The sequence below is a fragment of the Nitrosomonas sp. Is79A3 genome (genome assembly GCF_000219585.1).
Taxonomy (GTDB): Bacteria; Pseudomonadota; Gammaproteobacteria; order Burkholderiales; family Nitrosomonadaceae; genus Nitrosomonas.
In genome coordinates this window covers 1,668,145-1,725,815 of record NC_015731.1, presented here as the reverse complement: position 1 = coordinate 1,725,815, position 57,671 = coordinate 1,668,145, and the positions used below count along the sequence as shown (strand labels likewise).

Sequence of the window (57,671 nt, the reverse complement as noted above, 5' to 3'; positions counted from 1 at the left end):
AATACACGCAGCGGCGCAGGAAAGCATCCGGCAATTCGCGTTCGCGATTACTGGTGATGATCACAATCGGACGCATTGCTGCCGATTGCAGCGATATCGTGGTTTTCTTGCGCGCGGTTTCGAACAATTCCGGAACATCAAAACTCATGCGTTCGATTTCGTTCAAAATGTCATTCGGCACCTCGCGCGGCGCTTTGTCGATTTCGTCGATTAACACCACCGAGCGCCGTGGTTCTGCAACCGGTTGCGATTCGCCCGACACATCAAGACAATCGTACAATCCAAGCTTGCTGACGGCGTCTATTCCCAATGCTTGCAAGATCGCCATGCCAAGCGCTTCAAAACGCAAGAAACGCCGGGGATCGTCGTTTTCACCATCCCTGCGGGTGGCGCGGAATCGCCCCAAGGTATCAAAGTGATAAAACAAATCGCGGCTTTGCGTATCCGATTTGACGGTGAAAGCCAGCGGTCTTTGCCAAGCATCATTCGGATTTTGCGGATGATCCAATTCCCATGCCAGGCTATAAGCCAGTTGCGACTTGCCGCAACCCGGCTCGCCAGTCAGCAACAGCGGCATACCCAGCTCTAGCGCCACATTGACGGCCGTCACTAATCCCTGCGGCGCCAAATAATCCTTCGGGTGCGTCAAATCATCGGGGTTGAATCCGGGTAGATCGCGCCATTTTTGCGGCTTAGGATGCTTGTTGTTGGGTCCCAAGTAATAGTGCGGTTCTAAAAAAATTGACATGATGGGTTACTCTCGGGTTGATTGGTAGTTTTGTAATAACGGGAATATTTTTTCTTTCAAATCTCCAAGCGGGATGGCTGAATGCTTGGAAAGTATTTTTCGAATCGTGCTGCGTAAATGTTCTGGTATTTCTTCTCGGTTTTTTAGCCAATCTTCGACATCTTCGGCAACGTTCGGTGGGCCGAGTGCCGGCAACAACGAATTTTGTAACCCATGTTGGGATAGCAGTTTCTCCAAATCCCGATACCACCTCGAAGATGATTGTTTCTGAAATAACCGATCAAGCATTGAATCGCCCAAGTAATCCGATTCGCAAATCAGCAAGAGGAAATGATCGGGAGAGTTGGTGCCGAATGTGAGCTTAGACCATGCTAGCAGCAATCCGGCGATGAAAGCATGATTTTTAACCTCGTCCGCAGTCAATTCACGGAAAAAAATATGCGATGCTTCTTTACTCTGCAGCATCTTCAAAATATCCGGTTTTTCAGGATTGCGATCCAAGCGGTGCCCCAAAAGCTTCCATAAATACGCTTCGCCTATTGATGCCAACTCAGCTTGCTGAATTCCTGTACTTTTATTTCTTAGATTTAGCCTTGTTTCCAGCAAACCAAAGTCCGGAGCCTTCTTGGGATTAGCGATCTTGTGCTCTTCAAGCAAATGCGACAGCGTAAACCGCACCGCGTTAGGCCATTCGTTTCGGAGACCGAAAATACAAAATCCATAAGCCTTTCCTTCGTTAACGTGTCGCCTTTCGGGGACATGATCGTCAAAATGTCCATATTGCGGCTTTCTATCCAACAAACCCAATAAATATTCCGGGGTACGTGGCGGTTTTGTTTTTGACTGATCAACAATTCCCGGTTTCACGCCATTTTGATTCCGCAATACCTTGTAAAGTGCCGGGTAGCTGTTTTCAGTGTTCAGCACATAATGGGTTCGTGGCCTTAGTGGTTCCGGAATAAACGGTTCGTCAGTTGAAGTACGCAGCACTGCGATGAATTTGTTGGAAACATTGCGCGCATCGTAGAGTGCTTGCGTGATCACAGTGCCTTCCCAGTCTACCCCTTTACCTTTTCCGGGAACTTCGAATCCGCGGAAACGGCGATAATAGATTCCGGTGCAAATGCACAACACATGCGTTGCTTTATCCAGCGAATTCAACATCCAGCGTGGCCAGCCTTCCGGTGGAGAGCTGTTTTCAAAGTCGCGGTCAATGATCGTTACTATGCCATTCTGGCGCAGGCACTCGGATAGACGGAGTACCCACTCGCGGTGCTCGTCGGAATCGTGGCTGTAGCTGATGAATACTTTGGTCATTGGGCAAATGTACTGAATGTCCAATGCGTTGTCAAAGGCGTGGCTAAGCGGATGAATTGCCGGTTCAGAAAGAAAGTTTCAGGCAAAAAACTAAGGAAGCTCTGATTAAGTTATTTATTCCAGTTTTGTCGACAAAGCCATCGGCAAAGTAGCTAATATAGGCATTATTGTACGATTTGTAGCTGTAATTCTTAGCAGATTGCATACTATTCTGTCCCCTGAGGCTGATTTTCAGGGGTATTGGACGGAATTATCCCGTGGTTGGCATTAACACCTTACGAACATGGTAGAGATTAGCCAGAGCAAACAACAGATGAAGCTGTTGTGCATTCTTGAACAATCCTCGGTAACGGACTTTGGTATAACCAAATTGTCTTTTGACAATACGAAACGGATGTTCAACCTTTGCGCGTAGTGAAGCTAGCATACGATTGAGCACGACATGTTCTGCTGGCAATTCCTCACCGCGCTTGCGTTTGAATGGCATACCCCAGACCGGCTCTTCCGGCTGTCGTTGCGCTTCCAGATTGCGATCATTACGAGTATAAGCCCGATCACCCAATACAATTGCCTCTTCGCCATGTACCAGCGCATCAATCATGTTGCCATCGGCCACTTTGGCCGTGGTAATTTCCAGGCTATGCACCAGGCCGGAATCGGCATCTACGCCTATGTGTGCTTTTAATCCAAAGTAATAGTTGCTGCCTTTCTTAGTCGAACTCATCTCGCCATCACGTTTGCGTTGCCGGTTCTTGGTCGATGGCGCAGCCGCTATCAGCGTGGCGTCAACTATCGTGCCCTGACGCAGCAATAATCCCTGTTGCGCTAACCGCCCAGTTGTTTCAGCAAACAGGCTTTGTGCCAAGTGATGCCTCTCCAGCAGGTGGCGAAACTTGAGGATCGTCGTCTCATCAGGCATAACATCTTCTCCCGCATCTAGTCCTGCAAATTCACGTAGCATCGGCACATCATGTAACGCTTCTTCCATTGCCGGATCTGAATAACCAAACCATTGCTGCATCATATGAATCCGCAGCATCGCTTCCAACGCAAATGGCTTGCGTCCCAAACCTGCTACCGGATAGTGCGGCGCGATCCGATGCGTCCAGTCTACCCATGGAACCACTTGCTCCATTTCTTCGAGAAACTTTTGCCGGCGAGTTACTTTCGGTTTCTTGATAAATAATGGAATCGATAATACTAATTGTTTCATCAATGCATTCCCTTGCAGTGGTTACAATCTACCGCGTATTTTACAAGTTTTTGGGACTTAATCAGAGTTTCCCTAAGGAACTACTGAAATATTCGTCGTACCGGCGAAAGCCGGTGCCCAGTTCGTTGATTCTTCCGGATTCCGGCTTTCGCCCGAATGATACATTCCAAATAATTCAGCGATTCCCTAAGAGCATTATTTACGTGATTTTGGTTGGTTTAATCCCAATTCATACAAATTATCCAGAAAGGGACTTGGGTTGGAGGCAAAATATTCATCCTGTTGCCGCCAGTATCCCTTGAGAGAAGACACGTCTGCCATCGCCATATGAGAACCTTTGGCGATGATGGAGTCAGCTCCGATGTCGTTGATGACCAGATCCAAGTGCGTGCCGCAGAATAAGTGGTCGTAGGCGTTCAATTCGTGATCACTAAAGCAGTGTGACTGATCTTTATTGATCCGGCCATTAAATAGTTTTAAGCGGCATATTTTACGTACGGATCTTGGAAGTAAGAAGCAACGCGCTCTGGATTATTCTGCAGCATCAACATATGATCATCGACAGCGGCATGTAATTTCTCCTTGGTACGCACCGGAACTTTCGAACCGATAGCCTGCTTCAAATCTGAGTTTAATCTTTCTTCTGGATTTAATTCCGGACTGTAGCTGGGTAAATAAAAGCATTCGATCTTTTCCTTATTTTCTTCCAGCCAAGCCTTCACTGGTTTGCTGTGGTGCACTCTCAAATTATCCAGGATCAAGAACACTTTCTTCCCTGCATCCTTGATCAGTAGTTCGAGAAATTCAATGAGTCTATCTGAATTGAAATTTCCATCAATAATCTGCCAGCGTGCACAGCCTTTGTTGGTTACAGTGGCAATCATTGACAGCCGTTGCCGCGTGCCAGGAGCGTAGGTCACGGGTGTTTTTCCCTTGGGTGCAAAGCCACGTCCTCGCACATCCGTATTGACTAATCCTGTCTCATCACCCCAGTGAATCTCCCCGCCTTCAGTTTGAGCGCGCTTGGCAATATCCGGATATTGCTCATTGAGCCATTGCTTTACCGCCTCCGGGCGTTGTTCATAAGCACGTCGGATCGGCTTCTGCGGGGTAAATCCCCAACGCTTGAGGTAGTGTCCCACCGTGCGTATCGGCATGGATATGCCACATTCCTGCTCAATTAACTGTCTTATCGCCCCACGATTCCACAACGCAAAATCCATCTTCAGTTGCTCAGGACGCTTATCACAAATAAGCCGTTGCAATCTCAACTCCTGCTCTTCGCTTAGGCTGCGTTTGTCACCCGTACGTCGGCCGCGTCTACCAGGCTTTAGTCCAGCTGCACCACCTTCTTCATAAAGTCGAATAATCTTCTTCACAGCCGTGTCGCTCAGCTCCGTAACCTGCGCTATTTGCCCAGGTTTCCCGCCTCGCTTGTGAAGACGAATCACTTGCCGGCGACGTTCATGCAGCGCTTCATCTCTTAAGGTTCTTGCATCTATTTTTTCCATCCTCCTACGACATGCAAAATCAACAAAAATCAAACTATTTATTGGCCGGATCTATAATTAATGTATCGCGCATTTAATTCATTCCGCTCTAATTTACAGTTGCTCCCCTTTTACATATCCGTACAATTTCATAATCCTATGTCAAGATAAAGTCGTGGAATTGCTCCTGCTACATATCGCACACAATCAACTGGAAATGAATGTTCGTTTTGTCTTATTTTTCACCGTAAGTACAAACACGAACCGCTTCGATCTATTTATTTTCTGAACGCAGAATTTTCTTTCTTCACATTGTGTTTTATCCTGCAGAATGATGTCTTAATCACTCCTGATGTTACAAAAAATGTATTCCAGTTCGACGAAACTTCTCATATTTTTTCCCCAACTGCAATATTAGTACTTAATTATCTTCACTATTTATTCACATTTCCTGTGTTAGCTTACCACGCTGCAATAAGGGCTAAAACGGCCTTTTTTATATGACACGAAAACAGTTTTTACTTATTAATCAGGTTACGATTCACTTAAAAAATTTAGAACTAAAAATGCTTAATAATGTAAATATTATTCTTTAAAGAAAAACAAATATTTATAAAAAGGTTAATCATTCAATGGGGATACTCAGTACATTACTTCTGACACCGGTATTAGGCATTCTGATACTGGCATTAATACCGAGTAAAAACACAGATCATATCCGCTTTACAGCAAATCTAGTTGCTACGATTGTGTTTCTGCTAAGTTTCTGGCTAGTTCTTGAATACGATAAATTAGATGGCGGAATACAATTTTATGAGCACTTTGTATTTAATCCCAAATTAAATACTGCCCTTGCATTGGGTGTTGACGGATTATCACTGCCAATGGTGGTATTAGCATCTTTGCTTACAGTCATTGCATTACTTGCCTCTTTTAATATAACGCGCAATATCAAAAGCTACTATGTCTGTATCTTGTTGCTGGAAATGGGCATGTTGGGCGTATTCCTTTCTCAAGACTGGTCTCTGTTTTATATCTTCTGGGAATTGACTCTAGCGCCACTGTTTCTGCTTATCGATCGTTGGGGAGGTGCACGCCGACATATGGCAAGCTTGAATTTCGTGCTGTATACGATGGGCGGTTCAATTTTTATGCTGATCAGCTTATTAGCGATCAGTCAGTATATGCCGCCTCATGGTGGCACTTTGATGTCCGCGATGACTATCGCAGCGCAAAGCATGCCCAAGGATGAGCAGATTTGGGTTCTGATGGGCTTCTTGATCGGCTTTGGTGTCAAAATGCCAATTTTCCCAATACATGGCTGGCTACCTTTAGCACACGTTGAAGCACCCAGTCCTGTCAGTATTTTGTTATCCGGCATCCTGCTTAAGATGGGTGCCTACGGCATGATAAGAGTGGTTGTTATGTTGCCAGAGGCAGCACAAACGCTGCAAACGCTATTAATTACACTTGCTTTGATAGGAATGATTTATGGCGGTGTTCTGGCATGGCGGCAAACAGATATGAAAGCAATGGTTGCCTATTCTTCTGTAAGCCATATGGGGATTATCCTTTTGGATATCGCAACCATGAATAAAACAGGCCTAATTGGCGCGGTCTTACAGATGACAGCCCATGGTTTGGTAGCGGGCGCAATGTTTCTGTTGGTTGGTTTACTCTATGAGCGTACACATACCCGGAATATTCTGGACTACAGTTCTCTGGTCAGGGTAATGCCGCGCTTTGCCTTATTTATGACAATTACGCTATTTGCAGCTATGGGTTTACCGGGCACAGTAGGTTTTATCGCAGAATTGCATGCAATCGTTGGTGGATTTCAACAATGGGGGAATCTAATGATATTGCTCGGAGTTAGTATTCTGATCGGAACAGCTTACGCCATGCGCACCATCGGTATGTTATTTACTGGCCCTGTAAAGCCTCAAATGCGTGATATTGAAGATTTGAAATTATACGAACTGATCGCTGCCAGTTTTCTGGTTGTATTAATCGTTCTGTTTGGTTTATGGCCTGCTCCTTTGATCGATCTTTCAATGGCAACTATGAATCAAATGAATGGCACTATCAGTCAAAGTATTCAATAGGATTAATGATATGACTTCTGAATTTCATGACCCACGCAAACATATTATCGAAACGATAGATCATCTGGACCATATCTTGCCAGGACAGCGTCCGCTTCATAAATTTATACATCACAATACAATTCATGGTTTTCAGCATCTCCCGTTCGAAGAAGGGGTAGCAGAATTTGAGAAACTGACAGGTATTTATGGCTATTTGCCTGATTCTAAAAATCGCGAACTGTACCAGCAAGGCAGAATTACTGATGCAGATTTATCGGCTGCTTTTGCGCAGGCAAAGAATTTACATGCGGAGCAAATTGTTTTTCAAGCAGGCAATCTGACTATCAAACGTAAAGACATTTACCATGTTGCATTGCTTCATGAGCTATCAAATCTCTCGATTAGCCAGCTCAACTGGTTAATCGAGGAACGCAATGTACTTCACACAATTCAGGCGGATGTTTCCAAGGAGGCTCGCACACGACTGCTTACATCCAATACTGATCCTAGTGTAGTCATCAAACAGCTATGGGAAAGCATTCTCAACAAACTCGATATTGAGTTAACTGATTTACACCCAGAAAATATGCTTGATCTTTCAGAAGAACAAGCGAAGGAATGGCTTGAAAAAATCAAAACCAGTCTTGAAAATGGGGAAGGAATTCCTGTTCACCAGAAAATGAGAATGGAGGCCGAAGCTAAGTTAGATGAAATGCTGGCGCAGATTGGTGACAAAATTACGCTACGCAGCTTAGTCATGGCATTAAGTGGTATCGATATCCTTTATTCCATAAAGCCACAAATCATTCGAATTTGTTCATCCGTACTGGATGAAGGCGTTGCAGCCTGGCAGCTACCTGAGCGCAATCAATTAGGGCTTTATGCTGCTTGGCGATCCACAGAACATTTTGATGTAAACCCTTTCCTACATGATTTACCAGACTGGCAAAATATTGTTGATGAGACGCCGGATGATCCAATTGATTGTATTATCCTGCAATTAACCAACCTGGAAATTCCTAAAGAAAAATGGGAAGGGTATATACAACATCTCGCGCTTGAAATCCCAGGATGGTCAGGAATGATCAATTGGCGTCAACATAATCCCGATTATCAAACTGAAAATAATGCAACTTTGCATTTAGCTGATTACTTAGCCATTCGTCTAACCATGGATAGATTATGGCTGAATCAAGCTTGTAAAGATAATTGGAAAATAGAGGCCAGGCTGGGGACTATCGAATACTATTTCCGCAAGAATTTATCGGAATTCATGGTCAGAAAACAATTATATGAAGGTAATTTACCAGAGTATCTGACACATCTTGCTAAGGATCTGATCATGCGCGCGGGCTCGGAGCGCCAAAAACGTGAAGAATGGCAATCTTTAGCTGATTTAGCGTGGACTTGGCAATTCAGCCCATTAGTAGAAAATGATTTTGAGCACGCAGCTTTTAATAGTGGCTGGCGGCTTTTTTGCCTATGCCAGCATTTGGGACTTACTGCTGAAGATATTCAAGGCATACAGAAAAATGATCTCCTGAAAATTTTAGCAGTATTAGATGAATTTACCGCCCCGGAACGCAGTAAAGTGTGGCTGTATGCTTATGAATATCATTACAGAGAGGATTTCTTTCAGACTATACGCGCGAATACCAATCGTGGACGATGGGCTAAGCGAGCTCAGCGACCACAAGCACAAATTGTAACTTGTATGGATGACCGCGAGGAAAGTTTACGGCGCCAGTTAGAAGAGATAAATCCAGCTATTGAAACCATAGGTGCAGCTGGATTCTTTGGCATACCAATGAATTATAAAGGAATTGATGATACTGAAATTAAAATGCAATGCCCCGTTGTAGTAAGACCTGCAAATGATGTAAATGAAATACCCAGAAAGGGAACTGAGCAAATACTACAAGAACATACCAAAGGGTATCGCTTTTACAAAAAGCTCGCCTATTTAATGAATCAATCACTTCGACGTAGCCTCATTTTCTCGCATGCGGTCATAGATGCCTTGGCACCGATAGTATTTATGGGTTTAGTGGGCAGAGTATTTTTACCTAAGTATTTTTTAGCGTTTAATAATTCACTGCGTCAAAGCATAGAAAAGAAAGTTTCCACTGAGTTAATGTTCAAAGCGCCTGCGTCAGATACACCTGCAACGGCCGATAATCCCCGTTCTGGTTTTACAGATTTGGAACAAGTTGAAAGGCTATCAGTCTTTATGCGTACAACTGGTTTATCGTATGGCTTTGCTCCAATTGTATGTTTGTCTGGTCATGGTTCTACCAATCTGAACAACCCGCATGAATTTGGATATAACTGTGGCGCGTGTAGCGGTAAACGTGGCGGCCCAAATGCAAGATTATTTGCTGCTATGGCAAATCGCCCGGAAATTAGAAAATTACTGGCGGAACGTGGAATAAACATACCAGATGACACCTGGTTTATCGGTGCAGAACATGACACTTGCAGCGATGAATTCTTTTGGTTTGATCTTGAGGATATCCCACAAAGCTCATTACCAGCTTTTGAAACTTTTAGAAATGATTTGGTAAAAGCAAGTAAAATTTCTGCTCAAGAGCGCTGCCGGCGCTTTGTTTCAGCCAATAATCCCCAAACACCTGAAGAAGGCAAAGAGCACGTGAATTTACGGGCAAACGATTTTTCTCAAGCTTTCCCGGAATTCAATCACGCTACTATTGCTGCAGCTATTGTCGGCCGGCGTTCTGTGTCACAAGGTACATTTCTTGATCGGCGTGTTTTTCTAATTTCGTATGATCCAACACAGGATGCAGATGGCAAATTGCTGGAAAACTTGCTGCTAGCTGTTAGTCCGGTCGGTGCAGGTATCAATCTGGAATATTACTTTTCTACGGTAAATAATGACTTTTTTGGTTCTGGTTCAAAAGTTACTCATAACATCACTGGAATGTTTGGTGTGCTTGAAGGTACCAGCAGCGATTTACGTACGGGCTTGACTAAGCAGATGGTCGAAATCCACGAACCACTTCGCTTGCAAGTACTGGTCGAAGCAAAAACTGAAATACTCGGACAGATTTATGAACGTCAGGCCAGTATCCGCGAGCTTGTCGGTGGTGGTTGGATTTTGCTCAGTGCAATTGATCCCGATACCGCTGAAATATCAGTTTTTGAACGGGGGATTGGGTTTGTTCCTTGGCAAGCTGATAAAAAAGAAATACCTGAATACGAGTCATCCATTGCCTACTATCGAAATATAAACGTGCCGTTACCTCCCACTTTAATCAAACAACCTAATATGATGACAGGAGTTTAGAATGGATTATCTGGTCGCTTTAATTCCTCTACTGCCATTCATTGCTGCTGCAATCATCGGATTTGGTTTTTTGTTTAATCGAATCAGCGATAAGAAAGACGAGCATATTAGTTCGAATATTACTAAAAATGCTATTACTCTATCCTGCCTGATCGCTATCAGCTTACTTGCTACTGATTTATTGGGTATGAATTCTGATTCAATTACGATAGGGAGATGGCTTGGTAGCGGCAGTCTCATTATTGAATTAAATTTTATTACAACAGGTTTTAGTGTCATCGTAGCTGCTTTATTCTCAATTATCCTGGTCATAATTGCGCGCTTTTCAACAAATTATATACATGCAGAGCCTGGGTTTCACCGGTTCTTTTTCGTTCTAAGCCTGTTCTCATCCGCAATGCTCTTGCTAATCCTGTCTGGTAATGCGATCGGTACGTTTGTTGGCTGGGAACTCGCCGGACTTTGTTCATACCTATTAATATCCTTCGCATATGACCGGCCCGTTGCAGCCCTTAATGCCACGCGCGTTTTTGTTACTAACCGTATCGGTGATGCCGGTTTTATCCTGGGGATTGCCCTTTCTTTCTACTTTGCCGGCACAATCAATTGGTTAAATTTGAATGAATTAGCCGGGAGTCTGGCAACGCCTACCGCTACTGTAATCAGCTTATGCTTTGTAGTTGCTGCGATTGCTAAATCAGCACAATTGCCATTTACGCCATGGCTGGCAAGAGCGATGGAAGGACCGACACCTTCAAGTGCAGTATTTTATGGTGCAGTGATGATACATGCCGGTATTTTCCTGGTCATTTTACTGCAACCGATTATCGAGAAAGCACCACTTACAATGGGTGTGCTTGTGGTCATAGGATTATTCACAGCCATCTATAGTTTTATTGTCGGATTAACACAAACAGATGCTAAAAGCTCACTGTGTTTTGCCATCTCTGGACAATTAGGGCTCATGTTTCTGGAATGCGGTTTAGGTTTATGGGAATTGGCAAGTTGGCATCTTTGTGCGCATGCCATCGTTAGATGCTATCAAGTGTTAACCGCTCCTTCGTTATTGCGCTATGCATATGGTAATCCCATGCGGCCAGTTGCATCTAAAATTGCCAATAAACGCTGGCTATATATCGCATCGCTACAGCGATTCTGGCTGGATCCTATTACCGACAGGGTATTGGTTAGGCCTATCAGCGGCTTAGGGCATGACCTGGATCGTTTTGATAAAAATGTTATTGACAGTGCCATGGGTTCGCCGGTTTCTTCAAACTATATGATTTCATCACTTACTCAATTAGAAAAAAAACTCAATAAAAAGATTCAAGGGGGAATACAGCTTGAATTCGTTCGCAGCAGTGGAATAGTGGGCAAATTGTTTGAGTGGATAGCAAACATCATGAGTTGGTTTGAGGATCGCCTTGTATTGCGTGGTATCGGTATGGATACAGTGGATATCGGGAGAAAGCTTGGGCAGCTCGCAAATTCTTTTGAACAACTTATTCTCAAACCACGCTATCTGGTTTTGTTTGTATTCATTGTTTTAATGATTGCTGCTTCAATTTGAGGTTCTGATGGATATTACAAATATAACTTTGTGGTCGGAAACAGTAGCTTTTCCTATTTTGTCGGTATTAACGCTAATTCCGCTGGTAACTATGATTTCTGTGATGTCGACCTCTTCTCCAGCCATGGCTTTGCGGCTTGGCTTTGTTGGGGCCATAGTAACATTCTTACTCAGCATATACCTTCTTACGGTCTTTAATGCGGATCTGCCCGGCATTCAGCTCTATGAACGATATCAGTTTCTAGGAATGACTTATAGTGTTGGTGTGGATGGTAGCAATATTTTATTCGTACTACTTACTACAGTTCTGGCATTACTCACGCTTATTTATACCTTCACAGCACGACACGTGTCGGATCGGACGCATATCGCCTCGATACTTGGCTATGAAGCGATTCTACTCGGCGCTTTCGTTGCGATGAATGCAATGCAATTCTGGTTATGGTGTTTTCTTGAACTGATCCCGGTCGTTTTAATGACACTTCGATCCGGATCAAGTCAGAACCGGCGTTGGGTTGTTGCGCTAGTGTTACAACACTTTAGCAGCGGCTTAATGATGGTGTTGGCCGGTTTCTTGATGCTTGGATTTAGCATTATGCTATCGACAGATGTCTTGTCGTTTGATTGGCTTGTTTTAAAAGAAAGTAATGTTAAACACGAATATGCCACATTGATTTTTTTCCTTCTCTTATTTGGTTTTGCAATACGCATGCCATTATTCCCGTTTCATGGATGGTTACCAGTAGTTGCTGAGCATGGAACCATCGCGAGTGCAGGAATTTTTCTAGTCAGTCTAAAACTCGGTGTTTATGCTGTCATACGTTTCTTGATTCCTCTGCTTCCAGAAGTTGCAGAACAATGGGCATGGTTTGTGATCATGCTCAGTTTAATCGGCATTTTCTACGGTGCACTGCTTGCATTCATGCAGATTAATTTTCGCCGTTTGCTGGCTTTTGCGATTATCAGTCAAACCGGTCTGATTACAATTGGTTTGTTTGATTTTAGTATCCATGGAATGGAGGGAGGTATCACGTTAGCCATAGCTTTTGGTATGGCAACTGCTGGGATACTGCTGAGTCTCGGCATGATCTATAAACGCACTCATACTGCATTTATACCTCGTCTCGGTGGTATGTTTGACACCAATGCAGCTATTGCGGTTTTGTTCGTAATTTGTGCTTTAAGTACGATGGGTATGCCCGGAACACCGAGTTTCGATGGCATCCATTTATTGATTGACGGCACTATCCAAGGGCAAGGATGGCTCATTGCAATTGCAATTTTATTTGGAAACGTTTTAACGGTTGGATTGTTGCTACGCGCTTTTCAGCAAATATTTATTGCTAATCCCAAACGTTTCCAAGGACCATACGTGAATGTGCATCACGCAAGCTCTCAACCATCCCCCAGAAATGAATGGATTATTACAATCGCTATCTGCGGTTTACTTATTACAACCGGAGCTAACACTTCACCATGGCTAAATATCATAGACCAAAGCATTAGCGCTACCAGTAGCGGTAATTCTCATTCCAGCACGGAATCCCCCCACCCAGACAAGCTACTGGCTACACAGTATATTATTTCAAAGGACAATTAGGATGATTGAAGCTGATTTTCCACTTTTAAGCCTAACTATTATTATCCCTATATTGGGAGCTGTACTAGCTGGCTCAATACGCAATACTGATCTCGCAAAACAAGTTGCTTTTTTTATCGCTTTGCTATCTCTGCTTCTGACATTCTTCGTTCTCATCTTATTTGATCCTGATAAAAGTGGTTTTCAATTAGTTGAGCGTCATGGCTGGATATCGGTTTTAAATATTGAATATCTGGTTGGAGTCGATGGGATTTCGGTATTATTTTTACCGGCGACTGCACTGCTCACTTTGATGACGATGCTTGCTTCATGGAATACTGTTTCTCATTCCTCACGCTTTCATTTTTCTTTATTGCTGGCATTAGAGGGGGTCAGTATTGGAATATTTTGCGCACTCGATACCGTATTATTTTTCCTATTCTGGGAACTTTCTTTACCTCCATTCTTCTTCTTGATTGGACTATGGGGTATAGGTTCACAGCGTCGTAGTGCAGCCATGAAATATACATTATTTATGTTATCGGGCGGCGTCACGCTGTTGCTCGCAATTATCGTACTGGCCACGAACCATGCTACACAAACTGGCGGTCAAATACCCAATGATTTAACTTTTAGTCTGCCTGTTTTACTGGGAACACCATTACCACATGATTTGCAGAATCTTGTTTTTCTGTTGTTATTATTTGGTTTTGCGGTTAAATCACCATTAGTTCCATTCCACACTTGGTTACCGACGGTAGCGATGGAAGGTCCGACTCACATTGTCGCTATTCTAGTAGGTCTAAAGTTAGGTGTTTACGGCATCTTACGTTTTGCAATGCCGCTAGCGCCTGTTGCTGCGGTAGAGTTTAGCTGGGTTTTAAGTGTGATTGGAGCCTTTACATTGATTTATGGCGCTTTGATAGCGCTGCAACAAACGAATTTGCGCCGTTTGCTTGCATACGCAAGTATCAGTCACGTTGGATTAGTCATGGTCGGTATTGCATCGTTAAACATGCAGGGTTTTCAAGGGGCCGTTTTTCAGCTGCTTAATTTCACCCTTATTGCCAGCTCACTCATACTAATTGCCGGATTTATACACCATCGGCTCGGAAGTACTGAAATTGTTCACTTGGGCGGACTAGCCAAGGTTATGCCAAAATTAACTTTCTTTTATTTTCTTTTTTTATTGGCCAGTATTGGCGTACCCGGAACCAGTGGTTTTCCGGCTGAATTGCTAATGATTATTGGTGCACTGAATGCGCATTCAGTTTTAGGGGTAGCTGCATTATCCGGCGCAATTCTTAGCGCTGCTTATATGCTCTCCTACACTCGCCGGGCCTTCTTGGGTCCAATTATTCATAATGAAGTAAAACAAGTGATTGATCTACAACCGCGAGAAATGATTTTACTACTCATTCCTGCGCTGTTAATATTGTCATTTGGTTTATATCCAGATTATATTCTTGATATAAACCAAGTGGCTTCGGAGGCTTGGCTGTCTCGCCTGACCATGCAGTCTCCCTAGCTTCTAACTCATAACATACTAAATATAAATAGGAAAATAATAATGAGAAATGTCAATACAGGAATCGATTATCTACTTGATTTAAATACACGACATTCCCAAGCCTTTATGGATTTAGCCACGGAACGCCGCAGGTATAGAGGCGAGCATCCTACTGAGATTGCTGCATTGAAATGTATGGATGGCAGATTACACCTACCGGTTATGACACAAAGCGCACTCGGTATCATTCAGCCATTTCGTAATCTGGGGGGTATATTTAATCTAGGTTGGCCATTTTTTCAAGCAACTATTGACCAATGGGTGGAGTATTCCATTAGCCGTGGCAGACATTGTCTAGTCTTTGTAACTTATCACTTTGCGCGTGGTGACACACATCGTGGATGCAGAGGGTTTCAGTATGACACTGACGCCGCCAAAGCTGCAGCGATCAATTTGAAGAATCAATTTGATTCTGTGTATGGCAAAGGTGGCGCAGTAGTTCCGATTGTTTGTGGAATTGAGACCGACTTAGATGCCTTAATTTTACACGGAGACGACGGTCGCTCTATTGATCTAGCGAATGCAAAAGAATCTTCTCAACTCGAATTAGAAGAAATGCTTCGTTCACTCTACCCATCAATGCCTGAACGGGTTATTCGTGATCTGATACCACTGATTCGGGGAAATATTAAACACATTGCAGAGATTCGTACAACAAACAGGCCAATCGAAGAAGCCGAACACAAAGAATGGGTACTGGGGGTTGGCCGTGGATTTGACTGGTTGCATGTCATCAATACAGCTTTTATTGTTGGGCCTTTTGATCCGAATCTTTCGGTTGCCATTGAAACGGCTGGCAGACTTCTGAAAAACAATATTGACGAAGGCCGAATCGATGCAGATGGTGTCGTACTCTTGACTTCAGCGGTATATAGGGATGAAGCGGGTCCCGAATATCATCTTTCTAGGGAGAAGGCATTATTTCTTAGCAAATTTGCACTCAACATCATAAAAGACAAAGTTCCTGATTTGGCGCCGCATTTACAAATACTGACGGGACGTACTAACTTAAATACCAGGAAATTTGAAGTGATAGAGCGAGTTGGGTAAAGCATAGCAATCTGATGCGAATTAATGCTATCAGCCTTTCATTTTCGGGATATGGAATAAGCAACACGCTCACCACTCGAGCAAGTAATTTTTATATTATTACTTCGGCAATCGGATTGTCGTTTGGGATGGTGAGCGTGTATTTCAATTACCTAGCTTTGATTTTATTTGATCAATTTTTTTAAAAGGAGGCAATAAAGTTAATTGTAGTTATGTGACACATACTAAATAGAAAAGATGTTGCACAGATTACTTCCGGCTTATCAATTTATCGTTGTTCCAACAAAAGGAGATACACCATGGGTTTATTTGATTGGCTTTCAGGTCTTTTCAGTTCTAAAAGTGACGAAGAAAATAACGATAGTGAAAACAACAAGGGCAGTGATGATGAAGGTGCGGAAGTTATGCAAAGCACATATGAGGAAACCGAAACTCAGAATCAAATCGTTAGTGATTTGATACCACAAAGTACACACGAAACCGAATCGAATTCAGTAGAAGCTGATACACGTCACGCTAAAGACGAAGCATAAAAATCAATTCTAAAGTTAACACCAGTAGGAATCGCCGCACAAAACAGAATCACGAGAACTTCGTGCAAAATAGCAATTACGAAGAAAAAAGATACATAAATAAGCATATGATCTCGTTGTGGCATACTCATAATCACATTTGAAAAGGGGCTTAATTAAATATTTAGTTCCATAAGTTCATACATGCAAGATTCAGCTGCTTTTCAAGCTAAATTTTTATTCCGCGATCTTCAGGCCGGAATTATAACTGGGACAATGGCGATCCCTTTGACAGTCGGGATTGCAATGATGTCAGAGTATCCCATCAAGGTTGCACTGGCTACAGTTGCTCTGGCCTGTTTTATTGGTTGGATTAATGCCTGGATCAAGCCAGGAAACTATATCGGTGCACCCGGTGTGGCGGCAGGCTTGGCACCCGTTCTTGCATTGGGTGTAGCAAACTTTGGTATGGAAAATATGGCTTTTGTCATTTTTCTAACTGCATTCATGCAGGCCATTATCTGGAAATTCAATCTACAAAAATACATTCTTCTGGCTGTACCCGAGTATCTGGTAGAGGGCCTGTTAGCCGGTGTAGGATTGAAGATCGCCATTAACTTTTTTGCCATGATTTATGAAGTGCCAGAAGGGTTGGCATCTGAACCATTCTGGAGTGGCGCACGTATCCAAATGCTTCTGATTTCCATATCTGGATTTGTGGCTTTTTTGTATCTTTTTACCAAATTCCAAACAACGCAACCGGCTATCCCCTATTTTGTGCTAATTATTGCTGGTGCAATACTGGCGCAATTTATTGCAATGCCTATGTTGCATGTTGAAGATGTACCGCTTAACCTGTCATTGCCCCTGCCTCACTTTGACAGCGCATTAACTTGGCTGTACGTCATTGGTTTTGCAGCCATGCTAGCCATTATTGATGTGATCGAGCAAGTCATGAGCAATGCAGCCATTCAGAAAATTGATCCTTTGCAGCGTAAATGCAATACTAATAACAGCTTATTGGCTATCTGGATTGCCAACATGGGCTCAAGCTTTTTTGGCGGAATGACCAATCTGGATGGTGTGGCCAAAAGCACTACAAATAAGCTAGCTGGAGCCTATACCAAATTCTCGGTGTTGGTGATCGGTTTGGTTATTCTCTTCTTTGTATTAAATACCCAATATCTGGAATATCTGCCCAAATTTTCTTTGGCTGTCATTATGATTTTTACCGGCTGGAAAATGATCATGGGGTTATTGCATGTAGCTCATCAAGGTCAATATGCTATGATTTTGGCCACATTGTGCGCCCTGCTTGTGTATAAACAAGGTATTTTCGAAGGATTGTTACTTGCTTTAGCGATGCATGGTATCGTCAATTTTATTGTGCTTCATCATGCACACAATATAAAAGCACGTGCAATCGTTAAAAAATATCTTGAACGTTTTGCCGGTGAAGGCGGCGTGGACTAGGAATTATTTCTAGTCAGATTGTTGGCGCACAGATAAGCTTAGGATGGCATCTGCATTGCTGCGAGAGAATACTTTTTCAGACGCTTGCTGCCAAGGCAACCAAATGTAGTTCAAATGTTCCCTGGCAGCAATCTTTACCGGAATTATATCGGGCAAACACAAACCAAACACATGTTCGGTATTGATTCTGACTTCCGGTGCATAGCGCCAGCGCCATTCTTCGTAAATTTCATATTGATTTTCAACCTGCCAATCTGATAAAGAATAATCGGCTGCATTCAAGCCAGTTTCTTCAGAAACCTCACGTAATGCGGTTTGATGCAGTGTCTCGCCTGGATTCTGGCTTCCTGTGACCGATTGCCAGTAATCTGGATGATCTGTTCGCTCCAATAGTAGAACCTGGAGATCGGTAGTGTGAATAACAACCAGAACTGATATCGGAATTTTATACATTACATAAAAGCAATTAACTACCCATTCACTGGCTTTGTTTCAGTTTGGCGCAAGCGAATGTTTAGTTCTTTTAATTGCTTCTCATCCACAGTGCTAGGCGCGTGTGTTAACAAGCATTGTGCACGTTGTGTTTTAGGGAATGCAATCACATCACGGATTGATTCCGAGCCTGTCATCATGGTTAAGATACGATCCAAACCGAATGCAATGCCCCCGTGCGGCGGAGCCCCATACTGCAAAGCTTCTAACAGGAAACCAAATTTCTCTTGCGCCTCTTGTGCTGAAATATTCAAAGCACGAAACACCTTAGACTGAACATCCTGACGATGAATCCGTACCGAACCGCCACCAATTTCAGAGCCATTTAGAACCATATCATAAGCTTTTGAGATTGCTTTGCCGGGATCTGTTTCCAATAAATTCTCATGTCCATCGACAGGTGATGTGAAGGGATGATGTAGCGCTTGCCAGCGATTTTCTTCTTCATCGCGTTCAAACATTGGAAAATCAACAACCCATAGCGGTTTCCAGCCAGATTCGGCGTGACCATGCTGATGACCAATTTTGATACGTAATGCACCTAAAGATTCATTGACGACTTTAGTTTTATCCGCGCCGAAGAATATCAAATCGCCATTCTTTGCATTAGTGCGCGCAAGAATTGTTTTAATGGTTTCTTCCGGCAGAAATTTCAGAATCGGCGATTGCAACCCTTCAACGCCATCGGCCAGATTATTTACTTTAATGTAAGCCAATCCTTTCGCGCCGTAGATCGCCACAAAACTGGTATAGTCATCAATTTCCTTGCGCGACAACTCCCCGCCTCTCGGCACACACAATGCAGCAACGCGGCCATCCGGCTTCTCCGCCGCTTCACGAAACACCTTAAAAGGAACATCTTTCATGATGTCGGTTAATTCGGTAAATTCTAATGGGACACGTAAATCCGGCTTATCCGAGCCATACCTGAACATCGCGTCTGCGTAGGTCAACCGCGGGAATGGATTGGGTAAATCGACATTATTTAAGGTCTTGAACAAGCCACGTATCATTTCTTCCATCAGAAACATAATTTCATCGGCCGACAAGAAAGATGTTTCAATATCGATTTGCGTAAACTCCGGCTGCCGGTCAGCGCGCAAATCTTCATCGCGAAAACAACGTGTGATCTGATAATAACGATCAAACCCAGATACCATCAAGAGCTGCTTGAACAACTGCGGCGATTGCGGTAATGCAAAAAAATGACCGGCATTAACCCGTGACGGGACCAAATAGTCTCTCGCACCTTCCGGTGTGGATTTGGTCAACATCGGTGTTTCAATATCCAGAAACCCATGCTGATCCAAAAACACCCGCACCGCCATCGCTACTTTATGGCGCAAGCGAAGGTTGGATTGCATCACCGGGCGGCGTAAATCCAGATAACGATGCTCCAATCGGACGACTTCACTAATATTGTCATCATCCATCAGAAAAGGCGGTGTCAGTGAGGTATTCAACACCTCTATCGCTGCGACCAGAATCTCAATCTCACCACTGAATAAGGATGAGTTGATGGTTCCTTCAGGGCGTCTTCTTACCTTACCTGTGATTTCCAACACAAACTCATTGCGTATTTTTTCTGCGGTTTGGAATGTTTCTACATTGTCAGGATCGCAAACGATCTGTACCAGACCTTCGCGATCGCGCAAATCGATGAATATCACACCACCATGATCTCTGCGCCGGTGAACCCAGCCAAAAAGAGTCACTGTTTTATCAAGATATTCGGCATTAATGGCGCCACAGTAATTTGTACGCATAATTCTGTTCAATAGTCTGAGTGGGGGATTTATGATTATTTATTGTTATTCTGCGAGGTATCGATATTTTTACGATAAAAATTTGTTAGATTGACGTCATCTTAACAATAAGAACTTTATAGCGATACTCCACGGCTAATCAATCAACAGTTGCCGTTGCAGTCGAAGGCGGATTGCTTTCTTTTGTTGCTACTGCATCCGGAGCAGTAGATGCTGCTGCTGGTTGCGCACTATCCGCACTATCTTTTGTGCCCGCCTTAGTATCTGTCTGCTTTGTTTTGTTATTTTTGAAGTCAGTGACATACCAGCCACTGCCTTTTAATTGAAATCCTGCAGCGGATATCAGTTTTGTATAGTTACTACTGCCGCAAATAGGGCAAACCGCAATCGGTGCATCGCTAATCTTTTGCAAGTGTTCTTTCTCGGCACCGCATGAATTGCAAAGATATTCATAAATAGGCATAGAGACCTCCAACAATCCAATGTATTGAGAAACCGGGCATTATACCTTAACCATCTTTATTTGATATGCATCTATATCATTCCAGACTATGCGAATAAAGAAACCAAACAAGAAAGGCAGGATGGGTAACCCGATTTCCACTTACTCCCTTTCTGTAGTTCATTCTCAGTAAATTTTAGAATATGGGAAATCCGAACTATATTCCTGTTAAATAAAAAGGTTTTGTGTTCTAATTCCATTGATCTCAACAACGATGAAGGAGCACTCTCATGATTCGCCTATCTATTTTTCTAACTTGCATTTGCTTTGTTCTGACCAATTCTGCTACCGCCAGTCCGTTGGTATCCAGCACTTTTGATAGTGATGCCGATGGCTGGACCGGGCTCACAACAGATGGTTCCTCTTCTTGGTCAGTTGTAAGTTCTGGTTTGACACCAGCTTTCAGTTCGGACGGCGTTCCCGATGGCTCCATCGTACTGGCCGATCCAGACGGGCAATGGAGTTATTTTAGCGCTCCCAGTAAGTTCCTTGGAGATCAAAGTGCTGCCCTCAGCGGCCGCCTCCAGTTCGACAGCAGATATGTTATCCCTGGCACGAGTTATGCCAATGAAGCAGAAGTAGTGCTCAAAGGTGCGGGATTAACTCTAGTTTACGATATCACCAATAGCTTACCCGTGTCCTGGACTCACTTTGATGTAGCTCTCACAAGCGGTGCCTGGCGAATCTCCGACACCTTCTCCGGCGCTTTCGCCACGGATGCTCAAATGCTCGCTGTACTTTCCAATCTGGATTCCCTCTGGATCAACGCGGAGCATTTTACCCCGATCCAAGAGAATATCGCCCTGGATAATGTAAACCTTTCTGCACCAATTCCTGAGCCTGAAATCTATGCAATGCTATTAGCCGGACTCGGTTTGCTTGGCTTTACCGCAAGACGAAGGAAACAAAATATTTAGCTCGACTTTGACAGCACCGCCTTATTTGATCTGATTCAATAAAGTTTAGAATCGCTATCCGCGATAATAAAACCACATTGGATCGGATCACAAAATGCGGTTATTTTCAAATCAGACCGACGCGCCCTTAAGAAGATTATTACAGCACATACCGCGCCAGATCCTCACTTTGTGCCAGATCCTTGAGACGCGTATCAACATATGATGCATCAATCATAATGGTTTCTCCGCTGTGCTTGGTTGCATTATAAGAAATTTCTTCGAGCAATTTTTCCATGACAGTATGCAAACGTCTGGCGCCAATATTCTCAGTTTTACTGTTCACGGAAAACGCAATCTCAGCCAAACGCTTAATTGCATCGCTGGCAAATTGCAATTGTATGCCTTCTGTGGCCAGAAGCGCTTCATATTGACGGGTGAGGCATGCGTCCGTATTGGTTAGAATCTGCTCAAAATCACTGACGCTCAAGCTCGTCAGTTCGACGCGAATCGGGAAACGTCCTTGTAGCTCCGGAATCAGGTCAGAGGGTTTGGACATATGAAATGCGCCACTGGCCACAAACAGGATATGATCGGTTTTGATCATGCCGTATTTGGTTGATACGGTTGTGCCTTCAACCAGAGGAAGTAAATCCCGTTGCACGCCCTGGCGCGAAACATCAGCACCTGTACTTCCTGCGCGACTGGCGATTTTGTCTATCTCATCCAGGAATACGATACCGTTCTGCTCCACATTCTGTATCGTTGTCAGTTTCAATTCTTCATCGTTAATCATTTTCGCGGCTTCTTCTTCCAGCAGCATTTTTCTGGCTTCGCGGATCGTCAGCTTGCGGGTTTTCTTTTTATCCCCCGTCATATTCTGAAACATCCCTTGAATCTGCGATGTCAGATCCTCCATTCCAGGCGGGGCAAAGATTTCCATATTGGCACGCGGTGCGGCCAGTTCGATTTCAATCTCCTTGTCATCCAATTCGCCTTCACGTAATTTCTTGCGAAACTTCTGCCGTGTCGCGTTATCCTGGCCTTCAGTATTTGAATTCAAGTCAAAATCCCTGGCAGCCGGTAGCAAAGCATCGAGAATACGGTCTTCTGCACGATCCTCCGCAAGAGGTTGTTTCTTTCTGGTTTCTCTCTCGCGCGATTCTTTAACCGCTGTTTCGGCCAGATCGCGGATAATTGAATCGACATCCCGCCCAACATAGCCAACTTCGGTGAACTTAGTGGCCTCAATTTTAATGAAGGGGGCATTCGCTAATTTTGCCAGACGGCGCGCAATTTCAGTTTTTCCCACGCCTGTCGGCCCAATCATCAGAATGTTCTTGGGCGTAATCTCTTGACGCAACGGATCGGCAATCTGCTGCCTGCGCCAACGATTTCTCAGCGCAATAGCCACTGCGCGCTTGGCTGAGTCCTGGCCGATAATATGTTTGTCCAGCTCATGGACAATTTCCTGCGGGGTCATTTGAGACATAATGTTAATTCTGCAATAGATAAAATATGAACAGGACTTCCGAATTACAGATCGAAACAAATCGATTGCTCGATCTCTATAACAATAATAATTGCATACTTAATACGTTGACAGGATTAACTCAGTCGATGGTTTCAATGACATGATCCTGGTTAGTATAAATACAGATATCCCCCGCTATTGTGAGCGCTTTTTTCACAATCTCCTTTGGCGTCAAATCCGTATTTTCCAAAAGCGCACGGGCAGCAGCCAATGCATAAGAACCGCCGCTACCAATAGCGGCAAGGCCCAATTCCGGTTCAATCACATCGCCAGCACCGGTAATAATCAGTGTAGCATCTTCGTTGGCAACCACCAGCATCGCTTCCAATCTACGGAGAATCCGGTCTGTGCGCCAGTCTTTGGCCAGTTCAACGGCCGCACGCATAATATGACCATGATGCGCTTCCAGTTTGCCTTCAAATCGCTCGAACAAGGTAAAAGCATCGGCAGTACCACCAGCGAATCCGGCCAGAATTTTATCATGATAGAGTCTGCGAACTTTGCGTGCACTGGATTTGGCCACAACAGCGCCAAGCGTTACCTGGCCATCACCACCTAATGCAACCTGACGGCCGCGCCTTACTGAAACAATTGTTGTCATGGAATTTACTGAACGTATTACAAAATATCATTATAACGTATAAAACATAGCCGATTCAGACTGAAAGATTCTTTGATGATCAATCTCTTTTTTTCGCCCGTGGATGTGCGGTATCATAAACTTTCGTTAAATGTTGAAAATCCAAATGGGTATAGACTTGCGTGGAAGTAATATGCGCATGGCCCAACATTTCCTGAACAGCGCGCAAATCACCGCTGGATTGCAGCAAATGAGAAGCAAAAGAGTGCCGTAAAATATGCGGATGTACATTTTGATGGATGCCTTGCTGTCTGGCCCTGCTTTTCAGGCGATGGCTGATGGTGCGAGCGCTAATGGCATCCCCATGCTGCGATAAAAAAAGTGCAGTCACTTCCGGTTTGATAATCAATACGCGTTGTTCAAGCCAAACTTTTAATGCTTGAATCGCGAAAGCGCCGACAGGGACAATACGTTCCTTCTCCCCTTTCCCCAGAACTTTTACCGTTCCCTCCGCAAAATGGATATCCGCAGGCTTCAATTGCGCTAATTCCGTCAACCTTAAACCGGAAGAATAGAATAATTCAAACATCGCACTGTCGCGTGCCATCAAAATGCCATCGGGCGAGAAAGTCAGTAACTGCGTAGCTTCATCGGGTGAAAGCGCGTTGGGCAGTTTTTGTGGTGATTTGGGAACACGCATTCCATTACAGGGATTATGCTGATAGTGGTGTTTACGGATCAAATAATTATAAAAGCTGCGCCATGCCGATAACATTCTAGACAAACTTCTACCAGAAAGTCCTTTGCTATGGAGTTGCGCAATGACATGACGGATATTCAGAAATTGAACCTGTTCCAAATCGTCTTTATTTAAAAGTTTCAGCAGAACACGAATATCGCGCGCATAATTTTCACTGGTAAGCGGTGACAAACGCCGTTCATAAGTTAAATGATGGATAAATGCGGCAGCCAATGATTCAGGTTTACTGCTCATTGGTTACATGATCTTGAATCGCTTTACTGCTTAAAGTTTCCGCTTGATCATAGCGAGTAATGGTGGTACACACCAGTTCCCCTAACCGTTTTAAATGCAGTGTCCCCATTTCGGGATAAAATCTTTCTGCATCAGGGCTGCCCAAAACAAGCAAACCGATGGTTTGTGTTGTATTCAATGGAATCATGGCGAATGAATTGAGGTGCTCAGCGCCTTCACCAAACCATTGCTTGATCTCATCCGCGATATGATTGCCGCAATAAGGTTGTGACAAACTTGCAGCAATGACATGAATATCTTCACTGCTGGGCGTAAATTCGGTATAAGGATTATTGCTGCAGGAAATATTCCAGAAACGCATTGCCACAAGCGGAACTGCGAAATCTTCTTTCAGGCTGAAATACAACACATTAAAAAACTCGTCCAAACTGGAAACAGAAAGCAGCGCAATTGCCAATCGGTGCATTTTTTCACCGATGGCATCATTTTCTTCACCAAAACTGATCAGTTCAAGTAATTTATCCTGTAATACGCGATTCCTTTCCCTTAATGAAAGTACTTGACGCTCATTCAGTGAAATCACTTTATCATCCTGCGGATGAGAAATTTGAATATCTGCCAGTAAGTCGGCATATTCATTGAAGAATTGCGGGTGCTCCTGTAGGTACTGCGCGACATCTTCAGGTTTCATCATTCTTCCTTGGTTGTTTACAAATTTATTTCACCTTCGAATACTGTAACTGCCGGGCCAGTCATCCAAACGGGTTCATCCTGCCCCTGCCAGCTTATCGTCAACTCACCGCCACGTGTGCTGACAATTACCTGACTATCCAACAAACCCTGATTAACGCCCGCAACGACTGCTGCGCAAGCGCCTGTTCCACAAGCCAGGGTTTCGCCAGCGCCGCGCTCAAAAACCCGTAACTTGATATGGCTACGGTCAATTACCTGCACGTAACCAACATTCACTCTTTTGGGAAAACGCGGATGCGTTTCTATCAATGCGCCTTCAGTATCTACTGGGGCGTTTTCAATATTTTGCACGACACGTACGGCGTGCGGATTACCCATCGACAAGGCGCTTATTGTAACTGGCTTACCTTGTATTTCAAGCTGATAAGTCAAAGCAGTTTTCTCAGCAACAAAAGGAATTTCTTCCGGCTCGAATATAGGTTTTCCCATATTAACCGTGACATTTCCATCAATTTCCAGTTTCGGAGATATTACGCCGCTCAGTGTTTCGATGCGAATTTCGTTTTTTTGTGTTAAGCCATGGTCGTGCACATAACGAACGAAACAGCGCGCGCCATTGCCACATTGCTCAACTTCACTACCATCGGCATTGAAGATACGATAACGAAAATCAGCCTGACCTGTAGCTTTTTCAACCAGCAATAACTGATCGCAGCCGATACCGAAATGACGGTCGGCGAGTAAACGAATCTGTTGTTGATCAAGATTTACGGGTTGATTGATCCCATCCAGGACGACAAAATCATTGCCCAAGCCCTGCATTTTAGTAAATTTCAACTTCATGAATTAAACATTCCAGCGATTCAATTTTGTTAAGTTCATCAAGTAATCATTCATGATAAAACCATCCCCGATATCCACAACACTATCACCCGTAATCTCAAAACCATAATGCTGATAGGCTGAAATTGCCGTCTGGTTATGTTTATTGGCCGTCAGGCTTAGTGATTGCAAATTATTTTCCTGCATTATCTTAATGGCATCAGCCACCAGCAATGCCCCATAACCTTTGCGATGATGATCACAATGAATATACAGTTTGTCAATCTTAAGTTCGTCCGCTTTGTTCGTACGCATACAACAGGAAAAACCAATAATCCCATCATCCAAAATCAGTTTTCTCCACCAGATATCTGAACTCAGTAGCTGCTTGTTAATTAACTCCGGCTGGTAACGTTGCGCCAGCATATAACCGATTTGTTCCGATGAAATGATATCCGCATAATGATGGCGCCAGATCGTCTCAGCCAACATTGAGACGTCACGCACATCATACGACGTTAAAGGTAATACATCAGGTGGTTTAGTATTCATCAGCAGGTTGCAATGTTGCGATACACTACACTTGAACTGGGTAATATCCAGTTATTTTCAATATTTATCACTTCAATGAAATTTTGAATCCGCCAATAAATATAGTGACTGTGATTTAATCCATAAAGCTCTTATTGTATTAATGCTAATAATACACTTCACTTACTCTGGGAGGGAATTATGCACTACCCGCCTGATAATTTAAGGAACTTACCTCGACTGGAGAAGTTGCAGTCACCATACTGACTGAACGATTCTCAACGGACTCTAGCGATTCGATGAATTTTGACAATCAGCGCTGCCTCCGCACATCAAGCATTAAATAGATCTGATCGGCAATGATCAATATCCAAAAGATAAAGATCATTATCCAGTCATTTCAGAGCCGGAGAAAGAACTAAACGCATTCCTCATAAGTCTGGATACTCTATCCAGTGAAGCATCTACAGACCCAAGAATGCATGAAAACGCACCGGAACGCACGCCGCTTCTCGCATTGTTCCTGATATTAAGGCATTGCAAATATGCGTTATTTATTACAGTCTGGTGACAACGTAAGTGGAAGTCTGTTGAATTTCTGACGCATTGCGTTTATGACTTTCAATAATGCGGGTTGCCCGACAATCCGGGCTTCCAGCTTACGCTTATTAGGAAAATCCATAAATGAAATTCCGATCAGCATCGTCAACACGCCTTGCCCTGGCAGAAAAAGCATCAAAAAACCCGCTATTAGGAACACAATGCCCAAAATATTTTTTATAACCAAACCGATGATGCGTAACACTGGATGATGATCTTTCATCCAGTGACGAGGGACTCGCAAATCAAAGTAATCGCTCGGCAATCGAATCAGAATCCAGGGAATTGCGACTAGAGAACCAATAAAGCCAATAACAGATGCCGCGGTCAAACCAACAAGAATATTGACAGGCCCCCATTGCTGAATGATTACAATGATATCTTCCATGACACAAAAATCCAGATATGTGGAACAAGATTTTTCAAACTTAACTGGATAAAGATCTATGGACAGAAATTTAGCAAGTAGGTTGGGAAAGTATACTGCTGCCTGTCGAAGCAGGCAGCAGTATGATGTCTAAAACATCAGAGGTTGGATCTTGATCAAGGGACTATCCGGTTGTTCAGAATCTCTTTGCTTGAGTTATTCCAGATAACGTCGGTCAGGTTGGAGTAACGGGTGATAATTTGTGCTGCAATACCACCTGAGAACAAGCCTGCCCAGCCCAGAATCACAAAGCCCCAGTGCAAGGGTGCACTGAACAGTTCTTCCATGAACCAGAATGCATGACCCCATTCGTTCAATCCTACGTTTGGCAGAATCATCAGCGGGCCTGCAATTGCCATAACCAGCGGGAATGATGTGCCGCGGCTATACAGTGGCAAACGGGTCATCGCGTACAGGTATGAGGCTATGCCACATACGATGTACATCGGGAATGAGCCGTAAAACACCACTACGTGACTTGGCGTGAAGCTAGTGTCACGAATAATCACTTGGTGCCACGATGCATCTTGTTCGGTGAAGAAGCTTCCGCCCCAGTAAACACCAAACAAATACACACCCAGCCACATCATCCAGTAGAAATAACGTTTGATCTCTAACTTTGGATCCAGGTTGTCCAGTTGTTCTTTCGTGTCACGGGTCTTCAGGATCCAGCCCCAGGTGATCAAAGCAAATAAAGGCATCAGGGTCATGTGTACGCGCCACAGTCCCATCCACACTTTGTCAAATTCCGGTTCCATCGAGTCCATGCCGTGTGAATATGCAAATGTCCTTTGATACCAGATCCAAAATATCGCCACCAATAACATGGTGAGCATTCCTATCTTGTAGTACTTTGAGTCGTACCACAGCGACATGTCATAGTTAGCGCTCGAACTTGCGCTCGTTGTGCCATAAGTTGTTGCCATTTTTTGTTACCTCCTATTAATTAATTTAACAAGCTAGTTAATAGAAATGAGTGTTTAGCATGGAAAAATCAAATATCCAACTAAACACTTAATTTAGACAGGTCATTTCGCAAAGAAAGTTCCCGTCAACTCAAAATTGTTAAATCACGCATCAAACAAATAGATTATTCAAATTCCGTCAAATGTATCGCATATTTTAAGAAATATTGATTTTAACTACAAGTAATTAAGAAGTTAAAAACTAAATTTGGATTAAAAAACATGCTGTCACAAAACTGTAACATTACTGTTATATAAAGGTTGCCATCTTTTATGGCTTTCTTTTTAAACCTTGGATCAAAAACTGACTATGAAATCACTCAGATTTTTTTTAGCAACCGTAGCAGTAATAAATTTATGTACCCTATCCAACGCTTATGCGATGGATTTATATGTTGACACAAAAACTAAGCAAATTTTTGCAGAACCTGGGCCTGGCCGGGTACACATGGGTTCATTTGTTAAGGCTGAAGAAGCCGGAAAAAAGGCAGAAACACCCAAAACACCATCAGCACCAGCGCTGGCTTCAACCGATGCTTCGAGAAAAACAGAAGTAACTGAATTAGCTCCAGTCCAAGAGGATCAGAGATTGGAAGCAGGCAATAGAACTGGGGGTGACCGCCTGACAAGATTGCGAGAAAAGGCTGAGAAAGAACAGCTTAAAGGTCAAGTTTCCGTACTCGAAGAGCGTGTCAAAGAAGTTGAGAAAATACACGGGAATTTTGATGACCGTGGATTGCATTGGTCAACCAAGGATGGCAATTTTTCAGTATCGCTCAATGGACGGATACAACCAGCCTCACAATACAATTTTATCAATGAACCTGACCCTGCTTTCGGAACCAACACGCCGAATGAATTGAATAGCGGTATGAATATCCGCCGTGCACGTCTTGGCGTTGAAGGTACTTTTTACAAAGTATGGGATTACAAATTCGAATATGACTTTAGCCGTGGCAATGGCTCAGTCGGATCCGGCATTACCGATGCATTTGTACGTTTAAATCATACCAATGCATTATCTTATAAAATTGGCTCATTTAAAGAACCATTCAGTTTGGAAGAAGCTGCCAGTAACCGTTACCTAACATTCATTGAACGTCATATGTCGGTCAACTCATTCGTCGACAATCCCAATACCTACAAAACAGGTATCGGTGCCAACTACGCTGTTCAGCGGTGGCAAACCGGCTTGGCTTTTCAAACAGAACCGATTGGTTCCTGGTCGGCTGCTTCCACTTCTGTAAACGCTAACGGCAATCAAAGCCGCAATAACGGTTCTGGCGACACCGGCTGGCAAGGCATCGGCCGTGTCAGCGGCAGACCCTGGATGGAAAGCGAAACCAAGTTCATGCATGTCGGTATCTCTGCGGGACACACCGCAGTTAATACCCAGTATCGAGCAGACGGCACAATGGTTGGTGAAGGATCCAACGGCGGCGGCGGCGGGATGTCGTTCTTTGCCTTCCCTGGAACCAACGTAGATCGTACTAATATACTGAATACCGGCAACTTAAGCACAGGCGCGCTGAGTGATCCGCTTCACCGCCGGGTGAGCAGTTACGATCGCTATGGCGCAGAATCATGGCTTGTTTACGGTCCATTCTCAGCACAAGGCGAATACTTACGCACCAATATCAATGGCACCGGGTACAACGATGAACATCTGACAGGTTATTACGGTTTTGCAAGCTACTTCCTGACCGGCGAATCTAAGGCTTATCATGTCAGAAATGGTGCGGCAAACCGGATTAAGCCTAATCGTCCATTTCAGTGGAACGGCGCCGGCTGGGGCGCATGGGAAGTCGCTGCAGGCTATGATTACATCGACATGAACTCTGGCGTGATTAAAGGCGGAAAGGCGGATATGGTTAGGTTCGGTTTAAATTGGTATCCCCATTCGAATGTTAAATTCCAAAGTAATGTTATTTATATGTTGGATATCAACACTGCGGGAACTCCAACCACAAACACAAATGGGTATTCAGGCGGTGCCGGTGCACGTACTCACGGATGGAATAATGCTGATTTTGGCTCATTCCTGACGCAAGTTACAGTCGACTTTTAGGTCTGCGCAAGAAATCTGCAGCTTAAATTGCGCGTATGTAAACAGGGAATTCGGAATCTCATTTCATGAATTCCCGGTAATATCAGCTTCGATTCTACTAACAAGCATTTAAGTACTTATCTATCAAGATACTACTATTGTCAAAAAACATACGTTACTATTCTCATACATAGCGTACTGAAGTTGCTAGGCGTGCGGTAGCTATCTCAATCAAATGGAGGGTGAAATGTTACAATTACACAGCCTTAAGTTACTGAGTTTGTCTTTTTTATTTAGCGCATCATTTAGTATCATCAGTGTTGCAAGCGCTCAAGCGGTTATAAAAATTGATGGCTCGAGCACCGTTTATCCGATCACAAAAACAGTCGCAGACAAGTTTCAGATCGCAAAAAAAAATGCAGTTAGCGTAACCGTTAATATCTCCGGTAGCGGTGGCGGTTTCAAGAAATTCTGCCGCGGTGAAATTGATATCGTTAATGCCTCCCGCCCGATTCTAAAAAATGAAATAAAAGACTGCAAAAATTCCCGGGTGCAATTTATTGAGATTCCGGTAGCATTCGATGCATTAACCGTGGCGGTGAACCCAGAGAATTCTTGGAGTACAACCATGACGATCGCGGAACTGAAGAAAATATGGGAGCCCGCAGCTCAAGGTAAAATTACCAAATGGAATCAGATAAACCCGGCATGGCCCGATGAATCTTTCAAACTCTATGGTGCAGATGCAGATTCCGGTACCTTCGATTACTTTACCGAGGCCATCGTTGGCAAGATCAAATCAAGCCGGAATGATTTCACCGAATCCGAGGATGACAATGTATTAGTAGAAGGAGTAGCGAGTAACAAGAATGGGTTGGGTTTTTTTGGCTTTGCCTATTACATCGAGAATCAAACTAAAGTGACAGCAGTAGCGATAAACAATGGAAAAGGCGGCATTCTCCCGTCTGTCGAAACCGTTGAAAATGGAAGTTATCAACCGCTATCCCGACCTATCTTTATCTATGTCAATGCGAAAGCAACTGAGAAACCTGAAATTAAAGAGTTTGTTGAATTTTATATGAAGAATGCAATTCTCCTAGTAAAAGAAGCCGAATTCTTTCCGTTACCACCCAGAGCCTACACCACCATGATGGAGCATTTTAACAAGAAAAGAGTGGGAACGGTATTCAATGGCATATCAGCTGTGGGTCTCACTATCGATGAATTAATCAGACGAGAAGGCCGGTTAGAATTCGAGCACTACTAGAATAGGTGTTACGAAATATTTATACCCCTTTGAGAAAATCCCCGCCGCAATCAGCGGGGTATTAACTACGCTCTTCAATCTGCGGTTTTCAACCAGCTTTCGGTCCAAGGGACGGGGAATTGAACCCGCAGAGATTAATAAAAACAACAATGCTTTATGCTTGGAATTAAAAACCAGAATTTTAAAAACAACTATATCAATTGACCCTCATCCTCTACCACATATTCCGCAGGAGCATTTAATGCCCCTACACTTTGATCTGGTTTGGACAAGAGCAATATTAAAGAGTAAAATTCCGGCTTTTTACACTGGTTATTTTAAGCGGAGAAATTTATGTCTATCACAATCGATCAAAAAGCACAGGTAGTGCGCGATTATCAAAGGGCGGACGGAGATACTGGCTCTCCAGAAGTCCAAGTTGCACTCTTAACGACCCGAATCAATGACCTAATCGGACACTTCAAAACACATGTCAAAGATCACCATTCCCGTCGTGGCTTGTTACGCATGGTCGGTCGTCGCCGCAAGCTACTTGATTATCTAAAAAAACGTAATAATGATGCCTACCAGACTCTGATTGAACGTCTTGGTTTACGCAAATAAGCGCTCCTCGCAAAACTGTGCTGGCAGCAAATCAAGTAGATTATTTTCCATTCAAATTGTTACACAACCGATGCTATGGTTTGAGGGCAATTCATAATTCGGAAAAATTTATCAAAAAGGAAAAAGGGATTGTTAATTGAAACCTATTAAGAAGAGTATTACCTACGGGCGCCATCAACTTACATTGGAAACAGGTGAAATAGCACGACAAGCTCATGGCGCTGTAATGGTTACAATGGACGATACAGTAGTACTTGTTACTGTGGTTGGTGCAAAAACTATAAAACCAGGACAGGATTTCTTTCCACTCACTGTGGATTATCAAGAAAAATTTTACGCTGCGGGTAGAATACCGGGCAGTTTCTTTAAACGAGAAGGACGTCCTTCAGAAAAAGAAACACTAACTTCTCGATTAATTGATCGCCCAATTCGTCCGCTCTTTCCCGAAGGTTTCTATAACGAAGTACAGATAGTAGCTACCGTAATGTCTGCGGATACTGAAGTGGATGCAGATATTCCTTCCATTATCGGCACTTCCGCTGCGCTTATCCTTTCTGGAATACCGTTTGATGGCCCCCTTGGCGCTGCTCGCGTTGGTTATATCAACAACGAATACGTTCTTAATCCAACAACTTCAGAACTTAAAGACACTCAATTGAATTTGGTTGTTGCAGGAACGCAACAAGCCGTTTTGATGGTGGAGTCAGAAGCAATGGAGTTATCGGAAGAAGTAATGCTGGGCGCGGTTATATTTGGCCATGAGCAAATGCAGGCAGTTATCAATGCAATCAATGAATTTGCTGATGAAGCGGGTGTAACTGCGTGGGATTGGACTCCGCCTGTAAAAGATACTTCGTTTGAAGAAAAGATTGCAAGCCTGGCAGAAGCCGACTTACGAATGGCTTATAAGATTAAACAGAAGCAGGCACGTTCTGAAGCGATCGAGGCTATTAGTCAACGAATATCTACTGAAATCGGTGTTGATACAGAAGGCGGACCTGATCTGCAATCCTTCAAGGAAGCATTCTTTGCATTGGAAGCAAAAATTGTACGTAACCAAATCCTGGATGGAGAACCCCGAATCGATGGCCGTGGTACACGCACTGTAAGAGCCATAACAATTCGAAATGGTGTGCTACCTCGCACACATGGTTCAGCACTATTTACTCGCGGTGAAACACAAGCCTTAGCAGTTGCAACACTGGGTACGGCGCGTGACGAGCAAAAAATTGATTCACTGCAAGGTGATTATAATGATCGGTTTATGCTGCATTACAACATGCCACCCTATGCAACGGGAGAGATTGGTCGTGTCGGCACTCCCAAGCGCCGTGAAATCGGGCATGGACGTCTTGCAAAGCGTGCCATTGCCGCGGTTCTGCCTTCCCCTGAAGAATTTGGTTATTCCTTACGCGTAGTATCTGAAATTACCGAATCAAACGGCTCCAGTTCAATGGCATCGGTTTGTGGCGGCTGTCTTGCCCTTATGGATGCGGGTGTTCCGCTAAAAGCGCATGTAGCTGGCATTGCAATGGGCTTAATTAAAGATGGAAATCGTTTTGCTGTATTAACCGATATTCTCGGTGATGAAGATCATCTGGGTGATATGGATTTTAAAGTAGCAGGTACGGAAAAAGGCATTACTGCATTGCAGATGGATATTAAAATCCAGGGTATCACCAAAGATATCATGCATGCAGCGCTGATACAGGCCCATGAAGGACGGATGCACATCCTGCAAATCATGAAACAAGCCCTGCCCTCAACCCGTGAAGATATTTCAGTCCACGCTCCCCGTATAATCAAAATCAAAATCAATCCAGAAAAAATTCGTGACGTTATCGGTAAAGGCGGCGCTGTCATTCGCGCACTCACGGAAGAAACCGGTACGACGATTGATATCACTGATGACGGTCAGGTAACCATAGCTTGTGTCAGTTCTGAAGGCGGTGAGCTAGCCAGAAAACGAATAGAAGACATTACTGCAGAAGTTGAAGTTGGTAAAATTTATGACGGTATAGTGCTAAAATTACTTGATTTCGGCGCCATTGTCAGCGTTCTTCCAGGAAAAGACGGTTTGCTGCATATCTCACAAATTGCCAATGAACGTGTCAACAATGTTTCTGATCACCTCAATGAAGGCCAGCAAGTTCGCGTAAAAGTACTTGAAGCAGATGACAAAGGAAGACTGCGTCTGAGTATGAAAGCAGTATCTGCCGATGGAGATAGTACTGATTCTGGAACGGAAGAATCATAGAATGATTAAATCAAAAACCCTGTGCTCGTGACAGGGTTTTTGATTTTCCAACAAACAACCTACTTGGCTATTTGCCTTTCGCGCATTTCATCCAGCGTTTTACAATCAATACACAGTGTCGCAGTAGGACGGGCTTCAAGCCGCTTTAATCCAATTTCAATCCCGCAGCTTTCACAATAACCATAATCACCAGAATCGATTTTTCCAATTATCTCATCGATCTTTTTGATGAGCTTACGCTCACGATCACGATTACGCAACTCAAGCGTCATATCAGATTCCTGGCTTGCGCGATCATTAGGATCAGCAAAAACTGTAGCTTCATCCTGCATGGTATGTACTGCACGGTCAATATCTTGACCCAATTCAATTTTCATACCTTCCAGTAACTTACGAAAATGCATAAGCTGATTAGGATTCATATAATCCTCACCTGCTTTTGGTTCATAGGGAGACACTTGTTTACTTTGCAGCTCTTTTGGCATCTTTATGGCTCCTCTTTAATCCCAGATTCCGTAGCGAAAAAAAATCGTATACTATTACCAGAAAATTCATTGTATAACAAGTTATTTATACAGCTCATTACATACTTTTTTTAGAATAGCATAAAACTTCAAGTCTAAATCTGTAACGCCACAAACATAATAACAAACATTTTTTGACTCACCATAACACAGAGTTGAACGTAAATACCCCAACTTACGTTACACAGAAAAGTATTTTACAGTCTAGAAATGGGTCTGAAAGAAGAAATGGATTAGCGTATTCGAACTTAATTCAGATTCGGTCTGGTTAAAAAATGTTTCATTTGTATTCTACCATTGCATCACAACATTTCATGCTGGAAGTATTCCTCCGTCTGGATGTTTACGACTAACAAGGCATACGCAGCCCCTTCAGACACACTTCATAATGGAAAGAGACAAGTAGGTGAAGTCATTACAGTTCTCTACACACTACTTGACAAACAACCATTTTCACCGTAAATTTCGCAGCTTGGAAATAGACTGGCATTGATCGGTTTAATTGCAACAACTATGAGATGGGTTCTCCTATGCAATCCAGCTTACAAATCCGGCTCATGGTTGAGTTATAACGCCTCAGTACAAACCTTCCAGAATCATATTATGTGGCAGTCAACGCCTATAATATTTCTGGAAGTGACTTTTGAAAATCAACCATCCACTGCGCTTGAGATATTTGCACACAGAATTCGCGTGTAAGCAGAAATTCCAAAAATGGTCTCGTAGAAAGAAAAAATGTAAATTTTCGTGATTGATGCATTCAAGCACGAATAATAATTAGACAGACCGCACAACCGAGAGATAGAATTTGTTACTGTTATTCTCGCAATTGGTTAAAGCAACGTGAAATCTTATTCTTGATTAACGTATACCTAAATGTGTGCCTGTTGTTGCCTCATCCACTAATATCGCCACAAACTAACCCGCTGATCATGATTTCAGTTAACACTTTTGCAAACTTTCTCCCAATTGAAGCACTGCCGAATTGGACTGAAGCACAGCGCATCGTCAAGCAAGATGAAATATTTCAGTATAAGCAACACCATTTAGCCGTATGACGCACACATGAAAGATTGGCTGCAACATCTTCATCCATTTAAAACTGCAGATGCTCGTCGCCTTGCAATCTTATTTGCTATCGTCTACTTCGCTCAGGGCATGTCCGCGCTACCCATCCAGGTGATCGCTATTAGCTTCAAAGATCATGGTTTGGAGGCTGATGATGTTGCAACTTTCTTTCTGCTCGCATCGATTCCTTGGTTCATTAAACCGATCTACGGATTAATCTCGGATTTTCTGCCATTGTTCGGCCAGCGGCGCAAAAGTTATCTGCTACTGACTTCGGCGCTGGCGTGTATGGCAGGATTGACTGCCGGGTTTTCGTCGCATTATACCTACTGGGAACTTGCCCTTCTCTATACGACGATGGGGCTGGGTCTCGCCTATAACGACGTTCTGACCGATGCGCTGATGGTGGAGAACGGCAAATCGCATGGACTCACCGGAGCATTTCAATCGGTGCAATGGACCGCAGTCACTGCCGCATCAATTATCGTGGGACTGTTGGGCGGATATTTTGCCGAGTACAGGAATCTGCAAGCCGCTTTTGCCGTTGCAGCGATATTTCCTTTTATCGTACTGCTGATGACTGTATTTTTCGTACGCGAAAAACATGTAGATCCCAAAAATAACGGATTCAAGGAAATCTGGGCAGCACTGCGGGAAGGATTCGGAGAACGTTCGGTGTGGCTGGTAGCCGGATTTATCTTTTTGTTCAATTTCAGCCCGTCCTTCGGTCCGGCATTTCTCTATTACCAAACCGACGTGCTCGGCTTCAGCCAGCAATACATCGGCATCCTAAGCTCAGTCGGTGCAGCAACCAGTATCGCTGGCGCATTCATTTATGCACCTCTGTCGCGAGCAATGCCGCTGCGCCACTTGATCAATTTTGCCATCGGCTTATCGGTAATAACCTTACTAACTTACCTGGCTTATCGCGGTGAAACTTCCGCACTGTTCATTCATGTCATCTGGGGCATCACCGGTATGATCACTACTCTGGCATTTCTGGATCTTGCTGCGAGAGCATGCCCCAAACGTGCAGAAGCGACCTTCTTTGCATTACTTATGTCAATTTTCAATCTCGGCACGCTGGCTTCACAGAATGTCGGCGCACACTTGTACACAGAACTCGGCGAAGGACCGTTTGCATATACTTGGCTTGTAATCATTTCCACGCTCGCTACGGCTGCAATCTGGCTGCTCGTTCCGCTGGTACACATCGAACGCATCGAGTCGCACGCACGACACCATTAGCATTTTTCCCCGAATCACTTGACCTCACCATTTCGCGCTGATGGTAGGCAACTTCGCCATAAGCAAAATTTATTTTGAACACTATGTTACCAAGCGCACAGAAGCGCAATCCCTTTCTCATTAAAATCGGTTGCATCACACGTAGAGTATTAATGTGACTCGTAGCATACGAACCGAACCCGATTCGTTTTTAAATGTTTCAACTTAATATGAGGAATTCATCATGAATAAAGATCAAGTGAAAGGCGAAGCAAAAGACATCGCTGGAAAAATTCAGGAAGAAGCCGGTAAACTGGTTGGCAGCAAAGAGCAGCAAGCCAAAGGACTGGAGAAGCAGGTCGAAGGAAAAATACAAAAAGGTGTTGGCGACTTGAAAGAAACCGTCAAGAAAGCATAGCACTACCAGTCGCGCATACATCAAGGATGTTTTAGTATGCGCGGCAATACCGCATAAAGTATCGATAGTGCATTTCTGCTTCGTCTTCAGGGAAAGTTTACAACTGATTCCTCGGATATCGAGTGCAGTATCTCGGCAGATGCCTGCTTCCAAGCTTTCATTACCACACACAACACTGTAAGCACCATCGTCCTAATCAATAATCGCTTTGCTCTAACATCATGCTGATCTGTCAGTCTGGAGTCATGAGCAGTTTATTCAATTCTGGAGAAAAAATCATGAATATCAAAAATAAATTCATTGTCCTAACTATCTCGTTTGCCGTCTGCTTGTCCAGCGCAGCCTATGGACAGGAAAAACACCAGGAGCATCAGACTAAGCCCGACACCTCAGTGGGAACAGGAATCAACGACAGCGTCATCACCACAAAAGTAAAATCCGCCCTGCTTAAAGACACCGGCCTGGAAAGCTTGGATATCAAAGTTGAAACCCGCAAAGGTGAAGTACAGCTGAGCGGTTTTGTGCACAATCAAAGTCAAATCGACCGTGCCCTCGTGATTGCGCGACAGGTAGAAGGCGTCAAACAGGTCCATAACAAAATGGACATAGAGACCAAAGATACCAGTGTAGGCGACAAAATTAATGACAGCGTCATTACGACTAAGGTAAAAGCTTCGCTCTTCAGCGATTCAATCGTCGACAGCTCCGATATCAGTGTAGTGACACAAGATGGGGAAGTTCAACTCAGTGGATTTGTTGAAAACCAAGCTCAGATTGACCGGGCGATCGAGCTTGCAGGAAAAATCGCTGGCGTAAAAAAAGTCCTCAACGAAATGAGTATCAAGAAGTAAAAACGCTTTCTCCTTTATTCAGAGCGTTACCGTTTCTGAATTTTGATTAGCGACAGATAAACTACCCGACAGCTTGCCGCCGGGTAGTTTATCTCGTACTGATGCACATATGAATGTACCCACCATCAAATGGCAGGGCAATCGGGCTAAAAGAGGCTTGAAAACAGAAACAAGATGAGGTATTAGCTTTATCATTTTGATTTCAAATGATAGAGAAACCGATAGCGTCAATTATCCATCACTTTTCAAGCATTGAAGACCCGAGAGTAGACAGGCAAAAGAAACACCAGTTACAGGATATATTTTTTATCGCCTTATGCGCTGTTATCTGTGGGGCGGACAATTGGGTGGCTATTGAAGAATTTGGCAAAGCCAAGATAGACTGGTTCACTAAATTGCTTGGTTTGCAGCATGGGATACCCGCGCATGATACCTTTGGAGATGTTTTTGCAGCGATAGACAATGAACAGTTTGGCGAGTGTTTTTCCAACTGGGTGTCTGACTTAGCCAGTCTGACTGAAGGAGAAGTCATTGCAATTGATGGTAAATGCTTAAGGCGTAGCATTGATAAGGCTTCAAGAAAGGCAGCTATCCATATGGTCAGTGCATGGGCGCAGCACAATAGCCTGGTCTTGGGTCAGGTTAAAGTGGACAATAAATCCAATGAAATTACGGCCATTCCCAAGCTGTTATCGCGACTGAATATTGCAGGAAGTGTGATTACAGTTGATGCCATGGGTTGCCAGAAAAGAATTGCTCAGCAGATTATTCAACAAGGTGGCGATTATGTCTTGAGCCTGAAGGGCAACCAGGGTAACTTACATGAAGATGTTGCCACGTATTTTACCTCGCAGTTATCGCCTGAAGCCGCCATGGTGACTGTTGATGGGGATCATGGACGCATTGAAACACGTACTATCTGTGTGACAGATGAGATCGCATGGTTAAAAGAACGTCATGCTTGGGCAGGACTACAAAGTATCATTGCGGTTACAGCAACAAGAGAATCAGAAAATAGAATCACCGGGGAAACGCGTTATTTCATCAGTAGTCTGAGCGCCAATAATCCGGCTAAACTGGAACATGCTGTTCGCGCTCATTGGGCTATCGAGAACAATTTACATTGGGTGCTTGATATTGCTTTTGATGAAGATAGCAACCGGACACGCAAAGGCCATAGTGCAGCCAATCTTGCCACTATCAGACATATTGCTTTAAACCTGATAAATAAAGAAAAAATATCAAAAGTCGGTGTAAAAATAAAACGATTAAAGGCCGGTTGGAATAATGATTATTTGCTCCGCATTATTGGAGTAATTTAAGCCCGATTGCCCTGCATCAAATGGCCTTCTACAATCGCGCTTTCCTTCTGATTTACCAGATCGTGCAACACTTCTCCCCTATAGAATTCCTGAACTTGCCAAATAGCAGTTTCTTTCACCATTTCAGAACAAATGCTTCATGATTGATACAATCCCCGTACGTAACACTCAAACATTGGCACTCATTCCTCTTTGACTCTTCGTCTCGTGATTGGGACGAGAACGTTACAACGATCGCAGAAACGGCAAAATCTCTGGAAATTCCCGCGCTGAGCCAGGGAATTTACCTATGATTAATTTAAATTTCATGCTTGGAATGCAACGATACCGCAATGGTTGAAAAAACTGATGCTGTTTGATAGTAAAATACAGCCCAGCAACAAAGCACGCAGCAGCAAATTGCAGAGCCTTAAACTCCAATAGATTTGTTAAGGATTCAGATCATGTATGTAACTATTGTCTATGCCTCAGTCAAACCGGAAAAAGTGGAAGCATTCAAGGAAGCCTGCCGGTTAAACCACGAAAACTCCATTCGCGAAGCGGGTAACGTTCGTTTTGATATTTTGCAGTCCGCAGATGATCCGGCAAAGTTTGTATTTTACGAAGCCTATAAAACCCAACGGGACGCCGCTGCGCATAAAGAAACTGCGCATTATCTGGCATGGCGCAATACCGTGGCGGATTGGATGGTTGAACCGCGCAAAGGCATCGTCTATGACGGTTTGTATCCAATCGTAAACAACTGATGTTCAATTTCTCCATCGCCCGGTTGCCGCGCATCGAATTTGGCGCGGGGGTATTAAAAAAATTGCCGGATATTATTGCCAGCTATGGTTCGCGTATCCTACTGGTAACAGGATCGCGATCTTTTATTGACTCCAGTCACTGGCAGCCTTTTATCGATCAACTCCAGCAACGTTCAATCCGTTGGCAGCAGTGCATGGTCGCCGACGAACCCTCCCCCGTTCTGATCGATGATCTCGTCAAAATTTATGCCAATGACACTTTTGATGCCGTGGTCGGCATCGGTGGCGGCAGTGCACTCGATGCCGCCAAAGCGATTGCCGGATTACTGAAAGTACAGCGCTCCGTGATGGATTATCTCGAAGGTGTCGGCCCGGAACTGCCCTACGAAGGACCGTCTATACCATTCATCGCCGTGCCAACTACCGCCGGTACCGGCAGCGAAGCGACCAAAAATGCTGTGCTCAGCGTGCAAGGCGAGCAAGGTTTTAAAAAATCTTTCCGCCATGACAAACTGGTTGCCGAGTATGCCATTGTCGATCCGGATTTACTCGCCAGTTGCCCGCCCAGTGTAATCGCCGCCAACGGCATGGACGCATTAACGCAACTGCTGGAATCGTATGTTTCCCTCAAATCCAATGCATTCACCGATGCCTTGGCGATCAGCGGCCTGCAAGCCGCCCGTGACGCGCTGATCCCGCTCTTTCGCCAAGAAGGAGAGCTTGAACAACACCGCGAAAAAATGGCTTACGCCGCCCTGCTCTCCGGCATCACACTGGCACAAGTTGGCCTGGGTTCGGTACATGGCCTGGCATCCCCATTAGGCGCTTTTTACCCGATCCCGCACGGTGCCGTCTGCGGCACCCTGGTCGCCTCGGCTACGCGAATCAATATTCACAGCATGCTGGCGCGGGAACCGAACAACAAAGCGCTGGCAAAATACGTACAGGTCGCTGAAATTCTCTGCCAAAAAAATTTCTCAAAATCGGCAGCCGCTTTTACTGCTTTGATCGACCTGCTGACAGCTTGGATCGACGAACTTGCTTTACCACGCCTAGCGCATTACGGTTTGCAAGAAACCGCATTCGTTAAAGTCATCGCCAATTGCCGTGGCAGCAGCATGAAAACCAATCCCATCGTTCTGAATGATGAAGAAATTAGGCAGATTTTGCTGGAGCGTTTGTAACAGTTAAAAGCCAAGTTAAATTGAATGATTATGGGTTTGTGCGGCATCAATTGCGACCTGTAACGCTACGGTATACAATCCGGTATGATAAAGACTTTCAAACATAAAGGGCTTCACGCTTTCTTTACCACTGGCAGTTTATCTGGAATTCAGCCACACCATTCGGCAAAATTAAGAAGGCAATTAATAAGACTTGATCTTGCTAAAAGCACAAACGATATGAATATTCCAGGTTGGGAATTACATGCCTTAAGCGGCAAGCTTGCCGGTCATTACTCGATAACAGTAAACGGTAATTGGCGAATGACTTTTGCTTTCGAGGACGAAGACGCTATTCTGGTTGACTATCAAGATTATCACTAGGAAATATTCAATATGAGCAAAATGCATAACCCGCCACACCCCGGCGAAACTTTAAGAGAAGATGTACTCCCTGCACTCGGATTATCGATCACCAAAGCAGCCGAGCAACTGAACGTTAGCCGCGCTGCTTTGTCGCGCGTTCTCAACGAACGCGCTGCCCTATCTCCCGAAATGGCATTGCGGTTGGAAAGCTGGTTAGGAGTGGAAAATGGCGGAAGCGCTGATCTCTGGGTAGCACAACAAGCTGCTTACGACTTATGGTTAGCTCGCCAAGCAGGTATTCCGCAAGTAAAGCACGCAGATATCGAGCAGCTCACCAGTAACCGATTGAAACAGGCTCATCGGTAGATCAATCCAATATCCCGATCCGCCGCTCGTCACAGCCAGATAAAATAATTTCAATTAACTATGCAATGACTGAACAAAACAACTCGACCAGTAAATCGGCAAACCAAATTCCAATAACAGCCTACCTATCCTATCGCCAGAGAAATACACACAATGCAACAGCACTCGAATTGCTTGAAAAGCATTGCTCGGATCAAAATATCAAATTTGTTTATGACAATCAGGAAATCAAGCCAGGTGAAAGCATCAAAGCTTTTATGGATGAATTGGCTTCCGCTCGCTGCATTTTCATATTCCTTACACTCGATTACTTCGAATCTGCTTATACGCTGTATGAGCTGGTCACCATCGACCAATGGGCTGACCTTGATCGGCGTTTTATCCATCCGATCCGGGTCACAGAAAATATGAATGCATATCAATGGACGAATGCAAAAAAATACTGGGAAGAAAACAAAGCTATCCGTGACGAACTGGCACGCCTACTCAATACCGATCCTGAAGCTGCGTGGCAACAAATCGAAACCGTTTGGAAAAACGTCATTTCACCGTATTTGGATAAACTTCACCCATCGTTGGAGCACGGCGATAAAGACAAAATACTTGGCGATTACCTTATTGCCAACCGGGCCGCTATACACTCAGCAGTCGCAGAAGAAAAAGAATTACTGCATAGTACGATCAAAAGGGAAGTGACTGAGATTCTAAAAACCAATTTTGTGGCAATCGATAAGTTAGCACGTGAAATCGGCTTAGCGCCAGGGATAACGGCAAATGATATTGCGCAACATTGGGTAGACGAAAGCGAACTCGAAAATGCTATTGCTGTTTTAACTCGCGTCATACAAGACAAACGAGAAAAATTAAAATTTTCCAACCCGGAGCAATGGGGAGAATGTCATTTTCAAGCAACTCAGATTGGCGGTTGGCTGCTGATCAACAGTGTCGATTCCAATTGGTGGTTCAATCATCAATTGAAGATGAAGCAATTGTCCAACAAAAGTATAAGTCGCAGATACTCGTTAATGCATCCTCCGTATGTTGAAGTCATTGTCTCTCGAAGCCTGTTACAGCAGGCCAGATTTAAATTAGATTCCAAAGGAATTGCGCAACCGGCAAATGGTAACGATGAAATGGCACTATTTGATAGTATTTCACCCAACGCAACCGAAATGCAGCTGCTAGCACCGATTTACAAAGATTTGCATAAATCGGATCAATATCCCCCTGAACCTCAAGAACTCCGGGATGGTATTTATACACTTGCAAAATCACATTTTAATGTCAACCGCAGACCGATCTATTACCTCATGTCGGAAGCTACACTCAAATTGTTTGAAATTCAGACATGGTATCCGGAGATGTCACAACAATCAGCTGAATATATTCAGTTTGTTTGTTTTAATCAAAGCCCAAGTAAAGATACATCATCACCTTACCATGATCCAAAATCATTGCTTGACCAATATGCCACGCTTCTATCGCTGAAGTAACAGGGAAATTCTTATGTTTACGCCACCACAATTACAACATTTTCTTCCACCGGATTTAAGAGTCTCAAATCCAAGCAAACATCTGCATCATATCTTTGATGAGAACGATTGTTACGCACTCTGGGCTGCTTATGCTGCCGGTCGTCCGTTACTGGTCCGCGGCAAGCCGGGTACCGGAAAAAGTCAAATGGCCAAAGCCATTGCTGAGCAGCTAGGTTGAGCATTTGTCAGCGAAGTGATTCGCGGCAATACGGAATTGAGTGATTTGCATTGGCATTTTGACGCTATCGGCCGACTGGGTGAAGCGCAAGCCATGAGTAATAAGCCGGGATTATCCGAAAGTGATTGGGAAAACCGGATGAATCCGCGGCATTTCTTATCACCGGGCGCTTTCTGGTGGGCGTATGACTGGCAATCGGCAGAATTACAATATCATGCTTGCGCCAACAAATGGCGCCCCAAACCCCAATTCATCCCAAACTCGCGCGTATCCAGTCCGGATGGCGTGGTGTTGTTGCTGGACGAAATGGACAAAGCCGAACCGGATTTACCCAATGGTTTGCTCGAAACGCTTGGCAATTATCAATTCACTGTGCCCTATATTAATCCCGATGATGAGAACGAAGCCTTCAAGAATCCAATCACAGCCGATCCTGCGCGCCTATTGGTCGTAATCACCACCAATGAAGAGCGGGAACTCCCAACAGCTTTTGTGCGCCGCTGCCTGGTACACACATTGAGAATGGAAGAATCGACTGAAAAATTAGGTGATATCGAAAAACGATACAGCTGGCTCATCGAGCGCGGCAAGTTGCATTTTGGCAAACGCATCGCCGAACCCGTGTATTTGCGAGCAGCCGAATTGCTTTGGAGCGATCGCACTGCAAGCACTTATTCCCGCTATCCGCCCGGACTTGCAGAATACATTGACTTACTCGGTGCGTTACAAAGTCTTAACCATGATGAACAACAACAGCGCCTGGAAAAAATTGCGTCCTATGCCTTGAAAAAAGAATTGGATCAATAACGATGGTTTGGGAGCGACTGGTACTGATTCATGCAGCGGGAGAAAATGACGAAGCGTTGCAAAAAATGGCGCAAGTGCTCGGCTACGAAACAAAACCGCTACAAATCTCGTCTTTTCAGCACGAATCCGATAGCGATAGTTCCGATAACACGCACAAACCTGAATCCTCGTTACCAATCAATACCACCAGCGAACCTGCTCCACGCCCTTCTGCCCGATTTTTACGCGTTAACAAACGTGAACAACTCACCCAGTCAAATGATTTAAATACTAACCAACCACATTATCTGCACGATCCGAGCTATCGTCTGACTGCGGAATCAGCACCTAAGGGCACCTTCCAATTCGCGCCTCCGCGCCCATTATTCGCAATGTCGCGCTTGCTGCCGTTTCTGCATAACGGTTTAGGGCAGCCCCAGAAAACCGGCAAAATAGATTATCCGCGGGTAACTCGGTGGTTAGCAAATGCCAAGCCCATACGGCGCTTGCCTAATCTATCCCGCAATCGTTGGCCGCAGCGCTTACAAATCATCGTGGATACCCGAGCTGCTCTGGAACCTTACTGGTCTGATTTCGCTGACATTATCGCGCAGCTTAAGAAGCTGTTGGGCACAGAGGCTGTCACTTCCTTGCGATTTGAAGAAGATACACTGGGTAAATTGCCTGCGCAGGTAATTGCCTGGCCTACACAAGAAAATGATGATTGGTTTACATGGCGTGTGCCTGCTGCCGATGTAGCAATCCTAATTTTGAGTGACTTAGGAATCAGCGACTCGTATCCTGAAGCGCGGATTCGCTGGCAACGGATGTTTAGACACTTGCACACCCATTCAGCACCGATACTGACACTGAGCCCCGCAGACCAATCACCACAAAACTTATCGCTATGCCGGTTAATCAACCCAAATCCGCTAAATGATACCTATCGCGTACCTCGCCACCCGAACCGACGCGGTTTTAGGTTACCCCAACCTGCCGCGGAGAAATTCGAAGATATTCTGACACTTTTATCGCCTTTACCCTTGATTGACAAGGGATTGCTGCGGCGTTTACGTGATCAATTAAAATGGGGAAGTAGCGAGCTGGAAAGCCAAATCTGGAATCATCCCGATGTCCATCGAACCAGCCTTGGTATTCGCGTGCATGACTCAGTGATTAAAAAATACCATCGGCGGTATCAACAAAAATTTACCCACTCACCCGAGTCCGCGAAATTGTGGCAATGCGTGCAAGAACATCATAAAGAAGCATTCGAAGGTCTGCATCGACTGGAAGCACTCAATCACTGCGTAATGGAAGTTAGTGATCAAACCAATGACATCCGTCACTATTTCCAGCGATTGTGCGCCACGACGACGCAGGAAACAACGCAAAAAAATGCTTTACTGATGCAGTGCCAAACGATTCTGAATTGCCTTCCTACAGATGTTTGGCGCAGTTCGATGGATGACTTGGCGTATGATTTATACGCAATGGCACACCAAGAAGATATCCGCGCAGGACGATGGCCTGATCACTTAGAACCCGGTTTCGATCCAAGCCGTCTGTTATGGGTGCTGGATGAACAAAAGCACAATGAGCGCGTGCAATGGCAAGTCAAGCAAATCGGATCGCGCGGTGAATTGATTTGCCAGCAACGTACCCAAAATACTGAAGTTGTCCCCCCAGTCGTTCAATTTGACGCACACCCTGCATTCCCGCCGACTTACCGCTTTTCTTCCCCGGCAGACCAAAACCCGTCAATGATACGCACTGGTCAAACGTTCAACTTAAATAATGACATCATCACGATACAAACCGCATGGCAGCGGCTGGAACTGGAAGCCATCGACAAACCTGATTGGGCTACCGACATCTGGTGTAATGCCGAAGGCTTATCTGTCAGGCTGCCGGCCTGGCGCGGCGTAGCACATACAGCCAAGTGGTTTACTGGGGAAGCAGGCAGGGCGGGTTCCTGGCTTATTCCATTACCATTCGGTATCGATCAATACGGCCTTTATGCAGATCTGTTCATACACCCTCAAATTACCGAATTATCCTCTTCTGAAGAGCTCATCACCCAACGCTTCCGCTGGATCACCCCCGGCACCTTCCTGATGGGCTCCCCGGATTCAGAACCGGAAAGAAGCCATAACGAAACACAGCATGAAGTCACACTGACAAATGGTTTCTGGCTGGCCGACAGCGCTTGTACGCAAGCATTATGGACAGCGGTAATGGCTGAAAATCCCAGCCATTTCCAGGATGATCCGAATCTGCCGGTAGAAAATGTCACTTGGCTCGATGCGCAGCAATTTATCGAAAAATTAAATGCGCTGTTTCCGGATTTGTACACCAATCTTCCAACTGAGGCGCAATGGGAATACGCCTGCCGTGCTGGCACCCAAACACCGTTTTCTTTTGGAGAAAATATCACACCCGAGCAAGTCAACTATAATGGCGAGCGTCCCTATGCCGGAGGCGAGAAAGGCCTATATCGTGAGAAAACAGTGCCGGTAAAATCATTGCCGGCGAATCCATGGGGATTGTATGAAATGCATGGCAATGTGTGGGAATGGTGCACGGATTGGCATGACAAATACCCCAAACAAGCGGTAACAAACCCACTTAGTCCTGATGAAGGTACTTACCGTGTCCTGCGTGGCGGTTGCTGGTATGACCTCAACTGGCACACGCGTTCCGCTCGCCGCGCCGGAATCGAGCCTGTCAAGCGCAACTTCTACATCGGGTTCCGCTTGGTCCTAGCAAGGTAGTCGAATGGAATGGACTCCTCCAACTAAGCAAGGTAGGACGGATAAGCGTAGCGTCATCCGTCAACAAATTTCATACAACAGGTGTACAACCAAAATGGATAGCAAGGTAGGACGGATAAGCGCAGCGCCATCCGTCATAACCATCTTTCACACCACCCATCACCATTGACACACTATCCATCACCCCTTACATTTCCCCCATTATCCTGCATCATTGCGGTGTATTTTTTAACAAAATTGGATACGGATACAAAATTTGTGGTCAATGAAATTGATCATCTTGACGGATGGCGCTGCGCTTATCCGTCCTACTCATTCATCCTATTTTCCTCAGTTGATTCCAGTAAAATTGCCACGAATGTATTTCTGGTAAGGGTTTGCGACAGAATAGGAGGCTCACCCAATGGGTGAAATTAAATTTGAGAAGAAGACACTGGTCGAGGCGATCAATACTACTTTGCAGGAGACGGAACAAACGACGGCTGAACAAAGCGTAGCCACTCCTGGTGGCCGGTTTCACGTTCGCTGGGACGAAGGCGGAAGCGCCACAGCACTGGGGCAATTACCATTCTTTGCCGAGTTTTTGGAAGTTTCTGGGTTATTCACCCGCTGGGTGGATGGATGTCCAATGGATTACACCAGTCCCAACGCACCCAAGGTAGTTGATGTGCTTGGCACCTGGCTATTATCGATCTTGGATGGACAGCGGCGCTATGCACATGTTGCCGGGCTGCGCGGCGATGAAGTTGCTCCCCGGATACTCGGCATGAACAAGATCATCAGTGACGAGAGTCTGCGTCGCGCACTGGCGCACTTGGCACCGGCCCCATGCAAGAAGTATGGTAGCGAAGAAGAACGCGCTGCCCACGCAGTCCAACTGGCGAAGAGCACAGCATGGATGGATAAAGCCTTGGGTGAGAGTACCCAAGAATCTTTACGCACACCCTGGATACTCGATGCCGACACCAGCGTCAAACTGTTGTATGGTCACCAGGCAGGTGCCGAGATTGGCTACAACCCAACCAAGCCGGGACGGCCGAGCCATACTTTGCACACCTACTGGATCGGCAACATTCGACTGGTGCTCGATGTCGAGGTACAAAGCGGTAAAGCCAGTGCGGCGAAACATAGCCTACCGCGCCTGTGCCGGCTAATTGAGCGACTCGCTGCCGAGGAACGCCCCGCCCTGGTGCGCGGTGACAGTGCCTTTGGCAATCAGGGGGTAATGGTCGAGATGGAGCGAATTGAACAGCACTACCTCTTCAAGCTACGGCAAACTGCCGGAGTTAAGCGACTGATCGAGCGGCAATGGCAGCAAGGCGACTGGCAGAACGCGGGGCAAGGCTTTGACGCGGTGGAAGGCAAGCTTCGGCTGACGGGTTGGAGTGGTGCGCGGCGTGTAGTGGTACTGCGGCGGCGAATCAAAGACAGCATGGCGGCAGCCGAGACGAGCAATGAGAACCAGCAGCCGATGCTCCACTTCATTGACCATTCAGACAAGGTTAAACTCTGGGAATACGCTATATTGGTGACCAATACAAACTACTCCCTCGACGCCATTGGCCAGTTATACCGGGATCGGGCCGACTGCGAGAATGGCTTCGATGAGCTGAAAAACCAATGGGGCTGGGGTGGCTATACCACGCAAGACCTGGAACGTTGCAACCTCTCAGCGCGAGCAGTCGCGCTCATCTACAATTGGTGGAGTTGGTATGTCAGACTGGCACACCCGAAGACACGCCTGGAGGCAATCACTAGCCGTCCCATGTTGCTCAGCGGCATTGCCCGCCTGACCCAGCATGCCGGTCAATCCCGATTGCTGCTCACTCTGACTCACGCAGCCGGAGATCATATCAAGTCGATGATCTCCAATATACGAAAAGGTCTTGATCATGTTCTGGCAAATGCGCCTCAGTTGACCATAGCGGATCATTGGGGCGTACTTGTACGTTATATCATTAACAAAATTATTGCGACCAGACCGAAAAATTCACAGCTCCTCGGTTTCCTTCCACCCTCTTTGGCCATTGGAGTGACCTAACAGAGGAGTTTAGGTTCATCACACATTACTACACATTCACTGGATAACAACTTGACCCATGCCAAACTACCGGCGCAACCGGCAACCTGGTGGCACTTATTTTTTCACGGCTAATTTGCTTGACCGCAAATCGCAATGGCTGGTTACGCATATTGACGAACTGCGCATAGCCGTGCGGAAAACTCGGCAATTGTATCCGTTTCATATTGATGCCTGGGTTGTGCTGCCGGAGCATTTGCATTGCATTTGGACATTACCCGAGGGGGATACGGATTATTCCAACCGCTGGCGCTTGATCAAGAAAACTTTCTCCAAATCAATTCCCAAAATAGAATACCGCTCTGAGGCCCGGATCAAACGCCATGAACGCGGCATCTGGCAGCGGCGTTTTTGGGAACACACTATCCACAATGACGCAGACTATGCTGCTCATATGGATTACATCCATTACAATCCGGTAAAGCATGGCTGGGTAAAATCGGTGAAAGATTGGCCTTATTCAACGTTTCATCAGATGGTTAAGAAGGGGATTTACCCAGAGGATTGGGCGGGGTGTGAAGCAGAAGCATGGGAGACCGGTGAAAGGAATTGATTCGCCGGAAATGAATTGGACTACGATGGATGACGCTACGCTTATCCATCCTACAAAAAATAAGATTGGTAGGACGGATAAGCGTAGCGCCATCCGTCAACAAATTTCATACAACAGGTGTACAACCAAAATGGATAGCACATTATTACCGCCCGCTTTCCCCGCCCCCTGGGCCAGCGAATGGGGTCAGGATCGGTTTGGTTTATACATGGATTTGAACTATCAAGGTATCCGCCAGCGCTTCCGCTGGATCATTCCTGGAATATTTCTGATGGGTTCGAAAAAATCGGAACCGGAAAGCAGTGATAACGAAACCCAGCACCAAGTAACATTATCACATGGCTTTTGGCTGGCCGATAGCGCCTGCACGCAAGCCTTATGGATAGTAGTGATGGGAAAAGAAAATAATCCCAGCCGCTTTCAGGATACTGCGAATCTTCCGGTAGAAAATATCAGTTGGAATCAAGTACAACAATTCATCACACAATTGAACAAGCTTTATCCGGAACTATTCGTCCGATTACCAACCGAAGCGCAATGGGAATATGCTTGCCGTGCCAGTACCACAACACCATTCTGCTTTGGAGAAAATATCACACCAGAGCAAGTAAATTATAATGGCAATTATCCCTATGCGGGTGGAGAGAAAGGCCTGTACCGTGGAAGAACTGTTCCGGTTAAATCGTTGCTGCCGAATCCCTGGGGATTATATGAGATGCATGGCAATGTGTGGGAATGGTGCACCGATTGGTATGAGGAAAAATACTCCACTCGAGCAGTGACCGATCCGGTTGGTCCAGCAGACGGTACTTTCCGCGTGCTGCGCGGTGGTTCCTGGAACTTCAATGGCGGGGAAGTGCGTTCCGCTTACCGCTTCAGGCGCGGACCTGTCAATCGCCTCATCGACATCGGGTTCCGCTTGACTCTAGGTTGAAAGAGACAGGCAAGAGGAGGCCGGTAGGCCTCAAAAAGATTGCCTTCGGGCAGACAGTCGAGACGGAGCGAGACGGTCAGGCCGAAGGCTTAAAAATTTTTATACAAACACTTCCCCCAAAAAATCAGCAATCGACCGGTACGCCCGGTTCGCCGCCACTTCTTTGTACACCGTGCCAAAACTCGGATTATTGGCTTTCGGGTTGGTGAAAGCGTGCATTGTGCCGCCATACACATGCACTTGCCAATCCACGTTGGCTTGGGTCATCTCGGTTTCAAACGCGAGCACTTGCTCCGGCGGCACCATCGGGTCGTCGTGGCCGTGCAGGCAGAGCACTTTGGCAGTTATTGGTTCATTCGCAACGTTGCCGGGTGCAAAAATGCCGTGAATGCTGATCACGCCTTTGACATCCGCGCCGGAACGCGCCAGTTCCAGCACGCACATGCCTCCGAAACAGTAACCCATTGCGGCAACTTTCGTGGCATCGACTTGCGGCAGTTGCCGCACGGCGTGCAATGCGGCGTTGATCCTGCGGCGCAATAAGGCACGATCTTGCGCAAACGGCGCCATCAACGCACCGTTCTTTTCCGCGTCGCCATCTGCACCGAATATGCCTTTGCCGTACATATCCACTGCAAAGCCGACGTAACCCATATCGGCGGCTCTTTCCGCGCCTTTGCACGCCAGTTCACGCCGCCCGCTCCAGTCGTGCGACACCAGCACGGCGGGTTTGGGTTTGCCGGTATCGTGATAGGCCAGGTAGCCTTCGAGTTGTGTATCGCCATCCTGATAATCGATCGTTTTTATAATCATGTTGTCACCTTGACTTGAAAGTAGTGATAATCTCACTGCGTGTCTTATTATATATCCCTAAAATTGACTCAAAGGACTTGATCATGACAAACAAACTTAAACAATTTGCAATCGGTGTTTCAACGCTATCACTCTGGGCATTATCCACTCCCGCTTTCGCGCAGGATTTTCCGACGCAAAAGGTTTTACCGCTGGAATTATCAACCCAGGCTGCAATGGCGGCAATCAAAAAATGCCATGACGATGGCTTCAAAGTCAGCGTAGCCATTGTCGACCAATCCGGATTGCTCAAAGTACAGCTAAAAGCCGATGGTGCCGGGCCGCATACATTAGATAGCAGCCGCCGCAAGGCCTACACCGCCAATAGTCTACGCGATTCGACGCATAAATATGCGGTACTGGTGACGCAAAAACCGGAATTGCAAAGTTTGACCCGACTGAACGAAAATATTTTGTTATTGGGCGGCGGTTTTCCGATTAAGATCGGCGGTGAAGTGGTCGGCGGCATCGGCGTGGGCGGCGCACCGGGGATTGAGTTTGATGAAGTGTGCGCCAGTGCGGCGCTGAAAGTCTTGAAGGCGGATGATAAGTTTGAGAAGAAGTAATTATTTATTACGCATCATCGCTGCATAGCCAATGAACAGCTCTTCCAGGAACAGCCGGGGATTCAGCGGATGATGCGACAGTTGTTGCTTGGCATTTAAAGCCCGGGCAAAAGTAATACATTCCAGTAAATCAATCTGCCCGCTTAGTGTTTTAATTGGAGTCAACTGGTTCAAATAGTAGCGAATCTTCCCGGTGGTGCGGTAACTGACCAGGTCGTAGCACCACTTTTGCAGCCAATTGACGACGACAGAAAGACTAGTTTGCTGCAAGGCAGCGGCCAGAGAAAGCGGATCCAGTTGATTGGGGTGACCGATTTGCTGGATGAATTGCTCATAGTGCGCCGCATGTTCCCCTTTATCCAACAACAAAGCCTGTAATGGAGAATAGCTGGCGGCTGCGAGACAACCTGCAGGATCACTGATCGCCTGCTGTTTTAACCATGCCACAGAAGTTTCAACATCGGGAACCGGAATGGCGATTTGCTGGCAACGGCTGCGTATCGTCGGCAACAAACGTTGCGCTTGATGCGTGACCAGAATAAACAGAACATTTTCCGGCGGCTCTTCGAGTTTTTTTAACAGCGCATTGGCGGATGCCGTATTCATCGCTTCAGCCGGATAAATCAGGATAACTTTGTAACCGTTTTGATGCCCGGTCATATAAACAAAATCGGTCAGTTTGCGGATCTGATCGACACCGATTTGCTGACTGGCGGTTTTCTTGGTCGCAGTGCTGCCGGATTTTTCCTCGGTCTCTTCTTTTTCGCTATGCTCGCCTGGATTGACTGTTAACGCTTCCGGCATGACCGGATAAAAATTCGGGTGACTGCTTTGTTCAAACCATCCGCAGCTTAAACATTCCCCGCACGCTTTATGCGCTGCAGTCGGCGCAGTGCATAACAAAGATTTCGCCAGTTGACGCGCAAATTCATATTTGCCGATTCCCTTTTTCCCTTTGAGCAATAATGCATGCCCGCGAAATTCGCGATTCTGCGTCAATTTCCGCCAGATTTCCTGCTGCCAGATAAAAATATCAGCCATGATTCAGCATAACTTTCAGTGTGCGTTCAACTGCAGCTTTGACTTCGGACAAAGACTGACTGCTGTCGATAAGCTTGATTCGCTCAGGGAATTGTTTGGCTCTGTCCAGATAAGCGGCACGAACTCGCTGGAAGAAATCGGCTTGTTCTTTTTCAAAACGATCAACGCTCTTGATTTGACTGACGCGTTGTTGCCCTACTTCCACCGGCACGTCAAAATAAAGCGTCAAATCGGGCTGTAACTTGCCTTGCACCCATTGCTCCAAAATCGCCAGTTTACCACCATCCAATCCCCTGCCTCCGCTCTGATAGGCAAAGCTGGCATCGGTAAAACGATCGGATATCACCCATTGGCCTTGCGTCAACGCAGGCAAAATGACTTTATCCAAATGCTCGCGGCGTGCAGCAAACATCAATAGCGCCTCTGTCTCAGGATGCATCGTGATGGACTTATCCAGCAACAAAGTACGTAGTTGTTCGCCTAATGGTGTCCCGCCCGGTTCCCGCGTAACAACAGTGTTCAATCCCGCACGCTGCAATAGTTCGACAATCCAGGCAAGCTGAGTCGATTTGCCCGCGCCGTCAATGCCTTCTAGCGTAATGAATTTGCCTTGCTTCATGCGATTCCAGTTTTCAAGTTTTGTTCAGGTAAGCTACCATGCACGGACATTCAATTATCAATCCATTCTATCATGCCCATTGATGCTATCGGTTTGCTGGATACCGCTCAATTTATCGCTTCACCCAATTGTGATGAACGCCCGGCGGGCACGGAAATCAGCTTATTGGTGATCCATAACATCAGCCTTCCGCCGAACGAATTTGGCGGCAATGGGGTGATTGAATTATTTACCAACCAAATCAACCCGCAGGCGCATCCGTATTATCAATCCTTGCAAGAACTCAAAGTATCCGCGCATTTTTTCATTCGCCGGGATGGTGCGGTGATTCAGTTTGTGTCCTGTCATGATCGTGCTTGGCATGCCGGTGTATCCAGTTGGCAAGGCAAAGATCGCTGCAATGATTACTCGATTGGCATTGAACTGGAAGGCAGTGATATCACGCCGTTTACTGATGCGCAATATACAACACTGATTGCACTGACACAGTGCTTATGCGGCCACTATCCGATCAAGGATATCGCCGGGCACTCCGACATCGCCCCCGGTCGCAAAACCGATCCGGGGCCTTATTTTGATTGGGAAAGATTTGACAACGGTCTACGCCCAGACGTGATCAGGCGATCAACACGTAGCACACCAACGTAATGACTGCTGCACCGATAAAATTAAGCACCAATCCTTCGCGCGCCATACTGGTCATTGGCACCAGGCCGGTTCCAAATACAATCGCATTCGGTGGCGTGCCCACCGGCATCATGAACCCGTAACTGGCACTCATCGCAGCCGGCACCATCAACAAAGCCGGATCAATGCCAGCAGCTACGGCTGCGGGCGCAAGAATTGGCATTAATAAAACAGCGGTTGCCGTGTTACTGGTTGTTTCCGTCAGAAAGGTAACTATCAATGCAACGGATGCGATAATAATCAGCGGATGCAAACCGGCAAGTACCGTCAAATGTTCGCCAATCGATTTCGACAACCCGGTCTCAACAAAAGCCTGAGCAATCGCAATACCGCCTGCAAAAAGAATCAGAATACCCCAAGGCACTTTGACGGCCGTATCCCAATCCAGCAACTTTCCGTCACGGCCATTGGGAATCAGAAACATAATGACTACAGCAATCAGCGCAACCGTCGCATCCGTCGCGCCCTTAAGACCGAGCCAAGTGCTCCAGCCGCCAAACGGTTCCGTGCGCGTTACCCAGGCCAGAACAACCAAACCAAAGATAATTAGCATGCGCCGCTCTTCCGGGCGCCATGGGCCAGCCTGCGGCATAGCCAATTCGCCCACATAGGTTAAATGACGCGTTAACCACAAACCAGTCAACGGTATCATCAGTAGAACAACGGGCACGCCCCAACTCATCCACTGCGTGAAACTCACAGCAGTACCCGTGAAGTTCTCATACTCCTGCATGAAAACCAGATTCGGCGGCGTGCCAATGGGAGAACCCAGACCGCCAATGCTACTCCCGTAAGCTAACGATAATAACAAGGGTAAAGCCAGCTTCTTATCGTTACTTTGAGCGATAACAGCGAGCGCCAGCGGCAACATCATCAACGTGGTTGCCGTATTGGAAATCCACATACTGAGCACGGCGCACGCACACAAGAACCCAAAAACAATGCGCCGGCTGCTACCCCCACCGACTATCCTGATCAGCCCCAGAGCAAGTCGATGATGTGCACCGGAATGCGCCAACGCAGCGGAAATCATGAACCCGCCCAGCATCAATAAAACCAGATCGCTGCCATAGGCCTTGGCAACTTCTTCTTTCGACAGAACACCAACCAGTGGAAAAACCGCAAGCGGAATAATCGAAGTAGCCGGTATCGGAATCGGTTCAAAAATCCACCATACGACACACAAGATCACAACGGCGCCTGTCCAGCAGGCTTTGGCATCCCAACCGAATGCATTCATGGTGATGGCAAGTATTGCTGCTAATAGAGGGCCGAGAATAAGTGCCCAGAAACGTATAGTTGTCATGACGAAAATCTATCTTTGTGAAGGTTATTGTTGAGCTGGCAAACACGCATGGATGAAGCACTTATGGAATGGATACGAGAGCATCATCCATGACTTGCAGGCCCCAGGCGAAATAAAAAGTCGCTCATCTTCATGAATGCTTGATGTCAAGACAAAATCCTTTGCTTCGCTGACGCGGAGTTAACATGGTTTCGCTACAATTCTTTTTGCGTACTAACTGCTTTGTTGATCATGTTATTCACGCATCATTAATCTGACATGCGATCCAACTTCGTCTTTAAAACAGAGAAAAGCAATCGCAGGCTTCATTTTGCTATCCGTTTTTCCTAATTCGGGCTCAAATGCAATCACACCACAACCTTTCTTAGCCAATCCATCATGAACATTTTTTCTTTCGTTGATGTATAGCTTAAGTGCTTCAATATATTCAATATTTGGAGTTGTTTTATAGTCATCGGTAACGATTTTATGATTTCTTGCATCCAGCGTAATGATGAGTGAGTTAATATGTTTCTGTTCTTTTTCTCTTTCTTTTTTTTCCTTTTTATGTATTTCCTCAGTAATTATCGATGGAGAAGATGACACATGTATTTTACAATCAAGATCGGGAAATCGTTGATTAGGAAAGTGTAAAATCTCCAGTCTATCTGGAAGCAAGAGCCGACATCGATATTCATCCGTAACTACTTTTCGGACAAAGGGTCTTCCCATGGGATCAAAAAACAGTTTTGATCGATAAGTGGCGGTGCTTGTCGCAATGCGGACAAAATCGCGGTCTTCCGCAAATCGAGCTTCTATGATGTGATTAACGGTTTCATCA

53 protein-coding genes (2 of these 53 only partly in view) are annotated in these 57,671 nt (G+C 45.2%); 30 read left to right on the top strand and 23 right to left on the bottom strand.

The features are described 5' to 3' along the window. The 5 genes from NIT79A3_RS07985 to NIT79A3_RS07970 form a co-directional block, all read right to left on the bottom strand. Window positions 1–748, bottom strand: the 5' portion of a protein-coding gene (locus NIT79A3_RS07985; protein WP_013965705.1) for a MoxR family ATPase. 413 nt of this gene lie to the left of the window's left edge; only the first 748 of its 1,161 coding nucleotides appear in the window; it begins with the start codon at window positions 746–748; its stop codon lies off the left edge, out of view. Window positions 749–754: 6 nt separating this feature from the next. Continuing rightward, the gene (locus tag NIT79A3_RS07980; RefSeq protein ID WP_013965704.1) at window positions 755–2,065 is read right to left on the bottom strand and encodes a toll/interleukin-1 receptor domain-containing protein; all 1,311 of its coding nucleotides are present in this window, start codon (window positions 2,063–2,065) and stop codon (window positions 755–757) included. Between the two features lie 250 nt (window positions 2,066–2,315). Beyond that, window positions 2,316–3,278 carry an IS5 family transposase gene (locus NIT79A3_RS07975; protein WP_013965703.1) on the bottom strand — a complete coding sequence of 321 codons (963 nt, stop codon included), beginning with the start codon at window positions 3,276–3,278 and terminating at the stop codon, window positions 2,316–2,318. Window positions 3,279–3,473: 195 nt separating this feature from the next. Next, window positions 3,474–3,698 (bottom strand): hypothetical protein, encoded by a 225-nt coding sequence (locus NIT79A3_RS18710; RefSeq protein WP_156797045.1) that lies wholly within the window; start codon window positions 3,696–3,698, stop codon window positions 3,474–3,476. A gap of 56 nt (window positions 3,699–3,754) precedes the next feature. Continuing rightward, window positions 3,755–4,789: an IS630 family transposase gene (locus tag NIT79A3_RS07970; RefSeq protein ID WP_013965701.1), complete on the bottom strand. Its 1,035-nt coding sequence runs from the start codon at window positions 4,787–4,789 to the stop codon at window positions 3,755–3,757. A 611-nt stretch (window positions 4,790–5,400) separates the two neighbouring features. Here NIT79A3_RS07970 and NIT79A3_RS07965 point away from each other — a divergent pair. The 8 genes from NIT79A3_RS07965 to NIT79A3_RS07930 all read left to right on the top strand — a co-directional run bounded on the left by NIT79A3_RS07965 (window position 5,401) and on the right by NIT79A3_RS07930 (window position 17,913). After that, window positions 5,401–6,873: an NADH-quinone oxidoreductase subunit M gene (locus NIT79A3_RS07965; protein WP_013965700.1), complete on the top strand. Its 1,473-nt coding sequence runs from the start codon at window positions 5,401–5,403 to the stop codon at window positions 6,871–6,873. A 10-nt stretch (window positions 6,874–6,883) separates the two neighbouring features. After that, a complete protein-coding gene (locus NIT79A3_RS07960) occupies window positions 6,884–10,159 on the top strand; it encodes a DUF2309 domain-containing protein (protein WP_013965699.1) in 3,276 nt (1,091 codons plus the stop codon). 1 nt (window position 10,160) lies between these two features. Next, the gene (locus tag NIT79A3_RS07955) at window positions 10,161–11,729 is read left to right on the top strand and encodes a proton-conducting transporter membrane subunit (protein ID WP_013965698.1); all 1,569 of its coding nucleotides are present in this window, start codon (window positions 10,161–10,163) and stop codon (window positions 11,727–11,729) included. A gap of 7 nt (window positions 11,730–11,736) precedes the next feature. Then, the gene (locus NIT79A3_RS07950; RefSeq protein ID WP_013965697.1) at window positions 11,737–13,329 is read left to right on the top strand and encodes a proton-conducting transporter membrane subunit; all 1,593 of its coding nucleotides are present in this window, start codon (window positions 11,737–11,739) and stop codon (window positions 13,327–13,329) included. 1 nt (window position 13,330) lies between these two features. After that, a complete protein-coding gene (locus NIT79A3_RS07945) occupies window positions 13,331–14,836 on the top strand; it encodes an NADH-quinone oxidoreductase subunit M (protein WP_013965696.1) in 1,506 nt (501 codons plus the stop codon). 42 nt (window positions 14,837–14,878) lie between these two features. Then, entirely contained in the window at window positions 14,879–15,928 is a 1,050-nt protein-coding gene (locus tag NIT79A3_RS07940) for a carboxysome shell carbonic anhydrase domain-containg protein (protein WP_013965695.1), read from the top strand. A 299-nt stretch (window positions 15,929–16,227) separates the two neighbouring features. After that, the gene (locus tag NIT79A3_RS07935; protein ID WP_013965694.1) at window positions 16,228–16,461 is read left to right on the top strand and encodes a hypothetical protein; all 234 of its coding nucleotides are present in this window, start codon (window positions 16,228–16,230) and stop codon (window positions 16,459–16,461) included. A 183-nt stretch (window positions 16,462–16,644) separates the two neighbouring features. Further along, window positions 16,645–17,913 (top strand): SulP family inorganic anion transporter, encoded by a 1,269-nt coding sequence (locus NIT79A3_RS07930; RefSeq protein ID WP_013965693.1) that lies wholly within the window; start codon window positions 16,645–16,647, stop codon window positions 17,911–17,913. Window positions 17,914–17,922: 9 nt separating this feature from the next. Here the strand turns inward: NIT79A3_RS07930 and nudB are convergent, their stop codons facing one another. From nudB to NIT79A3_RS07915, 3 genes are all read right to left on the bottom strand, one after another. After that, window positions 17,923–18,366, bottom strand: coding sequence for a dihydroneopterin triphosphate diphosphatase (gene nudB, locus NIT79A3_RS07925; RefSeq protein WP_013965692.1), 444 nt, complete (start codon window positions 18,364–18,366; stop codon window positions 17,923–17,925). 17 nt (window positions 18,367–18,383) lie between these two features. Then, window positions 18,384–20,171 (bottom strand): aspartate--tRNA ligase, encoded by a 1,788-nt coding sequence (gene aspS / locus NIT79A3_RS07920; RefSeq protein ID WP_013965691.1) that lies wholly within the window; start codon window positions 20,169–20,171, stop codon window positions 18,384–18,386. A gap of 139 nt (window positions 20,172–20,310) precedes the next feature. Continuing rightward, on the bottom strand, window positions 20,311–20,634 hold the full coding sequence (locus NIT79A3_RS07915) for an FmdB family zinc ribbon protein (RefSeq protein WP_013965690.1): 324 nt from the start codon (window positions 20,632–20,634) through the stop codon (window positions 20,311–20,313). Between the two features lie 269 nt (window positions 20,635–20,903). Here NIT79A3_RS07915 and NIT79A3_RS07910 point away from each other — a divergent pair, with 269 nt between their 5' ends. Further along, a complete protein-coding gene (locus tag NIT79A3_RS07910) occupies window positions 20,904–21,590 on the top strand; it encodes a laminin B domain-containing protein (protein WP_013965689.1) in 687 nt (228 codons plus the stop codon). A 139-nt stretch (window positions 21,591–21,729) separates the two neighbouring features. Here the strand turns inward: NIT79A3_RS07910 and hslU are convergent, their stop codons facing one another. From hslU to NIT79A3_RS07870, 8 genes are all read right to left on the bottom strand, one after another. Further along, entirely contained in the window at window positions 21,730–23,061 is a 1,332-nt protein-coding gene (gene hslU, locus NIT79A3_RS07905) for an ATP-dependent protease ATPase subunit HslU (RefSeq protein ID WP_013965688.1), read from the bottom strand. A 121-nt stretch (window positions 23,062–23,182) separates the two neighbouring features. Then, complete coding sequence (gene hslV / locus NIT79A3_RS07900; protein WP_013965687.1) at window positions 23,183–23,704, bottom strand: ATP-dependent protease subunit HslV; 522 nt, start codon at window positions 23,702–23,704, stop codon at window positions 23,183–23,185. A 79-nt stretch (window positions 23,705–23,783) separates the two neighbouring features. Beyond that, on the bottom strand, window positions 23,784–24,677 hold the full coding sequence (xerC, locus tag NIT79A3_RS07895; RefSeq protein WP_013965686.1) for a tyrosine recombinase XerC: 894 nt from the start codon (window positions 24,675–24,677) through the stop codon (window positions 23,784–23,786). Further along, on the bottom strand, window positions 24,667–25,371 hold the full coding sequence (locus NIT79A3_RS07890) for a DUF484 family protein (protein WP_348225753.1): 705 nt from the start codon (window positions 25,369–25,371) through the stop codon (window positions 24,667–24,669). The genes xerC and NIT79A3_RS07890 overlap by 11 nt, the downstream gene beginning before the upstream one ends. Window positions 25,372–25,385: 14 nt before the next feature. After that, window positions 25,386–26,213 carry a diaminopimelate epimerase gene (gene dapF, locus NIT79A3_RS07885; protein ID WP_013965684.1) on the bottom strand — a complete coding sequence of 276 codons (828 nt, stop codon included), beginning with the start codon at window positions 26,211–26,213 and terminating at the stop codon, window positions 25,386–25,388. A gap of 3 nt (window positions 26,214–26,216) precedes the next feature. After that, complete coding sequence (locus NIT79A3_RS07880; RefSeq protein WP_013965683.1) at window positions 26,217–26,744, bottom strand: GNAT family N-acetyltransferase; 528 nt, start codon at window positions 26,742–26,744, stop codon at window positions 26,217–26,219. Window positions 26,745–27,273: 529 nt separating this feature from the next. Further along, a complete protein-coding gene (locus NIT79A3_RS07875) occupies window positions 27,274–27,711 on the bottom strand; it encodes a membrane protein (RefSeq protein WP_013965682.1) in 438 nt (145 codons plus the stop codon). 155 nt (window positions 27,712–27,866) lie between these two features. After that, window positions 27,867–28,676, bottom strand: a complete 810-nt coding sequence (locus tag NIT79A3_RS07870; protein ID WP_013964653.1) for a methane monooxygenase/ammonia monooxygenase subunit C — start codon at window positions 28,674–28,676, stop codon at window positions 27,867–27,869. Window positions 28,677–29,163: 487 nt separating this feature from the next. Here NIT79A3_RS07870 and NIT79A3_RS07865 point away from each other — a divergent pair, with 487 nt between their 5' ends. The 4 genes from NIT79A3_RS07865 to pnp all read left to right on the top strand — a co-directional run bounded on the left by NIT79A3_RS07865 (window position 29,164) and on the right by pnp (window position 34,889). Further along, a complete protein-coding gene (locus NIT79A3_RS07865) occupies window positions 29,164–30,783 on the top strand; it encodes a porin (protein ID WP_348225752.1) in 1,620 nt (539 codons plus the stop codon). 226 nt (window positions 30,784–31,009) lie between these two features. Further along, window positions 31,010–32,029: a PstS family phosphate ABC transporter substrate-binding protein gene (locus NIT79A3_RS07860; RefSeq protein ID WP_013965680.1), complete on the top strand. Its 1,020-nt coding sequence runs from the start codon at window positions 31,010–31,012 to the stop codon at window positions 32,027–32,029. 333 nt (window positions 32,030–32,362) lie between these two features. After that, window positions 32,363–32,632, top strand: coding sequence for a 30S ribosomal protein S15 (rpsO, locus tag NIT79A3_RS07855; protein WP_013965679.1), 270 nt, complete (start codon window positions 32,363–32,365; stop codon window positions 32,630–32,632). A gap of 136 nt (window positions 32,633–32,768) precedes the next feature. Beyond that, the gene (pnp, locus tag NIT79A3_RS07850; RefSeq protein ID WP_013965678.1) at window positions 32,769–34,889 is read left to right on the top strand and encodes a polyribonucleotide nucleotidyltransferase; all 2,121 of its coding nucleotides are present in this window, start codon (window positions 32,769–32,771) and stop codon (window positions 34,887–34,889) included. Between the two features lie 59 nt (window positions 34,890–34,948). Here the strand turns inward: pnp and dksA are convergent, their stop codons facing one another. Further along, the gene (dksA, locus tag NIT79A3_RS07845) at window positions 34,949–35,374 is read right to left on the bottom strand and encodes an RNA polymerase-binding protein DksA (RefSeq protein WP_013965677.1); all 426 of its coding nucleotides are present in this window, start codon (window positions 35,372–35,374) and stop codon (window positions 34,949–34,951) included. Between the two features lie 1,104 nt (window positions 35,375–36,478). Between dksA and NIT79A3_RS07840 the strand changes: the two genes are divergently transcribed. From NIT79A3_RS07840 to NIT79A3_RS07825, 4 genes are all read left to right on the top strand, one after another. Further along, window positions 36,479–37,729 carry a folate/biopterin family MFS transporter gene (locus tag NIT79A3_RS07840; RefSeq protein WP_013965676.1) on the top strand — a complete coding sequence of 417 codons (1,251 nt, stop codon included), beginning with the start codon at window positions 36,479–36,481 and terminating at the stop codon, window positions 37,727–37,729. Between the two features lie 223 nt (window positions 37,730–37,952). Next, the gene (locus NIT79A3_RS07835) at window positions 37,953–38,126 is read left to right on the top strand and encodes a CsbD family protein (protein ID WP_013965675.1); all 174 of its coding nucleotides are present in this window, start codon (window positions 37,953–37,955) and stop codon (window positions 38,124–38,126) included. A gap of 278 nt (window positions 38,127–38,404) precedes the next feature. Beyond that, a complete protein-coding gene (locus NIT79A3_RS07830; RefSeq protein ID WP_013965674.1) occupies window positions 38,405–38,977 on the top strand; it encodes a BON domain-containing protein in 573 nt (190 codons plus the stop codon). Window positions 38,978–39,183: 206 nt separating this feature from the next. Beyond that, on the top strand, window positions 39,184–40,299 hold the full coding sequence (locus tag NIT79A3_RS07825; RefSeq protein WP_013964816.1) for an ISAs1 family transposase: 1,116 nt from the start codon (window positions 39,184–39,186) through the stop codon (window positions 40,297–40,299). On the opposite strand, the gene NIT79A3_RS19445 is transcribed toward NIT79A3_RS07825, so the two are convergent. Continuing rightward, the gene (locus NIT79A3_RS19445) at window positions 40,296–40,421 is read right to left on the bottom strand and encodes a hypothetical protein (RefSeq protein WP_348225751.1); all 126 of its coding nucleotides are present in this window, start codon (window positions 40,419–40,421) and stop codon (window positions 40,296–40,298) included. The genes NIT79A3_RS07825 and NIT79A3_RS19445 overlap by 4 nt on opposite strands. Before the next feature lie 321 nt (window positions 40,422–40,742). On the opposite strand from NIT79A3_RS19445, the gene NIT79A3_RS07815 reads away from it, so the two are divergent. The 11 genes from NIT79A3_RS07815 to NIT79A3_RS07765 all read left to right on the top strand — a co-directional run bounded on the left by NIT79A3_RS07815 (window position 40,743) and on the right by NIT79A3_RS07765 (window position 51,780). Continuing rightward, window positions 40,743–41,045 (top strand): antibiotic biosynthesis monooxygenase, encoded by a 303-nt coding sequence (locus NIT79A3_RS07815; RefSeq protein WP_013965673.1) that lies wholly within the window; start codon window positions 40,743–40,745, stop codon window positions 41,043–41,045. Further along, window positions 41,045–42,229 (top strand): iron-containing alcohol dehydrogenase, encoded by a 1,185-nt coding sequence (locus tag NIT79A3_RS07810; RefSeq protein WP_013965672.1) that lies wholly within the window; start codon window positions 41,045–41,047, stop codon window positions 42,227–42,229. Before NIT79A3_RS07815 ends, NIT79A3_RS07810 begins: the two co-directional genes overlap by 1 nt. Window positions 42,230–42,313: 84 nt before the next feature. Continuing rightward, window positions 42,314–42,592, top strand: coding sequence for a type II toxin-antitoxin system RelE/ParE family toxin (locus tag NIT79A3_RS07805; protein WP_013965671.1), 279 nt, complete (start codon window positions 42,314–42,316; stop codon window positions 42,590–42,592). A 12-nt stretch (window positions 42,593–42,604) separates the two neighbouring features. Then, window positions 42,605–42,940 carry a HigA family addiction module antitoxin gene (locus NIT79A3_RS07800; protein WP_013965670.1) on the top strand — a complete coding sequence of 112 codons (336 nt, stop codon included), beginning with the start codon at window positions 42,605–42,607 and terminating at the stop codon, window positions 42,938–42,940. Between the two features lie 65 nt (window positions 42,941–43,005). Then, window positions 43,006–44,433 (top strand): toll/interleukin-1 receptor domain-containing protein, encoded by a 1,428-nt coding sequence (locus NIT79A3_RS07795; protein WP_013965669.1) that lies wholly within the window; start codon window positions 43,006–43,008, stop codon window positions 44,431–44,433. A 13-nt stretch (window positions 44,434–44,446) separates the two neighbouring features. Next, window positions 44,447–44,653, top strand: coding sequence for a hypothetical protein (locus NIT79A3_RS17870; protein WP_049785356.1), 207 nt, complete (start codon window positions 44,447–44,449; stop codon window positions 44,651–44,653). Between the two features lie 36 nt (window positions 44,654–44,689). Next, complete coding sequence (locus tag NIT79A3_RS07790) at window positions 44,690–45,460, top strand: hypothetical protein (protein WP_156797044.1); 771 nt, start codon at window positions 44,690–44,692, stop codon at window positions 45,458–45,460. Window positions 45,461–45,462: 2 nt separating this feature from the next. Then, window positions 45,463–48,213 carry a formylglycine-generating enzyme family protein gene (locus NIT79A3_RS19440; RefSeq protein WP_013965668.1) on the top strand — a complete coding sequence of 917 codons (2,751 nt, stop codon included), beginning with the start codon at window positions 45,463–45,465 and terminating at the stop codon, window positions 48,211–48,213. A gap of 403 nt (window positions 48,214–48,616) precedes the next feature. Then, window positions 48,617–50,254 carry a transposase gene (locus NIT79A3_RS18265; protein WP_013965667.1) on the top strand — a complete coding sequence of 546 codons (1,638 nt, stop codon included), beginning with the start codon at window positions 48,617–48,619 and terminating at the stop codon, window positions 50,252–50,254. 58 nt (window positions 50,255–50,312) lie between these two features. Further along, entirely contained in the window at window positions 50,313–50,846 is a 534-nt protein-coding gene (locus NIT79A3_RS07770; protein ID WP_013965666.1) for a transposase, read from the top strand. Beyond that, window positions 50,833–51,780, top strand: a complete 948-nt coding sequence (locus tag NIT79A3_RS07765; protein WP_198009403.1) for a formylglycine-generating enzyme family protein — start codon at window positions 50,833–50,835, stop codon at window positions 51,778–51,780. Before NIT79A3_RS07770 ends, NIT79A3_RS07765 begins: the two co-directional genes overlap by 14 nt. A 99-nt stretch (window positions 51,781–51,879) precedes the next feature. On the opposite strand, the gene NIT79A3_RS07760 is transcribed toward NIT79A3_RS07765, so the two are convergent. Further along, window positions 51,880–52,629, bottom strand: a complete 750-nt coding sequence (locus NIT79A3_RS07760; RefSeq protein WP_348225750.1) for a dienelactone hydrolase family protein — start codon at window positions 52,627–52,629, stop codon at window positions 51,880–51,882. A 47-nt stretch (window positions 52,630–52,676) separates the two neighbouring features. Here NIT79A3_RS07760 and NIT79A3_RS07755 point away from each other — a divergent pair, with 47 nt between their 5' ends. Further along, on the top strand, window positions 52,677–53,198 hold the full coding sequence (locus NIT79A3_RS07755) for a heme-binding protein (protein ID WP_013965663.1): 522 nt from the start codon (window positions 52,677–52,679) through the stop codon (window positions 53,196–53,198). On the opposite strand, the gene holB is transcribed toward NIT79A3_RS07755, so the two are convergent. Further along, window positions 53,199–54,239 carry a DNA polymerase III subunit delta' gene (holB, locus tag NIT79A3_RS07750; protein WP_013965662.1) on the bottom strand — a complete coding sequence of 347 codons (1,041 nt, stop codon included), beginning with the start codon at window positions 54,237–54,239 and terminating at the stop codon, window positions 53,199–53,201. It abuts the gene before it with no gap. Further along, a complete protein-coding gene (gene tmk / locus NIT79A3_RS07745) occupies window positions 54,232–54,858 on the bottom strand; it encodes a dTMP kinase (RefSeq protein ID WP_013965661.1) in 627 nt (208 codons plus the stop codon). Before tmk ends, holB begins: the two co-directional genes overlap by 8 nt. Before the next feature lie 72 nt (window positions 54,859–54,930). On the opposite strand from tmk, the gene ampD reads away from it, so the two are divergent. Then, window positions 54,931–55,506, top strand: a complete 576-nt coding sequence (ampD, locus tag NIT79A3_RS07740; protein ID WP_013965660.1) for a 1,6-anhydro-N-acetylmuramyl-L-alanine amidase AmpD — start codon at window positions 54,931–54,933, stop codon at window positions 55,504–55,506. Here the strand turns inward: ampD and NIT79A3_RS07735 are convergent. Further along, window positions 55,475–56,851, bottom strand: a complete 1,377-nt coding sequence (locus NIT79A3_RS07735; RefSeq protein WP_013965659.1) for an SLC13 family permease — start codon at window positions 56,849–56,851, stop codon at window positions 55,475–55,477. The genes ampD and NIT79A3_RS07735 overlap by 32 nt on opposite strands. A 234-nt stretch (window positions 56,852–57,085) precedes the next feature. After that, a protein-coding gene (locus NIT79A3_RS07730; RefSeq protein WP_013965658.1) for a hypothetical protein crosses the window boundary here: on the bottom strand, window positions 57,086–57,671 show its 3' portion. 440 nt of this gene lie beyond the right edge of the window; the window shows 586 of its 1,026 coding nt (coding positions 441–1,026); the start codon falls outside the window, past its right edge — the gene reads right to left on this strand; its stop codon occupies window positions 57,086–57,088.

Bases quoted from the DNA above. Each gene is read 5' to 3' on its own strand.
- NIT79A3_RS07955 (WP_013965698.1), top strand. From the start codon at position 10,161: ATGGATTATCTGGTCGCTTTAATTCCTCTACTGCCATTCATTGCTGCT.
- NIT79A3_RS07945 (WP_013965696.1), top strand. From the start codon at position 13,331: ATGATTGAAGCTGATTTTCCACTTTTAAGCCTAACTATTATTATCCCT.
- NIT79A3_RS07755 (WP_013965663.1), top strand. From the start codon at position 52,677: ATGACAAACAAACTTAAACAATTTGCAATCGGTGTTTCAACGCTATCA.
- NIT79A3_RS07840 (WP_013965676.1), top strand. From the start codon at position 36,479: ATGAAAGATTGGCTGCAACATCTTCATCCATTTAAAACTGCAGATGCT.
- hslU (WP_013965688.1), bottom strand. From the start codon at position 23,061: ATGTCTCAAATGACCCCGCAGGAAATTGTCCATGAGCTGGACAAACAT.
- NIT79A3_RS07910 (WP_013965689.1), top strand. From the start codon at position 20,904: ATGATTCGCCTATCTATTTTTCTAACTTGCATTTGCTTTGTTCTGACC.
- NIT79A3_RS17870 (WP_049785356.1), top strand. From the start codon at position 44,447: ATGTTTACGCCACCACAATTACAACATTTTCTTCCACCGGATTTAAGA.
- NIT79A3_RS07770 (WP_013965666.1), top strand. From the start codon at position 50,313: ATGCCAAACTACCGGCGCAACCGGCAACCTGGTGGCACTTATTTTTTC.
- tmk (WP_013965661.1), bottom strand. From the start codon at position 54,858: ATGAAGCAAGGCAAATTCATTACGCTAGAAGGCATTGACGGCGCGGGC.
- NIT79A3_RS07800 (WP_013965670.1), top strand. From the start codon at position 42,605: ATGAGCAAAATGCATAACCCGCCACACCCCGGCGAAACTTTAAGAGAA.
- NIT79A3_RS07815 (WP_013965673.1), top strand. From the start codon at position 40,743: ATGTATGTAACTATTGTCTATGCCTCAGTCAAACCGGAAAAAGTGGAA.
- NIT79A3_RS07870 (WP_013964653.1), bottom strand. From the start codon at position 28,676: ATGGCAACAACTTATGGCACAACGAGCGCAAGTTCGAGCGCTAACTAT.
- dksA (WP_013965677.1), bottom strand. From the start codon at position 35,374: ATGCCAAAAGAGCTGCAAAGTAAACAAGTGTCTCCCTATGAACCAAAA.
- NIT79A3_RS07825 (WP_013964816.1), top strand. From the start codon at position 39,184: ATGATAGAGAAACCGATAGCGTCAATTATCCATCACTTTTCAAGCATT.
- NIT79A3_RS07875 (WP_013965682.1), bottom strand. From the start codon at position 27,711: ATGGAAGATATCATTGTAATCATTCAGCAATGGGGGCCTGTCAATATT.
- NIT79A3_RS07935 (WP_013965694.1), top strand. From the start codon at position 16,228: ATGGGTTTATTTGATTGGCTTTCAGGTCTTTTCAGTTCTAAAAGTGAC.
- NIT79A3_RS07880 (WP_013965683.1), bottom strand. From the start codon at position 26,744: ATGAATACTAAACCACCTGATGTATTACCTTTAACGTCGTATGATGTG.
- aspS (WP_013965691.1), bottom strand. From the start codon at position 20,171: ATGCGTACAAATTACTGTGGCGCCATTAATGCCGAATATCTTGATAAA.
- NIT79A3_RS07950 (WP_013965697.1), top strand. From the start codon at position 11,737: ATGGATATTACAAATATAACTTTGTGGTCGGAAACAGTAGCTTTTCCT.
- holB (WP_013965662.1), bottom strand. From the start codon at position 54,239: ATGGCTGATATTTTTATCTGGCAGCAGGAAATCTGGCGGAAATTGACG.
- NIT79A3_RS07805 (WP_013965671.1), top strand. From the start codon at position 42,314: ATGATAAAGACTTTCAAACATAAAGGGCTTCACGCTTTCTTTACCACT.
- NIT79A3_RS07835 (WP_013965675.1), top strand. From the start codon at position 37,953: ATGAATAAAGATCAAGTGAAAGGCGAAGCAAAAGACATCGCTGGAAAA.
- NIT79A3_RS07735 (WP_013965659.1), bottom strand. From the start codon at position 56,851: ATGACAACTATACGTTTCTGGGCACTTATTCTCGGCCCTCTATTAGCA.
- ampD (WP_013965660.1), top strand. From the start codon at position 54,931: ATGCCCATTGATGCTATCGGTTTGCTGGATACCGCTCAATTTATCGCT.
- xerC (WP_013965686.1), bottom strand. From the start codon at position 24,677: ATGAGCAGTAAACCTGAATCATTGGCTGCCGCATTTATCCATCATTTA.
- NIT79A3_RS07810 (WP_013965672.1), top strand. From the start codon at position 41,045: ATGTTCAATTTCTCCATCGCCCGGTTGCCGCGCATCGAATTTGGCGCG.
- dapF (WP_013965684.1), bottom strand. From the start codon at position 26,213: ATGAAGTTGAAATTTACTAAAATGCAGGGCTTGGGCAATGATTTTGTC.
- NIT79A3_RS07915 (WP_013965690.1), bottom strand. From the start codon at position 20,634: ATGCCTATTTATGAATATCTTTGCAATTCATGCGGTGCCGAGAAAGAA.
- NIT79A3_RS07965 (WP_013965700.1), top strand. From the start codon at position 5,401: ATGGGGATACTCAGTACATTACTTCTGACACCGGTATTAGGCATTCTG.
- NIT79A3_RS07980 (WP_013965704.1), bottom strand. From the start codon at position 2,065: ATGACCAAAGTATTCATCAGCTACAGCCACGATTCCGACGAGCACCGC.
- NIT79A3_RS07795 (WP_013965669.1), top strand. From the start codon at position 43,006: ATGACTGAACAAAACAACTCGACCAGTAAATCGGCAAACCAAATTCCA.
- NIT79A3_RS07940 (WP_013965695.1), top strand. From the start codon at position 14,879: ATGAGAAATGTCAATACAGGAATCGATTATCTACTTGATTTAAATACA.
- NIT79A3_RS07860 (WP_013965680.1), top strand. From the start codon at position 31,010: ATGTTACAATTACACAGCCTTAAGTTACTGAGTTTGTCTTTTTTATTT.
- NIT79A3_RS07830 (WP_013965674.1), top strand. From the start codon at position 38,405: ATGAATATCAAAAATAAATTCATTGTCCTAACTATCTCGTTTGCCGTC.
- NIT79A3_RS07975 (WP_013965703.1), bottom strand. From the start codon at position 3,278: ATGAAACAATTAGTATTATCGATTCCATTATTTATCAAGAAACCGAAA.
- NIT79A3_RS19445 (WP_348225751.1), bottom strand. From the start codon at position 40,421: ATGGTGAAAGAAACTGCTATTTGGCAAGTTCAGGAATTCTATAGGGGA.
- NIT79A3_RS07970 (WP_013965701.1), bottom strand. From the start codon at position 4,789: ATGGAAAAAATAGATGCAAGAACCTTAAGAGATGAAGCGCTGCATGAA.
- NIT79A3_RS07890 (WP_348225753.1), bottom strand. From the start codon at position 25,371: ATGATGAAACCTGAAGATGTCGCGCAGTACCTACAGGAGCACCCGCAA.
- NIT79A3_RS07930 (WP_013965693.1), top strand. From the start codon at position 16,645: ATGCAAGATTCAGCTGCTTTTCAAGCTAAATTTTTATTCCGCGATCTT.
- rpsO (WP_013965679.1), top strand. From the start codon at position 32,363: ATGTCTATCACAATCGATCAAAAAGCACAGGTAGTGCGCGATTATCAA.
- NIT79A3_RS07960 (WP_013965699.1), top strand. From the start codon at position 6,884: ATGACTTCTGAATTTCATGACCCACGCAAACATATTATCGAAACGATA.
- NIT79A3_RS18265 (WP_013965667.1), top strand. From the start codon at position 48,617: ATGGGTGAAATTAAATTTGAGAAGAAGACACTGGTCGAGGCGATCAAT.
- hslV (WP_013965687.1), bottom strand. From the start codon at position 23,704: ATGACAACAATTGTTTCAGTAAGGCGCGGCCGTCAGGTTGCATTAGGT.
- NIT79A3_RS19440 (WP_013965668.1), top strand. From the start codon at position 45,463: ATGGTTTGGGAGCGACTGGTACTGATTCATGCAGCGGGAGAAAATGAC.
- nudB (WP_013965692.1), bottom strand. From the start codon at position 18,366: ATGTATAAAATTCCGATATCAGTTCTGGTTGTTATTCACACTACCGAT.
- NIT79A3_RS07865 (WP_348225752.1), top strand. From the start codon at position 29,164: ATGGGTTCATTTGTTAAGGCTGAAGAAGCCGGAAAAAAGGCAGAAACA.